Genomic DNA, 56,804 nt, shown 5'->3' with positions numbered 1-56,804 from the left:
GCCATATGAATGGCTTTTAAGGTACAGCGGGCAAGCGGCTACCAGGGTGTCGCCGTCCCACAGCGTCATGAAGCGGGGCGTCCAGCCGGTGCGCGGCGTGGCGCTGCCGCTGCTTTCCAGGGCGGCCAGGTACTCGTGCTGCATGAAGGGCGTGGGGTGGCTTTGCTGCACCAGCAGGCGGTTCCAGGCGTCAGCGTCCACCTCCAGCACGGAGGGGAGTACGCGGGCGATAATGGCAGCTTCAGCCATGCAGGCCCCTGTGATGCTCCCTTGATAGTGGGCCTGCAACGGCGGTATTCAACCTGGCCGCAGGGGCCGATTCCAGTTCCATGACGCTCTCCATTTGCACTGCGCAGCTCAACTTTGTCGTGGGCGATATGCCCGGCAACGCCCAAAAGATCATTGCGGCGGCCCGCGAGGCTTATGCCCAGGGGGCGCGGTTGCTGCTGACGCCCGAGCTGGCGATTTGCGGCTATGCGGCCGAAGACCTGTTCCTGCGCCCCGCCTTCATTGCGGCCTGTGATGATGCCGTGAAAACCGTGGCCCGCGAGACTGCGGGGTTGAAAGGCCTGGCCATCGTGCTGGGCCACCCGCAGGCCGTGGCCCCTGGCGCCCAGGCTTTCAGTGTCTGCTTCAATGCCGCCAGCGTGGTGCGCGACGGGCACGTCGAGCAGACCTACGCCAAGCGCGAACTGCCCAACTACCAGGTGTTTGATGAGCGCCGCTACTTTGTGGCGGGCAGCAAGCCCTGCGTGTTCGAGGTGGATGGCATGAAGGTGGGCGTGCTGGTGTGCGAAGACGCCTGGTTTGCCACCCCCGCGCGCGATGCCGCTGCGGCGGGTGCACAACTGCTGGCGGTCATCAACGCATCGCCGTTCCATTTGGGCAAAAGCGCCGAGCGCGAAGCGACCATGCGCGAGCGTGTGGCCGAGACGGGTTTGCCGCTGGTGTATGCCCATCTCGTCGGTGGCCAGGATGAGGTCGTGTTTGAAGGCCGCTCGTTCGCGCTCAACACCGACGGCTCGGTGGCCTGCCGGGGACCGGGATTTGAAGAAAAACTGGTGTTTGCAAAGATCCATCAAGCGCAAGCAGCTATCAAAATTGAAGCAGAGGTGGCCCCGGAGAAAAGCCTGGAGGCCGACCTGTGGGACGCCCTGGTGCTGGGCGTGCGTGACTACGTGGGCAAGAACGGCTTTCCCGGCGCGCTACTGGGGCTGTCGGGTGGCATCGATTCGGCGCTGGTGCTGGCAATTGCGGTGGACGCGCTGGGCGCCGACAAGGTCCGCACGGTGATGATGCCGTCGCCCTACACCGCCGACATCAGCTGGATCGACGCGCGCGACATGGCCACCCGCATGGGCGTGCGCTATGACGAGATCTCCATCAAGCCGCAGTTCGAGGCCTTCAAGGCCGCATTGGCCACCGAATTCGCCGGGCTGCCCGAAGACACCACCGAAGAAAACCTGCAGGCGCGCATCCGGGGCACGCTGCTGATGGCGCTGTCCAACAAGTTCGGCTCCATCGTGCTGACCACGGGTAACAAGAGCGAGATGTCTACCGGCTACTGCACGCTGTACGGCGACATGGCCGGCGGCTTTGCCGTGATCAAGGACGTGGCCAAGACCCGGGTGTTTGACCTGGCCCGCTGGCGCAACGCCAACGACCCGTATGGCACCTGCACAAGCCCCATCCCTGAGCGCATCATCACCCGCCCGCCCAGTGCCGAGCTACGGCCCGACCAGAAAGACCAGGACAGCCTGCCTCCGTATGAGGTGCTGGACGCCATCGTGGCCCGCTACATGGAAAACGATGAGCCCATCGAGTCCATCATCGCCAGCGGTTTCGCCCGGGCCGATGTCGAGCGCGTGACGCGCCTGATCAAGCTCAACGAGTACAAACGCCGCCAGGCGCCAGTAGGGATTCGTGTCACGCGCCGCAGCTTTGGCAAGGACTGGCGTTACCCTATCACCAGCAAATTCAGGGCATGACGCTTCGGCGCCGTGCCCCCAGCCCGATTTTTTACATCCTCCAGGAGACCCGCCATGAAAATGATCACCGCCGTCATCAAGCCCTTCAAGCTCGAAGAAGTCCGCGAAGCCCTGGCCGAATGTGGTGTGACCGGCCTCACGGTCACCGAAGTGAAGGGTTTTGGCCGCCAGAAAGGCCATACCGAGCTGTACCGCGGCGCGGAATACGTGGTGGACTTTCTGCCCAAGGTGAAAGTCGAGGTCGTCGTGAAGTCCGAGGATGTAGACCGCTGCGTGGACGCCATCGTGAACGTGGCGCGCACCGGCAAGATCGGTGACGGCAAGATTTTTGTGACCGCCGTGGAGCGCACAGTGCGCATTCGCACGGGCGATCTGGACGACGCAGCGGTGTGAGGTTCCCCAGAAGTCGTTAAGCGCCTTGCCCCGAGTGGATAGGGCGCCCTTGCTGCGGGGTGGCCCTTGCTAGGCGTCCCTCGCTTGGGGCACGCCGGTTTCGGAGTGCAGGAGGGTTAGATCACAGAGCGCAAGGGTACCGGCGCTTGATCGGGCCCTGAATCCTGCACCAGTGTGCGCAGCAGCGCCTCGGTATCGGTGCTTGCATGCAACAGGCCCATCTGCCATTCACCCATGAAGCCACTGGCCACGCTGGTTTGCAAGAAACCCAGCAGGCCGTCGTAGTAGCCCGCCACATTCAGCAAGCCCAGCGGCTTGTCGTGGTAGCCCAGCTGGCGCCAAGTCCACACTTCAAACAGTTCTTCAAACGTGCCGATGCCGCCGGGCAGTGCGAGGAAGGCATCGCTGCGCTCGGCCATCATCGCCTTGCGTTCGTGCATGGTCTGCACGATGTGCAGCTCGTCGCATTGGCGGTTGGCCAGTTCCTTGTCCACCAGCGCCTGAGGGATCACCCCCACCACCCGGCCACCCGCCAGGCGCGTGGCTTCTGCCACCGTGCCCATGAGGCCACTGCGGCCACCGCCGTACACCAGTTGCCCGTTGTGGGCGCCAATCCATTGGCCTACGGCCTGCGCCGCCTGGGCATACGCGGCGTTGTCGCCGGGGCGCGATCCGCAATACACGCACACAGAAAAAGTGGGTTCAGCCATGGAAAAACCTCTGAAATAACGCCGCTGCCCAGATGCCGATGCACAACAGCAATGCCAGCAGAACCGCTGCACTGCCCATGTCCTTGGCGCGTTTAGACAGGTCGTGCCATTCGGGCCCGATGCGGTCGATGGCGGTTTCGATGCCGGTGTTGAGCAGCTCCACAATCATCACGATGACCACGGAGCCCGCCAGCAAGGCCACCTCCATCCAGCTGCGGCCCAGCCAGAGCGACAGCGGCAGCAACACCATGGCGGCGATGGCCTCTTGGCGAAAAGCCTTTTCGTTCCAACCGGCCCGCAGCCCTTCCATGGAATAACCCGCCGCGTGCCAGATGCGGTTGAGACCCGAGCGCGCCTTTTGGGGATTGGCCGGGGCGGCGGAATGAGGGGAGGAGGGTTGCATGCGCTTATTTTTTGGGGATTTCGTAGTGCACCAGCCGGGTGCCGGCCAGCGCGTCGTGCCAGAACTGCCGCGTGGGGTGAAACCGGCTGAGCAGTGCCCAGATGGCGACCCAGCCCAACACGATCACGGCGGACTCGCCCCCCGACAGGGAAAACGGCGCTATCGCTGCCAGCGGGGGCAAAAACCACAGCCAGCTCAACACATAGCGCAGCAGGGCGCGCGGCTGGCTGATGGGTTGCCCCGCAGTGCCCACCACGCGGATATGCCAGGTTTTCTGCGCCAGGGTCTGCCCCTTGGCCCAGAACCAGGTGAAATAAATGCCGAACACCACGAACAGAAAAGCCTGCAGTGCATGGCGGTTGTCCATCGCATTGCGGGTCTGACTCAGCGTGCCGAACAGGTAACCGGCGATGAAGACCACGCCGAACATCAGCATGCCTTCATACAGCCAGCAAGCCATGCGCCGCCACAGATTGGGAGTAGGGGCGCCGGCCAGGGCGCCGCGCGGGGCGTTGGTCGCAGACTGCGGCGTGGTGGGAGGGGGAGAAACGGACATTCCAGGTCAGGCCCGTCGGGCCGGGGCAGGTTGCAAACCTACTGAGGATACAGGCCGGAGGTGTCAGGTGTTACCGGGGGGGCGGTGGACGAGCTCGCGCTGTCGGCTCCGCCAGCACCCAGGGGCGGAAGCGCTGCAGGCACCGCGCTGGGGATTGCCACGGGCGCAGTTTCCACGCCACTAGGCGAGGCTGCTGGCGCCGAGGATACTGGAGTGGCGCCCGGCGCTGCAGGAGTCGTCGGTTGAGGCACTGGACCTGCAACGCGGGGCGAGTGGTCTACCACTGGTGGGATCTTGGGTGCGTTGGGTCGATCAGGGCTGGCTTGTGTTGCAGCTGGCACCTGGACCAGCTTTTTGGGCGAGACAGGGCGCAGGGCCGTGGCAGCGCCATGGGGGTTGGGGGCTGCCTTGGAGGCCAACGCCTTGCGTTCGGCGTCAGTAAGGGCCTGGTAGGCTTCCCATTGCGCCCGCTTATCGTCTCTCGCCAGGCGTTTGGTGGCAGCGTAGTTCAAACGCGCCTGGTTGCGTTGTTGGGCACTCAGGCTGGCCCAGTCGGTGATGCGGTCGTGGAACTTACCTTGTTCTTCTTCCGAAAGACTGGGGTAGTTGATGGCCAGGTCCAGCCAACGACGTTTTTGGGCCTCGCTGATCAATGCCCAGCGCTCTGCCAGCGGATACAGCGCCAGTTTTTGTGCAGTGGTGAGTGTGCCCCAGCCCGGTCCCGATTCTGCGGCGGGGGGCATGTTCACGGCAGACAGGTCGGTGCGGGCGTTGTTGGGGCTGGCCACTGCGGCCTCAGCGCCAGCCTGGAGCACCGTGCTGGGAGCCATGCGCATCTGCACCCACGCCTGCCAACCGCCAGCGGAGAGCGCGCCCAGAAGCGCCAACGCCAGCACAAAGGCTGGCAGCGCGGAAGGAGCTTCGGGGGGGCTTGGGTGCATGCAGTCCAGAGTCAGGCAGATCAGTTTGACTGCGCGGAGGTCTTGAGGAATTGTACGAAGCCTGGGTCCGAGTAGGCGGCGGGTGGCAGGTCGTCGGTCAGCAAAGCGGCATCGACTTCGGCCACATCGTTGGCAATGCGCTCGTCCTGAGCGATGTTGATGACCACCAGGCCCACGACCAGCGCCAGCAGTGGCACGGCGGACACCAGTGCGCTCCACCAGCTGCCGCCTTCGCCGCCACGGCCCAGTGTGGCCGTGCTGCCCGCATTGACCACGACCGCTGCAGGTGCAGTGCGACGCACCGGCACGGTGACCTTGCGCTTGGCCAGTGCCTGCATGCGCGAGGCGCGCAGCCGCTCGGAGATGTCATAGGGAAGGGCGTCGGTCCCGCTGGACAGGCGCGCCGTGACGCGCAGCGCAAAGCGCTCTGCAGCAGCTTCAGCTTGGGTCGATGGGGTCTGTTCAGTGTTCTTCATGGCTCGATTCCTTTGGCCTTCAGTGCCTTGCTGAGGGTTTGTATGGCGCGAAAGCAGTGCGTCTTGACACTGCCTTCGGAGCAGCCCATGGCGGCAGCCGTCTCTGCGACATCCATTTCCTCCCAGTAACGCATCAGGAACGCTTCCCGTTGACGTGGCGGCAATTCAGCAATTTCTGCCTCTATGCCATGGAATATCTGGGCCCGGCGGGTGAGGTCTTCTGCACTTTCTGCCTTGTCGCCGTCGTCCGGTCCCGAATATGCTTCCAGCAGATCAAAATCCATGCCATCTTCGCCGGGGCCTTCGAAGTCGCTCATGCTCGAAAACAGTGCATTGCGGGTCTTCTGGCGCCGAAACCAATCCAGAGTGCAGTTAGACAGAATGCGTTGATAGAGCATTGGCAGCTCTGCTGCAGGCTTGTCTCCGTAGTGTTCAGCCAGCTTGAGCATGCTGTCTTGCACGATATCAAGCGCCGCTTCCTCATTGCGCACATGGTAGACCGAGCGCTTGAACGCGCGCTTTTCTACACTTTTGAGGAAATCGGAGAGTTCTTGTTCGGTTGCCAAGAGGGGTCAGCCCGGGAGGGATCGGGGCAGAAGCACTGCAAAAAATGAGGCTGTCTGACACAGTAAAGCGTTCGATTATCGCACCCGCTGGGGTTTTTTTTGATCAAGGCGGGTTTTGAGTGTGTTGCAGTGCGATAATTGTTCTTGCAATTCAAAAGGCAAACGGGTCACGGTCCGGCGCGGCAATCATCCCGCCCATGTCCTTGGCCTCAAGTTCCAAGCTGGCTTCACAAGAGCGCGCGCGAGGGGCACCCAAGGTTTTTCGTCAGAGAAATTCACAAAGGTTGATCGATCATGGAAATCTCCAAGGCTGAACTCACTTCAGCTGCCGCTGCCACGCAGGGCAACACTCCCTCCGCTTCCGGCTCGCAGGACCTCATGGGTTCTGAGATCCTCATCAAGTCGCTTCAGGCTGAGAATGTCCAGTACATCTGGGGCTACCCCGGTGGTGCGGTTCTCTACATTTACGACGCTCTCTACAAGCAAGACACCATCCAGCACGTGCTGGTGCGCCACGAGCAGGCGGCTGTGCATGCTGCAGACGGCTACGCCCGCGCCACGGGTGAAGTGGGCGTAGCGCTGGTCACGTCCGGCCCCGGCCTCACCAACGCGGTGACCGGCATCGCCACGGCGTACATGGACAGCATTCCGATGGTGATCATCTCCGGTCAGGTGCCCACGCCCGCGATTGGGCTGGATGCCTTCCAGGAATGCGACACGGTCGGTATCACCCGCCCTATTGTCAAACACAATTTCCTCGTCAAGGACCCGCGCGATCTGGCCATGACGATGAAGAAGGCCTTCCACATTGCCCGCACCGGCCGCCCTGGCCCTGTGGTGGTGGATGTGCCCAAGGACGTTTCCTTCAAGAAGGTTCCTTACACCGGCTACCCACAAAGCGTGGAAATGCGCTCGTACAACCCCGTGCGCAAGGGCCATGGCGGTCAGATCCGCAAGGCGCTGCAGTTGCTGCTGGCGGCCAAGCGCCCCTACATCTACACCGGCGGTGGCGTGCTGCTGGGCAATGCCACCAACGAGCTGCGTACGCTGGTGGACATGCTGGGCTACCCCGTCACCAACACGCTGATGGGCCTCGGGGCCTACCCCGCGTCGGACCGCAAGTTCCTGGGCATGCTGGGCATGCACGGCACCATCGAAGCCAACAACGCCATGCAGAACTGCGACGTGCTGCTGGCCGTGGGTGCGCGCTTTGACGACCGCGTGATCGGTAACCCCAAGCATTTCGCGCAGAACGATCGCAAGATCATTCACGTAGACATCGACCCGTCGAGCATCTCCAAGCGTGTGAAGGTGGATATTCCGATCGTCGGCGACGTGAAGGATGTTCTGACTGAGCTGATCTCCATGATCCGCGAGAGCAGCACCCGGCCGGACGCTGGTGCTCTGGCCGCTTGGTGGGACACCATCGAAGGCTGGCGCAAGCGCGACTGCCTCAAGTACAGCATGGGTAGCCCAGACGTCATCAAGCCGCAGTATGTGGTCGAGACGCTGTGGAACATGACCAAGGACGCGGACACCTACATCACGTCCGACGTGGGGCAGCACCAGATGTGGGCTGCGCAGTATTACCGCTTTGACGAGCCACGCCGCTGGATCAACTCTGGTGGTCTGGGCACCATGGGCGTGGGTATCCCGTACGCCATGGGCATCAAGCTGGCCAAGCCGCAGTCTGAGGTGTTCTGTATCACCGGCGAAGGCTCGGTGCAGATGAACATTCAAGAGCTGTCCACCTGCCTGCAGTACAACACGCCGATCAAGATCTGCTCGTTGAACAACCGCTACCTGGGCATGGTGCGTCAGTGGCAGGAGATCGAATACTCCGGCCGCTACAGCCACAGCTACATGGACGCGCTGCCCAACTTCGTGAAGCTGGCCGAGGCCTACGGCCACGTGGGTATGCTCATCGAGCATCCCAAGGATGTGGAGCCCGCGCTGCGCGAAGCCCGCAAGCTCAAGGACCGCACGGTGTTCATGGACTTCCGCACCGACCCCACCGAGAACGTGTTCCCGATGGTGCAGGCCGGCAAGGGCATCACCGAAATGTTGCTGGGGTCGGAAGACCTTTAAGCTAAATCGGGCTCCAGTGCTTGATTCACAAGCGCAAGTAGCTATTAATTTGATAGCTATCACTTTTTTGACGAATCTATTGCCTGCCAAGCCCGTGCATTACCGTGCACGGGGGAGGGCAGCGAAAAGAGGAATCTCTTCATCATGAAACACATCATTGCTGTCTTGCTGGAAAACGAACCCGGTGCGCTCTCGCGCGTGGTGGGGCTGTTCTCCGCCCGTGGCTACAACATCGAATCGCTCACGGTGGCGCCCACCGAGGATGCATCGCTCTCGCGCATGACCATCCAGACCACGGGCTCCGACGATGTGATCGAGCAGATCACCAAGCACCTGAACCGCCTCATCGAGGTGGTCAAGGTGGTCGATCTCACTGAGGGTGCCTACACCGAGCGTGAGCTCATGATGGTGAAGGTGCGCGCGGTGGGCAAGGAGCGCGAGGAGATGAAGCGCATGGCCGACATCTTTCGTGGCCGCATCATCGACGTGACTGAAAAGAGCTACACCATCGAGCTCACCGGCGATCAGTCGAAGAACGACGCGTTCCTGCAGGCGATCGACCGCACGGCCATCCTGGAAACCGTGCGCACCGGTGCCAGCGGCATCGGCCGCGGCGAGCGCATTCTGCGCGTGTAACGGATTTGCCTTCGACCGGCTTGCGTCGGTGGGCCGCCTTGCTGTGCAAAAGCACTGTCTGCGGCTCCCGCGTAGCCACCCGGTCGAATCCCAATCCGATGTAAGACAATCGACTGTTTAGTTTTCAACCCCCCAACAACGTATTTCAACCGGAGCGACCCATGAAAGTTTTCTACGACAAAGACACCGACCTGAGCTTGATCAAGGGCAAGACCGTGGCCATCATTGGTTACGGCTCGCAGGGCCACGCCCACGCACAAAACCTGAACGACAGTGGCGTGAAGGTCGTGGTCGGCCTGCGCAAGGGTGGTGCATCGTGGGACAAGGTCGGCAAGGCTGGCCTGACGGTTCTGGAAGTCAATGACGCCGTCAAATCCGCTGACGTGGTCATGATCCTGCTGCCCGATGAAGACATCGCAGCCGTGTACAAGAACAACGTCGAACCCAACATCAAGCAAGGCGCCTCGCTGGCCTTTGCCCACGGTTTCAACGTGCACTACAACCAGGTCGTGCCCCGCGCCGATCTGGACGTGTGGATGGTGGCTCCCAAGGCCCCTGGCCACACCGTGCGCAACACCTACACCCAGGGGGGCGGCGTGCCCCACCTGGTCGCAGTGCACCAAGACAAGTCCGGCAAGGCCCGTGACCTGGCCCTGAGCTACGCAGCTGCCAACGGCGGCGGCAAGGCTGGCATCATCGAGACCAACTTCAAGGAAGAAACCGAGACCGATCTGTTCGGCGAACAAGCCGTGCTGTGCGGCGGTGCGGTTGAGCTGATCAAGATGGGTTATGAAACCCTGGTCGAAGCCGGCTACGCTCCTGAAATGGCCTATTTCGAGTGCCTGCACGAGCTCAAGCTCATTGTGGACCTGATCTACGAAGGCGGCATTGCCAACATGAACTACTCGATCTCGAACAACGCCGAGTACGGCGAGTACGTGACCGGCCCTGAAGTGATCAACGAGCAGTCGCGCGCTGCCATGCGCAATGCACTGAAGCGCATCCAGAACGGCGACTACGCCAAGATGTTCATCCAGGAAGGCCGCCTGAACTATCCAAGCATGACGGCCCGTCGTCGCAACACCGCTGACCATTCCATCGAAAAGGTGGGCGGTCAGTTGCGCGCCATGATGCCTTGGATTGCCAAGAACAAGCTGGTCGATCAGACCCGCAACTGATTCTTCATCGCTGGAGCGTCAAAAGGCCACTTCGGTGGCCTTTTTCCGTTGGCGTCTGGCCCTGTGTGCAGGCGCTACACTGCGACCTTCGCCTTTTGTGCGCGCGGTGGCCTGCTGTCCTGTGGGAAATGGCTGAATACTATAAATTTAATAGCTGCTTGCGCAATGCGGGTAAGCGCTGGAGGTCTGTTTGATGCATGACGGTAATGAGTCCACCGACAACCCCGGTGTGATGGTGCGCAAAAGGCGCAAAGGCATCTACATCCTGCCCAACCTGTTCACGCTGGCGGCCTTGTTTGGGGGCTTCTATTCCATCGTCATGGCCATGAACGGCCGTTTCGACATGGCGGCCGTGGGCGTCTTCTGTGCGATGGTGCTCGACAGCCTCGACGGGCGTGTGGCGCGCATGACCAACACACAAAGTGCGTTTGGCGAGCAAATGGATTCGCTCTCCGACATGGTGTCTTTTGGGGCGGCGCCAGCGCTGATTGCCTATGAATGGTCGCTCCAGGGTCTGGGCCGCTGGGGATGGATCGCTGCTTTTGTGTACTGCGCCTGTGCGGCCCTGCGTCTGGCTCGTTTCAATGTGAATACCAGCGTCGTGGACAAGCGCTATTTTCAGGGACTTCCGTCGCCCGCCGCGGCTGCTCTGGTAGCTGGTTTCATCTGGCTGATGACCGAGCTGGGTGTGCACCCGGGCGAAGACCTCTGGCTGACCTGGACACAGACTACCTGGATCATGTTTGCTTTCACGCTGTACGCGGGCCTGACGATGGTCACCAACGTGCCGTTCTACAGCTTCAAGGACATCCAGATGAAAAAGAGCGTGCCGTTCGCCGCCATCGTGCTGATCGCGCTGGGCATTGCCATCATCAACATCCATCCCCCTATCGTGCTGTTTGGCGTGTTCGTTTTCTATGGCCTGAGTGGTTATGGCGTATACGCCTGGCGCAAGGCCAAAGGCCAGCACAGTAGCGTGATCAGCACCTCTACCGACGAACCCGACGAGCGCGGTCTGCACAAGTGATGGCCGTGGTATTGGGCCAGTTGTGCTACATTGCAATGCATGAACTTGTTTGCTCTGGCGCTACTGCTACCTCCCCACGGGCGGAGACAGTAAGCGCACGCGCACACTTTTCCACAAAGGCCCGTTTGCACCTGCAACGGGCCTTTTGTTTTGGGCGCCAGATTTTTACGTTGCGGGCCCCACCCACTGATACCAGGAGAACAACATGGCTGACAAACTGATTATTTTCGACACCACTTTGCGCGATGGCGAGCAGTCCCCCGGCGCCTCGATGACCAAGGACGAGAAGCTGCGTATTGCGCGCCAGTTGGAGCGCCTGAAGGTGGATGTGATCGAAGCCGGGTTTGCTGCCAGCTCCAATGGAGATTTCGAGGCGGTGCAGGCCATTGCCGCTGCCATCAAAGAGTCCACGATCTGCTCCCTGTCGCGGGCTAACGACCGCGATATTTCAAGGGCTGCTGAGGCCCTCAAGGGTGCGGCGAGTGCCCGCATCCATACCTTCATTGCCACCTCGGCACTGCACATGGAGAAAAAGCTGCGGATGACGCCGGATCAGGTGCTGGAGCAGGCCAAGCAGTCGGTCCGTTTCGCTCGCAACCTGGTGGGAGACATCGAGTTCAGTCCCGAGGACGGCTACCGCAGCGACCCTGACTTCTTGTGCAGGGTGCTGGAGACCGTGATTGCCGAAGGCGCCACCACCATCAATGTGCCCGATACCGTGGGCTACGCCGTGCCTGAGTTGTATGGCAACTTCATCAAGACATTGCGCGAGCGTATTCCCAATAGTGACAAGGCCATCTGGTCGGTGCATTGCCACAATGACCTGGGCATGGCAGTGGCCAACTCGCTCGCCGGTGTGAAGATCGGTGGTGCGCGCCAGGTCGAATGCACCATCAACGGCCTGGGTGAGCGCGCAGGCAACTGCTCGCTCGAAGAGGTGGTCATGGCGGTCAAGACCCGCCGTGATTACTTTGGCCTTGACTTGGGGATTGACACGCAGCACATCGTGGCCGCCAGTCGCATGGTCAGTCAGACCACCGGTTTTGTGGTGCAACCCAACAAGGCCGTGGTGGGGGCCAATGCGTTTGCACATGCCAGCGGTATTCACCAGGATGGCGTGCTCAAGGCTCGCGACACCTACGAGATCATGCGGGCCGAAGATGTGGGTTGGAGTGCCAACAAGATTGTGCTGGGCAAGCTCAGTGGCCGCAACGCTTTCAAGCAACGCCTGCAGGAGCTGGGTGTCAGCCTGGACAGCGAAACCGAAGTCAATACCGCTTTCACGCGCTTCAAGGAACTGGCCGACCGCAAGTCCGAAATCTTTGACGAAGATATCCTGGCGCTGGTCAGCGACGAGAGCGTGACGGCTGAAAAAGAGCAATACGGCTTCGTGTCGCTGTTCCAGCAGAGCGAGACCGGCGAGCAGCCTCGTGCGCGCATCGTGTTCACCGTGGATGGGCATGAGGTGCGTGGCGAGGCGGAGGGCAATGGCCCCGTCGATGCCTCGCTCAAGGCCATCGAATCGCATGTGAAGAGTGGTGCTGAAATGGTGCTGTATTCGGTGAACGCCATCAGTGGCTCTACCGAGAGTCAAGGCGAGGTCACCGTGCGCTTGCAAAACAGCGGGCGTGTCGTGAATGGTGTGGGCGCGGATCCTGACATCGTCGTGGCGTCGGCGAAGGCCTACCTCAGCGCTTTGAACAAGTTACAAAGTAAAGCCGATCGGGTGGCTGCACAAGGCTGAGTGATCTATTTATAATTCACTCACTTTCTTGGAAAGTCGCGCAAGGTATTGATCTTGCGCGACTTTTTTTGATTCTGTACACTGCCCAATAATTCTTACCGTTTGGAGCACTTTGATGCACCATCGCCGCAACGCTGCAGTGAATCGATTTTTCCAGTGGATGGGTTTTGCGCTCGTGAGCGCCGCCCTCATTTCGCCCTCCGTGCATGCGGCAGATGTCAAAAAGCAAGGGGTCAAAAAACAGCAGGTCAGCGCTGCCGGTGCCAAGCGTGCAGTGGCTCCACGCAGGGTTGCCGCAAGCATCAAGCCAACGCGTGTAGCAGCCCGAACTTCCAAGGCGCCGACCAAGGTGGCGTTCGTGCCTGCCAAGCCTTCTTTTGGCCAGATGGCAGGTTTGCATGAGGTCAATGATCCGCTGGACCTCAAGTCCAGCGTGGCGCTGGTGGTAGACCAGGACACCCATGAGGTGTTGTTGCGCAAGAATGACCAGGCCGTGCTCCCCATCGCATCGCTGACCAAGCTCATGACGGGCATGCTGGTTTCGCAGGCCAAGTTGCCGATGGACGAACCTGTCACGATCACGCAGGATGATGTAGATACCGAAAAGGGTAGCCGGTCGCGCCTGACCGTGGGAACCACACTGACGCGTGGCGAGATGCTGCACCTGGCGCTGATGTCCAGCGAGAACCGGGCTGCCCATGCGCTGGGGCGTACTTTCCCTGGTGGCCTGGAAGTTTTTGTAGCTCAGATGAACGCCAAGGCCAAGTCGCTGGGGATGAATGACACGCACTATGTGGAACCCACGGGCCTGTCCAGTCGCAACCAGTCGAGTGCCCGCGATCTCGCGACTTTGGTTGGTGTGGCGCATGGAGACCCCTTGTTGCGCGAGCTATCCACCTCGCCTGGCTACGAGGTGGCGGTGGGGCACAAAACGCTTCAGTACAACAACACCAACGGTCTGGTGAAGAACCCTACCTGGGACATCGGCCTGCAAAAGACTGGCTATATCTCTGAGGCAGGCCGTTGCTTGGTGATGCAGGCCCAGGTGGCGGGGCGCAAGCTGATCATGGTGTTTCTGGATTCTGCGGGTAAATTCAGTCGGCTGGGCGATGCAGAGCGGGTGCGCCGCTGGGTGGAGTCCAACCCCGCACTGGCAGCACCTTTGCAGGCGGCACGCAACACCAACGGCTGATACGCGGGCCTCCCGCACATATGCCTGACAGGCTCCTCTGGAGGCTGCCAGGCTTTTTCGTTTTTGGATGGAGCGCCCACGTGCCTGGCAAATGGGTTGGGGTCAATCGGGTCTGCGGGCGCCTTGTACCTTGAATGGGTATCGATGCAATGAGCGTGCAAGGCCGTGTCTGTGGCCTGCCGCTTATGCTTGTAAATCACCGCGACCTACCCCGGGCGCCACAAGACGCCACGGAGGCCTCGCCCACGGAGTCGTTTCCGGGCAGGAGGTGGGCCTCAGCGCAACTCGGTGTGTTGGCGGGGGATTGGATTGTGACTGGCGTCGGTGTTTGGCGCATGGCCCAGAGCCAGTGAAATTTCGTTCGCTGTCGCTTGTAGCTTGGGCAGCCAGCCTTCGTCCAGCCGGTCGGCGGGGGCAGAAATAGACAAGCCCGCTACCAGCTTGCCTTGATCGTCATACACGCCGGCTGCGATGCAGCGCACACCCAGCTCCAGCTCTTCGTTGTCGCGGGCAATACCGTATTGGCGGGCTTTGGCCAGTTCCCGCTCCAGCACTGGCAATTGCGTGATGCTGTTTCGGGTGTGGCCTGCAAGGCCGGTGCGGGTGGCGTAGGCGCGAACGCGCTGGGGGTCATCCAGTGCCAGGAAGAGCTTGCCTGTAGAGGTCAGGTGCAGTGGCGCCCTGCCGCCAATGGCGCGCACCACCTGCATGCCCGATCGCTCACTGTAGGCGCGCTCCACATACACAATCTCATCGCCCTGGCGCATGCTGAGGTTCACGGGTTGCTGGATCAGCTTGTGCAGGCTGCGCATGGGGGTCAGCGCCGCGTCACGAACGCTCAGGCGGGCCTTCACCAAGTTGCCCAGCTCCAGCAGTCGCATGCCCAACCGGTAGCTGCCCGATTCAGGGCGGTCCACAAACCGGCCGATGGTCAGGTCGTTGAGGATGCGGTGGGTGGTGGAAGGGTGCAGCCCGGTTTTTTCGCTGATTTCCTTGAGGGAAATCGCCTCTTCACGAGAAGCCAGAACATCGATCAGTGTGAACATGCGCTCAAGCACCTGAACGCTGGGCTTGAGGGGGGTGCTGGGATCAGTTTTTTTCATGAGCGGCTACGGTGAAAGGGCCGCTGCATTTTATCTTGTGAAATGTAAACGCGTATTCAGGGATTCGTGTGCCCAGTACCCGTTACCCGGTGCCATTGCCCATCTGTGCGGATTTCATGAGGTAGAAAGCGCGTCTTGTAGTTCATCTTGGGGCTGGCTTCAATCCAGTACCCCAGGTACACATGGGGCAGGTCCAGCGCATGGGCTTGCGCAATCTGCCACATGACGTTGTAAGTGCCGTAGCTGCAATGGGGTTCAGGCTCGTAAAACGTATACACGGCAGACAGGCCGTCGTCGAGTACATCGAGAATGGAGACCATCTTGAGCGCGCCGGGCTCACCCGATGCGTCGGTATCACGAAACTCCACCAATCTTGAGTTCACCCTGCTTTGCAGCAGAAATTGTGTGTACTGATCGATGCTGTCGTGGTCCATGCCTCCGCCTGCATGGCGACCATTCTGATAGCGCAAATACAGCTGGTAGTGCTCGGGGACAAAACACAGCCTCAGCACCCGGGCCTGCAGTTGGCCGTGGCGCGCCGCAGCGCGCCTTTGGCTGCGATCGGGTTTGAATTCGTTGACAAGGACCCGTAGCGGGGTACAGGCTTGGCATCCGTCGCAATAGGGGCGGTAGGTGAACATGCCGCTGCGGCGAAACCCCTTGGCCACGAGGTCGGAATACAGATCGCTCTGGATGAGGTGGCTGGGGGTGGCGACCTGTGATCGCGCCTGCCGGTCCGGCAGGTAGCTGCAGGGGTAGGGGGCTGTCGCATAAAACTGCAGAGTCTGCAGTGGAAGGTCGTTGAGTTGCGTCATGCCGGGGCGGTCCTGGAGGGCAGCAGCTCGTCCCAGTATACGGGCTCAAATCTCCACGAGACGGCCGGCTGTTGTCGCGCTTTGTCTATATGGGTCTGGAAATCGGCCCGGGGTATCTCCCGTCCGCCCAGCGAGGTCAGGTGCTGCGTGTTTTGCTGGCAGTCAATCATGGGGATGCCATGGCGGCGGCACAGGCAGACCAGAGCGGCCAGGGCGATCTTGGAGGCATCGGTAATGTGCGCAAACATGGATTCCCCAAACACCGCGCGGCCCAGCGCCACGCAGTACAGGCCTCCAACCAGTTGATTGTTCACCCAGGTTTCCACGCTGTGGGCATAGCCCGCCAGGTGCAGGTCGGTGTAGGCATTGACCATCTCTGGCACGATCCAGGTGCCTGCCTGGCCCGCGCGTTCTTTGGTGGCGCAGGCAGTGATGACGTCCTTGAACGCGCTGTCGATGCGGATTTCGCAATTTGCCTGTCTGCGAAACGCCTGTAGTTTTTTGTGCAGAGAGCGGTGCAGCCGGAACGCCTGTACCGGCAGCACCATGCGCGGATCAGGCGCCCACCACAGAATGGGCTGCCCTGGGCCGTACCAGGGGAAAGTGCCCTGCGCATATGCAGCACAAAGGTTGGTCACGTCCAGTGCACCCCCTGCGGCCAGCAGCCCCGGCGCGGGGTCGCCTTCTCCCCAAGCAAGGTTTGGTGCGGGAAGTGGGTCGTGGGGTTCAAGCCAGGGCAGTTGCGAGGGCATGCGGGCGTGTGTCACAAAGACACTATTGTCTGGTATGCACCTGCTGGCCGGGATGGTGGCAGCCTTCGCCAACAAAAAAGCCCTGCACGGATGACATGCAGGGCTTTTTCTGATTGGCTCCTCGACCTGGGCTCGAACCAGGGACCTACGGATTAACAGTCCGGCGCTCTACCGACTGAGCTATCGAGGAATGATCGGTATCTATCAACTGACTAATTGAAAGGCCCCGCTTTTCTCATGCAGGGCCTGCAAATTCTTGGCTCCTCGACCTGGGCTCGAACCAGGGACCTACGGATTAACAGTCCGGCGCTCTACCGACTGAGCTATCGAGGAACAAGACTTAGATTATATACACAAAATCTGGTCTGAATCCACAAGCGGCGTGGGTCGACTCACAAACCCGTGCGGCAACGTCAGGCCGTATGGCGCGTTATGCTGGCCGCTCCGCTGCTTGGCGAGCGGCCCGTGCTTTTCCCATCTGCGCCCATCGTTTCATGACCATCCACACCATTTTGAAAATGGGCGACCCCCGCTTGTTGCGCGTTGCTCAGCCCGTCACCGCGTTTGACACCGACGAATTGCACCAGCTCGTGCGCGACATGTTCGAGACCATGGCCTCGGTCAATGGAGCAGGGCTGGCCGCGCCGCAGATTGGGGTAGATATGCAGCTGGTGATCTTTGGCTCCAACGACCTAAATCCACGCTACCCGGACCGGCCGGTCGTGCCGCCCACGGTGTTGCTCAACCCGGTGATCACCCCTCTGGGTGTTGAGGAAGAAGAGGACTGGGAAGGCTGCCTGTCCGTGCCAGGTCTGCGTGGCAAGGTGCCGCGCTGGTCGCGTATCCGCTACACGGGGTTTGACCTGTACGGCGATCCCATTGACCGCACGGTGGACGGCTTTCATGCCCGCGTCGTGCAGCACGAATGCGACCACCTGATTGGTAAGCTTTATCCCATGCGGGTGCGTGATTTCACGCAGTTCGGGTTCACGGAGGTGCTATTCCCGGAGATCAGTGCCACTGAAGACGACTGAGCCTGGTGCTCCCTCTGGGGCTGTGGTGAAGTGGGCTCAGGACGATAGTTCCTGCAGCAGCTCGGTCTCGATCTGGATCTGGCGGGCGTTGTTCTGCAGTTCGGGGCCCTGGATGAGAAACGTGTCCTCCACCCGTTCGCCCAGGGTGCTGACCTTGGCCAGTTGCACGCTCAGGTGGTGCTGCGCCAGGATGCGTGTCACCAGGTAGAGCAGGCCGGCACGGTCGCTGGCCGAGATCGCCAGCAGCCAACGCTGCGCTTTTTCGTCAGGCCGCAAGGTAACGCGGGGCGCCACCGGAAAGCTCTTGACCCGGCGTGACACGCGCTTGCGGGTGGGCTCTGGCAAGGGGCCACCTTCCTCGATCACTCGCATCAGGTCGCTCTCGACCATGTGGGTCAGTTCGCGGTAGTGCCCGGGCTGCTCCGATGCCGAAGAGGCCACCACCTGGAAGGTGTCCAGCGCATAACCGTTGTTGGCGGTGTGCACCCGCGCATCTAGGATGCTGAAGCCCACGCGGTCGAAGTAGCCACAGATGCGCGCAAACAGGTCGGCCTGATCGGCAGCGTAGACCATCACTTGCAGGCCGTCACCCGCTAGTGACTGGCGGGCGCGCACCACGGGCCGAGTGGCGCCCACATGGCGCGACAGGTGCCGTGTATGCCAGGCAATGTCGGCGGCGTCATGGCGCATGAAATAGCTCACGTCCAGTGTGGCCCAGAGTGCCTTGTGCGCCTCGAAGGGCAGGGCGTTGAGCGCCAGCAGCACCAGCGCCTCGCGCTTGCGGGCTTCGATTTCGGCGGCTGCATCAGGGGCGCGGCCGCCCAGGGTGCGCAGCGTGGCGCGGTACAAGTCTTCCAGCAGCTTGCCCTTCCAGGCGTTCCAGACCTTGGGACTGGTGCCGCGGATATCCGCCACAGTGAGCAGGTACATGGCCGTGAGGTTGCGCTCGTTACCCACGCGGCGCGCAAAGGCGGCGATCACATCGGGGTCGCTCAGGTCCTGCTTTTGCGCCACGGTGCTCATGGTCAGGTGCTCGCGCACCAGAAACTCGATGAGTCGGCCATCTTCGCGGTCCACGCCATGCTGGCGGCAAAAGCGCCGTACTTCCTCTGCGCCGATCTGCGAGTGATCGCCACCCCGTCCTTTGCCAATGTCGTGAAACAGCGCCGCCACATACAAAATCCAGGGCTTGTCCCACCCGCCCGCCAACTGCGAGCAGAACGGGTATTCGTGCGCATGCTCCGCCATGAAGAAGCGGCGCACGTTGCGCAGCACCATCAGGATGTGTTGGTCTACCGTGTAGACGTGGAACAGGTCATGCTGCATCTGCCCCACGATGCGGCGAAACGGCCACAGATAGCGCCCCAGCACCGAGGTCTGGTTCATGAGCCGCATGGCATGGGTGATGCCTGAGGGCTGCTGCAAGATGCGCATGAAGGCATCGCGGTTGACCGGGTCGCGCCGGAAGGCGCTGTCCATCACGCCGCGTGCGTTGTAGAGCGCGCGCAGGGTGCGTGCCGACAGGTCCTTGAGCCCCACCGTGGTCTGGTAGAGCAGAAAGGTCTCCAGGATCGCATGGGGGTCTCGGGTGTAGAGGTCGTCGCTGGCCACCTCGATCAGACCCGCCTTCTCGAAGAACCGCTCGTTGATCGGACGCGGCTCGTGGGTGGACGGGTTCAGGCGCTCTTCGATGTTGAGCAGCAGGATCTGGCTGAGTTGCGACACCGCCTTGGCCGCCCAGTAGTAGCGGCGCATCAGCGTTTCGCTGGCACGCATCGGCAGGCGCGATCCATCAGGCGCCTGTGAGCGATAGCAGAACGACTCGGCCACCGCCGTCTGCAGGTCGAACACCAGGCGGTCCTCGTGCCGCCCAGCCGCTGCGTGCAGGCGGGCGCGGATCAGGCACAGCAGCGCCTCGTTGCGCTCGATCTGGCGCATTTCGAACGCGGTGGCCAGGCCGCTGGCGGCCAGCTCCTTCCAGTTGCTGCCTAACCCGGCGGCCTGCGACACCCACAGGATCATCTGCAGGTCCCGCAGACCTCCAGGGGATTCCTTGCAGTTGGGCTCCAGCGAATAGGGCGTGTTCTCGTACTTCGTGTGGCGTTGGCGCATTTCCAGCGTCTTGGCCACCAGGAAAGCCTCAGGGTTCATTTGCGCGCGGTACTGGCGCTGGAATTCGGCAAACAGCGCCGCATTGCCGCAGACCAGCCGCGATTCGAGCAGCGAGGTCTGCACCGTGACATCGCCCGCGCTCTCGGCCAGGCACTCTGCCACGGTGCGCACGCTCGACCCGATCTCCAGGCCCGTGTCCCAGCAGCTGCCGATAAAGCCTTCCAGCTTTGTGCGCAATGCGCTGCCGGTTTCGGGTGCCGCGCCGTCTGGCAAGAGCAGCAGGACATCGACATCGGAGTATGGGAACAGTTGGTCGCGCCCAAAGCCGCCGACCGCCACCAGGGCCATGTCATCGGGCAACTGGGCGCGCAGCCACAAAGTCTGCAGCAGGTTGCCCGCCAGCGACGACAGTTTGCGCAGCAACACACGGATGCCGCGCGTGGAGGCACCGGTGGATTTCATGGCCGCCAGCAGGGCAGCCTTGTCGCTGCGGTAGGCATCTCGCAGGGCATGGAGTTCAGTCATGGTCGGTGTGTGCAGGTAGGGGCCATGAAAATGCCATGCAAGAGTTGTGCGAGCGCCGGTGCGTCAAGGGGGGGCATCGGCGTCGCGGGGCCTGATCAGGTGGTCGTAGCGGTCACAAACGGCGGCAGTGGTGGCGAGCCCGCCGACAGCGTCATCACCTCGTACCCCGTGGGCGTGACCAGCACGGTGTGCTCCCACTGGGCCGACAGGCTGTGGTCCTTGGTCACGATGGTCCAGCCGTCGTTGCCAAAGTCCTTCACCTCGCGGCGGCCTGCGTTGATCATGGGCTCGATGGTGAACATCATGCCGGGCACCAGTTCTTCTAGCGTGCCGGGTTTGCCGTAGTGCAGTACCTGGGGCTCTTCGTGGAACTTCTTGCCAATTCCGTGGCCGCAGAACTCGCGCACCACCGAGAAGCCATGCCCTTCGGCAAACTTCTGGATCGCGTGGCCGATATCCCCCAGGCGGGCGCCGGGCTTGACCTGCACGATGCCATGCCACATGGCCTCGAAGGTCAGTGCCGACAGGCGCTTGGCGGCGATCGAGCACTCGCCGATCAGGAACATGCGGCTGTTGTCGCCGTACCAGCCGTCCTTGGTGATCACGGTCACGTCCACATTGACGATGTCGCCCTTCTTGAGCGGTTTGTCGTTGGGGATGCCGTGGCACACCACGTGGTTGACCGAGGTGCACAGCGAAGCCGGGTAGGGCGGATAACCAGGCGGCTGGTAGCCCACGGTGGCTGAGATGGTGCCTTGCTGGGCCATGCATTCGGCGCCCAGGCGGTCGATCTCTTTGGTGGTGATGCCGGGCTTGATGTGCGGCGTGATGTAGTCCAGCACTTCGGAGGCCAGACGGCAGGCTAGGCGCATGCCCTCGATGTCCTCGGCGCTTTTGATGGTGATGCTCATGCTGCAATTATCCCATTGGGCCCCCGGCTGCGCAGGCGACCGGGCCATGCCCGGTAAAATGGAGAGCTCCGGTGCTGGTTGCACGCTGGCGCCCGGAGCCACCCTCTACCCCTGACACCCCCCAACAGGCCGCTACCGTGACCTTGCACATGACCACGCTGGCGGGCGGCAACGCCCTCAGCTCCTTCCGCGCCCAGCAACTTCAACCCGCCCTGGAGGCGATCCACCCCAAGATCAGTGGCATTGCGGCGCGTTTCGTGCACCTGGTCGCCACCGATGCGGCCCCCACGCCGTTTGAACAAGAACGCCTGGCGGCCCTGCTGACCTACGGCGACCCCTATGCGGGCCCTGAAGATGGCGCCGTGCTCTTTGTTACGCCCCGCCTGGGCACGCTGTCGCCCTGGGCCTCCAAGGCCACCGACATTGCCCGCAACTGCGGCATCGCCATCCGCCGGGTCGAGCGCATCACCGAATACCGCATCAGCCTGAAATCGGGCCTGCTGGGCAAGACCCCAGAGTTGACTGCCGAGCAACTGGCCCAGGTGGCCGCCTTGCTGCACGACCGCATGACCGAATCGGTGGTGGCCGACCGCAGTGGCGCTGCCGCCCTGTTCACCGAACTGCAGCCCGCGCCCATGGAGCATGTGGACGTGCTGGCCGGTGGCCGCGCTGCGCTCGAGGCTGCCAACACCCGCTTTGGCCTAGCCCTGGCCGATGACGAAATCGACTACCTCGTGACCGCCTTCACGGGCCTCGCGCGCAACCCCACCGATGTGGAGCTGATGATGTTCGCCCAGGCCAACAGCGAACACTGCCGCCACAAGATCTTCAACGCCGAGTTCACCATCGACGGCGTGGCGCAGGACAAGAGCCTGTTCGGCATGATCCGCAACACGCACCAGCTGGCGCCGCAGCACACGGTGATCGCGTATTCGGACAACGCCTCGGTCATGGAAGGCCACCTGGTCGAGCGGTTTGTAGCCAAAATGGCCTCTGGCGCTGATTCATCAAGCGCTAGCAGCTATCAAAAGAGTAGCGTCACCCAGCATGTGCTGATGAAGGTGGAAACCCACAACCACCCCACGGCCATCTCCCCGTTCCCCGGCGCTTCCACCGGCGCGGGTGGCGAGATCCGCGACGAGGGCGCCACCGGCCGGGGCTCCAAGCCCAAGGCGGGCCTGACGGGCTTCACGGTGTCCAAGCTCTGGGGCAGCACCGTGGGCAAGCCCGAGCACATCGCCAGCCCGCTGCAGATCATGGTCGAAGGCCCCTTGGGCGGCGCGGCGTTCAACAACGAATTCGGCCGTCCCAACCTGAACGGCTACTTCCGCGAGTACGAGCAGAACGTCGGCGGCGTGCAGCGCGGCTACCACAAGCCCATCATGATCGCGGGCGGCGTGGGCGTGATCGATGCCGAGCTGACGAAGAAGATTGAATTCCCCGCAGGCTCGCTGCTGATCCAGCTGGGTGGCCCCGGCATGCGCATCGGCATGGGCGGCAGCGCCGCCAGCTCCATGGCCACGGGCACCAATGCGGCCGAGCTGGACTTTGACTCGGTGCAGCGTGGCAACCCCGAGATCGAGCGCCGTGCGCAAGAGGTCATCAACCACTGCTGGGCGCAGGGCACCGACAACCCCATCCTGGCGATCCACGACGTGGGTGCAGGCGGTTTGTCCAACGCCTTCCCCGAGCTGACCAATGATGCAGGCCGGGGCGCACGCTTTGACCTGCGTGCCGTGCAGCTCGAAGAGTCGGGCATGGCGCCCAAGGAAATTTGGAGCAACGAGTCGCAAGAGCGTTACGTGCTGGCTATTGCGCCCGAGTCGCTGCCCCTGTTCCAGGCTTTCTGCGAGCGCGAGCGCTGCCCGTTTGCCGTGATCGGCACGGCCACCGAAGAGCGCCAGCTGGTGCTGCACGACCCAGCTGCCACGGCAGGCGACCAAAAGCTGCCCGTGGACATGCCCATGAACGTGCTGCTGGGCAAGCCGCCCAAGATGCACCGTGACGTGACCACCGTGGTGCGCGAATTCGCACCGATGGACTTGACCGGCGTGCCGCTGCAAAAGGCCGTGATCGACGTGCTGGCCCACCCCACGGTGGCGTCCAAGCGCTTCCTCATCACCATTGGCGACCGCACCGTGGGTGGCCTGTCGCACCGTGACCAGATGGTCGGCCCCTGGCAAGTGCCCGTGGCCGATTGCGCCGTGACGCTGGCCGATTACAAGGGCTTTGCAGGCGAGGCGATGAGCATGGGCGAGCGCACGCCGCTGGCCGCCATCAATGCGCCCGCGTCGGGCCGCATGGCGGTGGCGGAAGCCATCACCAACCTGCTGGCAGCGCCCATTGAGCTGCCGCGCGTGAAGCTGTCGGCCAACTGGATGGCCGCCTGCGGCGAGCCGGGCGAAGACGCCGCGCTGTACGAAACCGTGAAGGCCGTGGGCATGGAGCTGTGCCCCGCGTTGGGCGTGTCCATCCCCGTGGGCAAAGATTCGCTGTCGATGCGCACGCAATGGAGCGAAGGTTCGGACAAGAAGAAGGTCACGTCTCCCGTCAGCCTGATCGTGAGCGCGTTTGCCTCGCTGTCCGACGTGCGTGGCACGCTCACCCCCCAGCTCAACGCCACCGAGACAGACACCACGCTGGTGTTGATCGACCTGGGCAAGGGCCAGAACCGCATGGGCGGCAGCATCCTGGGCCAGACGCTGGATCAGAGCGGCGACGTGGTGCCCGATGTGGACGATCCGAAGGACCTGGTCAACCTCGTCAACGCCGTGAATGCACTGCGCGCCAAGGGCCAGATCCTGGCCTACCACGACCGCAGCGATGGCGGCCTGCTGGCGGCGGCTGCCGAAATGGCCTTTGCAGGCCATGTGGGTGTGGCGCTGAATGTGGACCTGCTGGTCACCGAGGGGGATGGCATCAACGACAGCCGCATGGACACGGGCGATGCCAAGAACTGGGCAGGCCAAGTGGGCGCGCGCCGTGATGAGCTGACCCTCAAGGCCCTGTTCAATGAAGAGCTGGGCGTGCTGCTGCAGGTGCGCACCGCCGAGCGCAACGATGTGATGCAAACCTTGCGTGCGCATGGTCTGTCCAAGTTCTGCCACTTTGTGGGCAAGACACGCCCGGCATCGTCTGAGATCGACGCTGGCAAGGGCGAACTCCAGGTCTGGCGCGATGCCAAGGCCGTGTTCAGCGCCCCGCTGGCCGATCTGCACCAGGTGTGGGACGCCGTGAGCTGGAAGATCTGCCAGCAGCGCGACAACCCCGCCAATGCCGATGCCGAGCATGCCGCAGCGGGCGAGCCCACCGATCCTGGCATGCACGTGCACCTCACGTTCGATGCGGCTGATAACGTGGCCGCGCCGTTCCTCAACTTGGCAAAACCCAAGGTCGCCATCCTGCGCGAGCAGGGCGTGAACTCGCACATCGAAATGGCTTACGCCTTTACCGAGGCGGGCTTTGAGGCCTACGACGTGCACATGACCGACCTGCAGACCGGCCGCGTCAAGCTCGAAGACTTCAAGGGTGTGGTCGCCTGCGGCGGCTTCAGCTACGGCGACACGCTGGGCGCGGGCATCGGCTGGGCGCGCAGTATCACGTTCAACCCCGTGCTGGCCGCGCAGTTCCAGGGCTTCTTCGGCCGCACGGACACGTTTGGCCTGGGCGTGTGCAACGGCTGCCAGATGTTTGCCGAGCTGGCCGACATCATCCCCGGCGCGCAGGACTGGCCACGCTTCACCACCAACCAGAGCGAGCGTTTCGAGGCCCGCCTCTCGCTGGTGGAGGTGCTCGAATCACCCAGCCTGTTCCTGCAAGGCATGGCGGGCAGCCGCCTGCCGATTGCGGTGGCGCACGGCGAGGGCTATGCCAACTTCAAGTACCGGGGCAACGCAGACAAGGCCATTGCAGCGATGCGTTACGTGGACAACCATGGCCGCGCCACGGATCAGTACCCCTTCAACCCCAACGGCAGTGCTGGGGGCCTCACGGCGGTGACCACGGCGGACGGTCGCTTCACGGCCATGATGCCGCACCCCGAGCGTGTGTTCCGCAATGTGCAGATGAGCTGGACGAGCGAAGACAAGGTGGAGTACAGCGCCTGGATGCGCATCTGGCGCAACGCGCGCAAGTGGGTCGGTTGATCACCCTTCGCTGAACCGTCACACCGTCGCTTCGCCGCGACTGCGGTGGTTGCCACAACCAAGGCCGGGCCCTCACGGGGCACGGCCTTTTTTGTGGCTTGGGCGGCCTGAGCCCCATGCGTGATGCGGGCGGGCTATAGGGCAAGCCCAGGGATGCCTCGCAGTGAGGGGGCAACGGGGAGGAACACCGCCGACGGCGATTCAAAGAGGGTTATGCCGCCGCCTTGCGCTCGTACACCAGCAATCGGCCTTTGTAGGCGGGGCGGTCGTCCAGGGCCGGGTGGTCCAGACGCTCTTCGATCACCTCAAAACGGTGCACGGCCATCTGCTTGTGGAAGGTGGAGCGGTTGCCCCGGTTCGGGTCCACGATCCAGATCTGCGCGCCATCGCCCGCGTGGTGGTCCAAAAAGGTGGCCAGGGACGCACGGGCGTCGCGTTCGTACAGCACATCGCTTCCCATGATGAGGTCAAACTGACCCTCCACCGCGTTGGCCAGTGTTGGCGCATCGGAACCCCATTGGCCTGTGCGGTACTTCATGGGCGCCAGGCCGTTCAAGCGCGCGTTTTCCTGCAAGAACTGCTGAGCCAGCGGATGGCAGTCGCTGGCGGTGACATCCATCCCGCGCCGGTGGCACACCAGGCTGGCCAGGCCCAGGCCGCAGCCGATCTCCAACACGCGTTCGCCCGCCAGCAGGGGCCGACTGGCCATGCGCTGGGCCAGCTGCGCGCCAGAGGGCCACAACAGGCCGAACAGAGGCCATGCGGCCGATGAAATGCCCAACGCCTCAGCGGCGCCCAGCGGGTCGGCAAACTGCTGCTTGTCGAGCAGTGACTGGATGATCAGGTCGGCCACGCCGGTGATCGTGATGTCTTCTTGCTTGGTCAGGTAACCGGGCATGGTGGGGGCGGTGAAGCCCGCAGAAGGCCCCATAGCGGGTAGTGGATGAGAGGGCGCGAGTATGCGCCTGGTGGCCAGCCAGGCGTGTTCGCAGGCGCCGTGGGGCGATCTATGGATGGTGTCGCCGCTGCACCATGGCGGATCTTGCGCTGCTGTTGTCTGTGCGTTGCGTGCGTTGCTATAGTGCGGCGCACACGTGGCGGCATGTCCGCCGTTTTTTTCGACTAACCCCAAGGAATCTCCATGGCCGCTGGCAGCCTGCTTGCTTTGCTCGACGATATCGCCACCATCCTCGACGATGTGGCCTTGATGACCAAGGTGGCGGCCAAGAAGAGCGCAGCCATGGCCGACGATGTGTCGGTGATGACCAAGGTGGCCGCGCAGAAGACGGCGGGTGTGCTGGGGGACGACCTGGCACTCAACGCCCAGCAGGTGACCGGAGTGCGCGCCGAGCGCGAGATCCCCGTAGTGTGGGCGGTGGCCAAGGGCTCGTTCATCAACAAGGTCATCTTGGTACCCGCTGCGCTGCTGATCAGCGCCTTTGCGCCTTGGGCTGTGACGCCGCTGCTGATGGTGGGGGGCGCCTTCTTGTGTTTTGAGGGCTTTGAAAAGGTGGCGCACAAGTTGCTGCACGCCCAGCATGAGGACGAGGCCGAACACGAAAGCCATGCCAAGGCCAATGCCAATCCGGCGGTGGATCTGGTGGCCTTTGAAAAGGACAAGATCAAGGGCGCTGTGCGCACTGACTTCATCCTGTCGGCCGAAATCATTGCTATCACGCTGGGCACCGTGGCCTCCGCGCCCTTCGTGCAGCAGCTGACCGTGCTGTCCGGCATCGCGGTGATCATGACCATCGGCGTGTATGGCCTGGTGGCGGGCATCGTCAAGCTCGACGACCTGGGGCTGTGGCTTAACAGCAAGGCCAGCAGCGCAGCGCGCGCCCTCGGGTCGGGCATTCTGCGCGCGGCCCCCTGGCTGATGAAGGGCCTGTCCATTGCGGGCACTGCGGCGATGTTCCTGGTGGGCGGCGGCATTCTGGTGCACGGCGTGCCTGCGCTGCACCATGCCGTCGAGGCTGCGGGCACGGCTGCGGCGCAATGGCCTGTGGGCGGGCTGTGGGCCATGTTGGTGCCCAACCTGCTGAACGCGGTGGTGGGCATCGTGGCGGGAGGCCTGGTGCTGGCCGGGGTGACACTGGTACAGCGCCTGCGTGGCAAGTCCTTAGCCTGATAGTGGGTATTCCTTGATATAGATCTAAGGGTTAGTACCAATGCCTTGAGGTAAGGCAAGGCCGGGTGGGGGGCGCAGCGGTTCAATACATGCACGGGGGTCGTCCCCGTCCAACCGATGTGAATACCATGAAAAAGAACCTGCTGGCTGTCGCCGTCCTCTGTGCCCTGTCTTCTGGCGCTGCCCTGGCGCAACAGGCTGAGGGCCCCTGGATGGTCCGTGCACGTGCGGTGCACCTGGACAGCGCCAACAAGGACAGCACACCGCTGGGCCTGTCGATCAACGACAAGACCATTCCTGAAGTGGATGTCACCTACTTCTTCAACAAGAACATTGCGGCCGAGCTGGTTCTCACGGTGCCTCAAAAGCACACGCTCAGCGCTGGCGCTACCGCCATCGGCACGCTCAAGCACCTGCCACCCACGCTGCTGCTGCAGTACCACTTCGAAGCCGCTGGCTTCAAGCCTTATGTGGGCGCAGGCCTGAACTACACGCGTTTCTCCAGCGTGAACCTGCCCGCAGGTGTAGACATTGACCGCAACAGCTTCGGCCCTGCATTGCAAGTGGGTGTGGACATCCCACTGGCCAAGAACCTGTACCTCAACTTCGACGTGAAGAAGGTTTTCATCAAGACCGACGTGAGCGCAGGCGGTGCCAAGCTGGGCACCTTCAAGGTAGACCCCGTTCTGGTGGGCGTGGGTCTGGGCTGGCGCTTCTAAGGGGGCAGGGCCCCAGGCGGGCCCTGTGTTCCTGACAGCAAGAGTTCTCCAAGGGGAAAAGGGCTGGCGCATGCGCCAGCCCTTTTTTTTGTGGGTGCGCAAATGGCCTACACACAGCCGTCAGCGAGGCAAAGCACAATGGCGTGAGGGAGCGTGTGGGGCGTGCCGCAATGCGGGCGCCCCAGGTGCCTCTACTTTTGAACACCCGGCGGCGCTGCCGCTCTAACGTCTTGACGACCCATGCGCCTGCCTCGCTACTCCGACATCACGCACGGGCTGACTCAGCGGCCCGCACACATCTCCCCCAAGTATTTTTACGACCAGCACGGCTCGCAGCTGTTTGAAGCCATCACGCGCCTGCCGGAGTATTACCCCACGCGCACTGAGATGGCCCTGATGCAGACGCATGCAGACAGCATTGCGGGCGCTGTGGGCGCGGGCCGCACCCTGATCGAACTGGGCGCGGGCAACTGCCAAAAGGCCCGCACCCTGTGCCGCCTGGTGCAGCCGGCGTGTTTTGTGGGCGTGGACATTTCGGCAGACTTTCTGGAGCAAGCGGTGCAGGGGCTGCGTGATGACTTCCCGGCGCTGGATGCCCGCGCGCTGGCGGGCGACATGACCCTGGGCGTGACACTGCCCGACGACATTCCCCGCACCGGGCGTCTCGTGTTTTACCCGGGCTCGTCTATTGGCAACTTCGACCCCCCGCATGCGCTGGAGCTGCTGGCCCACATGCGCGAGCTCATTGACGACGACGGTGGCCTGCTCATCGGCATCGACCTGCCCAAGGACGTGGCGGTGCTGGAGGCTGCCTATGACGATGCGGCAGGGGTGACGGCGGAGTTCAACCGCAACGTGCTGCGCCACGTGAACCGCTTGATCGGCAGCGACTTCGATGTGGCGCAGTGGCAGCACCGTGCGTTCTTCAACACCGAGGCGTCGCGCATCGAAATGCACCTGGAGGCCGCCTCCGACACCGAGGTGTACTGGCCGGGTGGCGGCCGCAGGTTTGACCGAGGCGAGCGCATCCACACCGAGAACAGCTACAAATACCCGTTGCCCGTGTTCACCGATATGCTCGCGCGTGCTGGTTTTGCGCAGGCCCAGGCGTGGACGGACGAGCGGGGCTGGTTTGCGGTGGTCCACGCCCGTCCTTGATCGGTGGCCGCAATGACCATGACATCCCTCGCACCCCAAGCACCCCACGCACTGCTGTCGCGCTACAACGCCGTGCGCAGCCGCTCCGTGGCACTGGCGGCTCCCTTGTCGCCCGAGGACTGCGCCGCGCAGTCCATGCCGGACGCCAGCCCCACCAAATGGCACCTGGCCCACACCACCTGGTTCTTTGAAACCTTTGTGCTCGAAGCCCACGAGGCAGGGTTTACGCCGTTTGCGCCTGCGTTCCGGGTGTTGTTCAACTCCTACTACAACGGCGTGGGGGCCAAGCACCCGCGCCCGCAGCGCGGGCTGCTGACACGCCCTGCGCTGAACGAGGTGCTGGCCTACCGGGCCAATGTGGATGCCCGCATGGCACGCCTGCTACCCACCGTGGCACACGATGCCGCGTTGCGCGGCCTGATCGAACTGGGCTTGCAGCACGAGCAGCAGCACCAGGAGCTGATGCTCACCGACATCCAGCACCTGCTGTCTTGCAACCCCTTGTTCCCTGCCTATGCTGAGGTTTCGGATACTGTGGCGCCGGAGGCAACCGAAGCGCTGGTGTGGCACACCTTTGGCGAGGGGCTTGCCCAGATCGGCCACGCTGGCAGCGGTTTTGCCTTTGACAACGAGGGCCCGCGCCATCGCGTGTATCTGCACCCTTATGCGCTGGCCTCGCGGTTGGTGACGCAGGCCGAGTACCTGGCGTTTGTGGAAGATGGCGGCTACCGCAACCCGTTGCTCTGGCTGGCCGAAGGCTGGGACTGGCGGGCGGCGCAGGGTCTGGAGCAGCCGTTGTACTGGCATCGCATGGAAGAAGGCGCGTGGCATCACTTCACACTGACCGGCCTGCAGCCGCTGCAGGGCGGCCAGCCGGTGCTGCACCTGTCGTACTACGAGGCCGATGCCTACGCACGCTGGGTGGGTGCGCGCCTGCCCACAGAGGCCGAATGGGAGCACGCGGCCGCGCAGGAGGTCCACCCCATGGAGCAGCTTTTTGGCGTGGCCTGGCAATGGACGCAGTCGAGCTACGCGCCATACCCCGGCTTTCAGGTGGCGGCAGGTGCCGTCGGCGAATACAACGGCAAGTTCATGGTCAACCAGTACGTGCTGCGGGGCTCGTCCTGCGCCACGCCACCGGGGCATGAGCGGCTGACCTACCGTAACTTCTTCCCGGCCACCGCACGTTGGCAGTTCACGGGCATCCGGCTGGCGCGCGACTTGGGTTGATGCCGTACGCCGCAGTCCTGATGGCTGCCGTCGACACGGGCGAGCCATGCGTTTCGGCGCGGCAGGGCTCTCCTACAATCGCGCTCGCCAGCCCTGTCGGTGCAGCCACGGCCTGCCGTGCCTACCAATCCCCGTTGACCCGCGAGACCCCCATGACTGCTTTGCGAACCTTGTCTTTGTTGTGCCTGAGTGTTGCACTGGGCGCCTGCAGCCAGATCGATACCGGCAATGTGGGCGTGGAGCGCACGCTGGGCAAGGTGGGGCAGGAGGCCCTGCCGCCGGGGCTGTATTTCACGCTGTTCAAGACGGTGGACGAATTCACCGCCAAGGAGGTGAGCTTCTCCCTGGAGAACCTTACGCCCAAGAGCCGCGACAACCTGACCATGCAGGACGTGGACATCGATATCTATTTCAAGACCACGCCAGCCTCCATCCCCGCGCTGTTTGTGAAATACCAGGGTGATGTGGTGCAGCACAAACAAGTCGTCAAGGACGGCACGGGGGACCTGCTGGTGGCCTACAGCCGTGTGCAGCGCGAAGCCCGCGAGGCCATCTACAAGGCCATTGCCCAGATGGACGCGACCACCATGCACACCAAACGTGCCGAGTTGGCAGAAAGCGTGCGCAACACCCTGCAGGCTGAGCTGGATGCCACGGACAAGGGTGCATTCACCGTCACCGCCGTGAACGTGCGCAACATGCTGACCGACAAGGCCATCGAATCCGCCATCCGTCAGCGCGCCGAGACAGACCAGGCGATCGAGAAAAAGCGCAAGGAGATCGACCTGGCGAAGGCCGAGGCAGAGCGCCTGATCGTGCAGGCCGAAGGCGAGGCGCGGGCCAACCAGATCATCAGCGCATCACTCACGCCAGCGCTCAAGGAAATCCGGCTGGCCGAGATCCAGCGGGACACCGCCCTGGCCATTGCCAGCAAGCAGGGCAACACGGTGCTGATGGGCGGCGGCGCCGCGCCGCTGGTCAGCGTGGGCCGGTAAGTCCAGAGCACCAAGCGGTGTCACTGTGGGTTGGTATGCTATTTAAATGATAGCTATTGGCGCTTATTGATCAAGCGCTAGCGGCCAAAAACACTTGAAATTCCGAGCGACCACGCGCCCACAGCGCAGGGCCACTCGTGCATCAGACCTTGTCCAGCGCCTGGGCCAAGTCGGCCTGCAAGTCGTTGATGTGCTCGATGCCCACCGACAGCCGAACCATGCTCTCGCTCACGCCTGCCTTGGCCAGTTCTTCTGGGTTGAGCTGGCGGTGGGTGGTCGATGCAGGGTGGGTGGCCAGCGACTTCGCGTCGCCAATGTTGACGAGGCGCGTGAACAGCTGCAATGCATCCAGGAAGCGGGCACCGGCCGCACGCGGGTCGGCATCGCTGTTCTTCACGCCAAAGCTCAAAATGCCCGACGCCTTGCCGCCCGACTGGCGCTGCACCAGTGCGTGGTCCGGGTGGTCGGGCAGGCCCGCGTAGCGCACCCACTCGACCTTGGGATGCTTTTGCAGGTAGTGGGCAATGGCCAGCGTGTTGTCGCAGATGCGGTCCATGCGCAGGGCTAGCGTTTCAATGCCTTGCAGGATGAGGAAGGCGTTGAGCGGTGCCAGCGTGGCGCCCATGTTGCGCAGGGGCACAACCCGCGCACGGCCAATGTAGGCGGCCGGGCCCAGGGCTTCGGTATAGACCACGCCGTGGTAGCTCACATCGGGCTCGTTCAGGCGCGGGAAGCGTGCCTTGTGCTCGGCCCACGGGAACTTGCCGCTGTCCACAATCGCGCCACCCACGCTGTTGCCGTGGCCGCCCAGGTACTTGGTGAGCGAATGCACCACGATGTCGGCGCCGTGCTCGATGGGGCGCAGCAGGTAAGGGCTGGGCACGGTGTTGTCCACGATCAGCGGCACGCCGTGGTCGTGAGCCACCTTGGCCAGCGCGGCGATGTCGGTCACGTTGCCCAGCGGGTTGCCGATGGACTCGATAAAGATGGCCTTGGTGCGCGCGTCGATGTGCTGCGCAAAACTGGCTGGGTCGCGCGGGTCGGCAAACCGTGTGGTGATGCCCTGCTGGGGCAGCGTGTGGGCAAACAGGTTGTAGGTGCCGCCGTAGAGTGTGCTGGCCGACACGATGTTGTCGCCCGCCTCGGCAATGGTCTGGATGGCGTAGGTGATGGCCGCCATGCCCGAGGCCACGGCCAGCGCGGCGATGCCGCCTTCGAGCGCCGCAACGCGCTTTTCGAGCACGTCGGTGGTGGGGTTCATGATGCGGGTGTAGATGTTGCCCGGCACCTTCAAATCGAACAGGTCCGCGCCATGCTGAGCACTGTCAAACGCGTAGGCCACCGTCTGGTAGATGGGCACGGCCACGGCCTTGGTGGTGGGGTCGGGTGCATAGCCTGCGTGCACGGCCAGGGTTTCGATCTTCATGGTGCAAGGTCCTTGTGAACGGTTGAATGGGGCGGGGCGGCTGTGCCGTCGCGGGGCCATTCTTGCACCGCTGTGCGCTACGGCCTTCGAATCGTTGGTGATGAGCTTATGGGGCTTGCTCGGGCCCGTTCAAAGCCGTTCACGCAAAGTCTCGACACGCTCAGCCCGAACGATGGGACCAACGACAGAACCACCGGCTCGGCAGTTGGGGGGGCAGGCACCTCCGCACATCCGCCTGGACCGGCTCACGCGGGCAGTGCCACTGCGGCCTGGGCCGACATGCACCGGCGTGAGCAGGGCTCGGGCCAGGTGTGCGCGGCCAGGCGTGCCGCGTTGGGGATGTGGATGTCGCGCTTGTCCATGCGGATCAGGCCGGCGTCTTCCAGCTCGTGCAGCACGCGCGAGAAGTATTCCGGCGTGAGCGACAGGCGCGAAGCCATGGTGGCCTTGCTCACTGGCAGCGTCACATCGAGGCCGCCGGGCCCCTGCGGCTGGCCGTGCCCGGCGCAGGCCAGCGCGATGCCGGCCGCGTCGTTCGACTCCTCTGGCAGCTCGTGCAGCAGGTAGCTGATCACGCGCTGCATGCCGCTGTGCAGCGTGTAGGTCTGCACGTCATGCACCAGCCCGTGCAGCCGCCGGGATATGCCAGCCAGCATGCGCATCGCAAAGCGCGGGTCGGCCTCGATCTCGCGCTCCACCGTGCCCTTGTCCACGCTCAGCAGCAAGGTTTCGGCCAACGCCTGGGCGTTGATGATGTAGGGCTTGCCGGTGAACATCAGCGCTTCGGCAAAGCTGCTGCCGGGGCCTACCAGTTCAATCACCTTTTCTTGCCCGGAGGGCGAGAGGGCAAAGAGCTTGACCTGGCCCAGCACCGTGACATGGAACTCCTCGCACGGTGTGCCCACGCGGAAGATGCTGTCCCCACGCGCAAACCGGCGCAGGCGGCAGCCGGTGGCCAGGCGCATCAGCTCCTCGGGGGTGGATTCCTGGAACAGCGGCAGGGCCGAGAGGTAGCGGGGGATGTCGAACTGCCGGATGTCCATGGCGCGGGCTCGTGGGTCGTTGGGAGGTATGAGCCATTAAACAAGGACGCGACATGAATCTTAATGACCTTGGTCAAAAGAGCATGGTGCACTGCGTCATTTTTGGCGCGTGATCTGGCTGTACACCGCCGCCAGCCGCTGCGCCAGGTCGCGCGGGCGGTGCACCAGGGCGTAGCCCTGCTGGCCGAACAGGTAGGGCAGGTAGTCGTGGCCTGCGTTGTCGATGGTCACGGCAAACGGCGTGAGGCCCTGCGCACGCGCTTCCTGCACGGCGTGGCGTGTGTCTTCCAGCCCGTAGCGGCCTTCGTACACGTCCAGGTCGTTGGGTTTGCCATCGGTTAGCAGCAGCAGCAGGCGCTGGCGCTCGGGCCGCGCGGCCAGCCGTGCCGTGGCGTGGCGGATGGCCGCGCCCATGCGCGTGTAGTAGCCCGGCTTGATGGCGCCCACGCGCGCCCGGGCCGCGCCCGTCCACGCTTCGTCAAAGCCCTTGAGGTGCTGGATGCGCACGTTCTGGCGCCGCACGGAGCTGAAGCCCAGCATCTCGAACGTGTCGCCACCGGCGGTCAGCGCCTCGCCAAAGACATACAGCGCGTCTCGGATCACATCCACCACGCGCATGGGGCGGCCTGCACCAGCCACGTGCGCGTCGGTGGAGAGCGACAGGTCGGCCAACAGCAGGGTGGCCAGGCTGCGCTCGGCCCGCACGCGGCGCTGCCACACGGCGGGCGACTCGCTGCGCCAGGCGGCGGCGTCGGCGGCATGGCGCACCCAGGCATCTACGTCCAGCTCATCGCCATCGGCCTGGGCGTGGGCGCGCAGGGGAGCTGCGCGCAGCACCTCCAAGCGGCGGCGCACCTGCCGCACGGTGGTGCGCAGCTGCGCGTCGGGGGTGAACGGGGTGGTCTCACGTGCCACCCGGCATTGCACGGCGCAGTGCGCGGGGCGCAGCACGCCAGCCTTCCAGTCCCACTCGGGCAGGTGTTCGCCGGGGCCGAGCGCCACGTCGTCGGCCGCCGCGCTGGGCAGGTCCAGGTCAAAGCGTACGCGCGCGGCCAGACGGTTGGCGTTGCCTGGGTCTTCGGCGATGGAGAGCACGTCCATGTCGCGTGCCGCCTCCAGTGCGTTGCCGTCGTCGCTGTCGTCGTCCGCGCGCTGCACCTTGGTGAATTCGCCCCACGAGAGGATGGATTCGGCGCGGAAGAACAGCATCAGCGGCGCTGCGTGGCGCTCGTCGCGCACGCGCTCGGCCTTGCGGCGCGTTGGGTCTTCCGGCGCGGGTGTGGCGGCATCGTTGGCTGATGGGGGGCCGGGGGGCTGCGCCTGGCGGTTCGGCGCATTAATGGTGCTGGCGCTGCAGCCCTCCAGCCACAGCCAGACGGGGGCCACGACGGCGGGGGTGAGGCCGGGCGGTGGCAGGGTGCCTGCCGGAACGCCGTGGTCCCACTCGCCTCGCAGGGCGCGCTGCACCCAGGCCTCGGCCTCGGCAGCCGGGCCGCGCAGGGTGCCGGGCGACGGCCGCAGCGCGAGCTGGGCCTGCCGCAGCTGCGCGTGAGCGGTTGCCAGGCCTGGGAAAGTGGCCAGCGTGGCCCGCGTCGCCGCGAGGTTGTGGCCCAACCAGCTGCCGCCCGGCTGTGCGGCCACGGTGCTCCATTGCGAAGCCAGTGCGGCCAGCCAGAGGTAGAGCGATCGATTCAGCGCCTTGTCGGGAAACACGGCCACGATGGGCGGCAGGGCGAGCAGGTCGTGGTGGAACTCCGGCAAGGGTGCGCGCGTGCCGCTGCCAGCCACGCGCTGCACCCACCCGCGCGGGCCGCCGTGGCCGCGCGCGGCGGCGGGGCCGATGCGCATGCCGGCCGGCCCACCGCCGCAGCGCAGCAGCAGGCCCAGCGGCTTGCGCATCTCGTCGAGCGACACAGCGGCCGTGGCATGGCCGGGCTCGGCCCAGCGGGTGACGAGGCGGTGCCATTGCTGGCCGATCCACTCTTCCATCTCAGTGCTCCGCGGCGTGTGCCGCATGGGGTGCCGCAGGTGCGGCGCAGGCCAGCACGCGTGTGGCGCGGGCCGCGCCGGGGGGCGTGGCGGTGTGTTTTTCTGCGGGGCGGGGCGCTGCAGCCGGTTCGGCCACGGCGTCGCTGTGCCGGGCCCGCAGGGATTCGCGCAGCGCATCGGCGCCGATGCTCCACTGCAGCAAGGGCTCGCGCTGCTGCGCGGCCTGAGAGGATTCGCAGGACTGCACGCACAGTCCACACTGCACGCACGAGAACTTGCGCCGTTTGAACTGGCGCGGTGGCAGGTGCATGGGGCAGGCGCGGTCGCAGGCATTGCCGCGCGGCGCGTCGCAGCTGCGGCAGTGGGCGGGGGTGGCGGGCGTGAGGCCCAGGGCGGTAGGCAGGTCGATGGTGCGGGTTCCGTCGCGGGCAAAGCCCACCACCCGGCCGCGCGGGTTGGCCATCCACACCAGGCTCTGGAACAGGCCCACGGCGCAGCCAAACCGGCAAAAGAGGTGCCGGGCCAGCAGAAATTCCGCGCTGAACACAGCGGTGCCCGCGACGAGGAAACGCAGCTGCCCCGGGGTGGAGGTGCCGGTTAGCAGTCGGCCCCAGACATCAGCGGGCGGCAGCAGGTAGGTGAGCAGGGTGATGGCCCACACAAAGCCCATCAGCACAGAGAGCAGCACAAACACCGGCCACCAGCGGCGGCGGGGCACCAGGCCCTGGCGCGGCGTGGGTTTGCGGTCCCACAGCGACAGGCGCCCGCAGGCCTTTTGCAGCACGTGGTTGAGCAGCTCTACCAGCGAGAAATGTGGGCACAGCCAGCCGCAGTACAGGCGCCCGTAGCGCCATGCCACGGCCAGAAAGCCGCCCACAAGGGCAATGGCTGGCAGCAGCGCGCGCACGAAGAGTCGCCAGGTCATCTCGCCCGGACCGATCAGCCCCTGGCGAAAGTCGTCGATCCCCAGGCTCCAGCGCTGGCCCAGCACCCACAGCTGAACCTCGGTGATGTCAAAGCGCAGCAGGTTCAGCGCGGGTGCCAGCAGGAACAGCGCGAAAAAGGCGACCTGGAACGTGCGGCGCTGGCGTTGCATGGGGTGAAGGCATAAAGAGGTGGCCGGTCGGTCAGCCCAGCAAGGCTTGCACCACCTCGCACAGCGCTGCGGCCGTGTCGGCGTCGTCGGTGAGCGCATCCACGATGGCCGCGCGGCATGCAGCCGCCAGCGGCACGCCGGAGACAGCCAGCCGTGCGGCCATCACCAGCAGCCGGGTGCTGGCGGTCTCTTCCAGGTCCTGGTCGGTCAACTGGCGCAGGGCGGTGCCCAGGCGCACCAGCGTGGCTGCCAACTGGGGGCTTGCGCCCGCCTCGGTGCGCAGGATGGTTTCTTCCACGGCAGGCGCGGGGTAGCCCAGGGTCAGCGCCACGAAGCGCTGGCGCGTGCTGGGTTTGAGGCTCTTGAGCAGGCTCTGGTAGCCGGGGTTGTACGAGATCACCAGCATGAATTCGGGCGGCGCGGTCAGCTGTTCGCCTGTGCGCTCGATGGGCAGCACGCGCCGGTCGTCCGCCAGCGGGTGCAGCACCACGGTGGTGTCCTTGCGGGCCTCCACCACCTCGTCCAGGTAACAAATGGCGCCCTGGCGCACAGCGCGCGCCAGCGGGCCGTCGGCCCACACGGTGCCCTGCGCGCCCAGCAGGTGGCGGCCCACCAGGTCGGCGGCGGCCAGGTCGTCGTGGCAGCTCACCGTGATGAGGGGCCGCCCCAGGCGGGCGGCCATGTGCTCTACAAAACGCGTCTTGCCGCTGCCCGTGGGGCCCTTGATGAGCAACGGCAGGCGCTGGCGCCAGGCGTGCTCGAACAGTGCGGCCTCGCCGCCCTGCTCGGCATAGAAGGGCAGGGCCGCTGCCGCGATGCGGTGCAGTTCACTGTGGTCCATGGCAGCCTTTCTTGCGGGGGCTTCAGGCGGCGCCCAGGGGCCTGCGGCCTGTGGCACCCGCGCGGCTTTCTTCGGTGACGGGGTCTCCGCCGATGAAGAAGCTGGTGAAGTACAGCAACTGGCCCACCAGGAAGATCACGCCGCCAGCAATGCGCACCCAGTAGAAGATGGTGAGCTGGTCCTGCGTGGCCATGAAGCCCATGGCGTTGGTCTCTGGAATGCGCTGCAGCCACACCTGCAAAATGCCTGCGCCGGTGAGCGCCAGCACCATCACGGCCATGCCGATGCTCATGATCCAGAAGCTCCACATCTCGGCTGCCTGGGCTTTTGTGCTGTTGGCGATGCGCCCGCGCAGCGTGGGCATGGCGTAGCTGATGAGCGTGATGACCACGAGTACATACGCGCCATAGAAGGCCAGATGGCCGTGGGCGGCGGTGATCTGCGAGCCATGGGTGTAGTAGTTCACGGCGCTCAGCGTGTGGATGAAGCCCCACAGCCCGGCGCCCAAAAAGCCCAGCACGGCGGTGCCCACGGCCCACAGCACGGCGGCCTGGTTGGGGTGCTCGCGGCGGCGGCGCTGCACCATGTTGAAGGCGAACACCGTCATCATGAAGAAGGGAATAGGCTCCATGGCACTGAAGATGCTGCCGATCCAGTGCCAGTAGCCAGGCAGGCCGATGAAGTAGAAGTGGTGGCCTGTGCCCAGGATGCCGGTCATCAGCGCGAAGGCGATGATCACGTACAGCCACTTGTCGATCACTTCGCGGTCCACGCCCGTGGTCTTGACCAGCACGTAGGCCAGCAGCGAGCCCAGGATCAGCTCCCACACGCCCTCCACCCACAGGTGCACCACAAACCACCAGTACATCTTGTCGCGCACCAGGTTGTGCGGGTTCACGAAGCTGAACAGGAACATCAGCGCCAGACCCCACAGCCCCATCAGCAGCACGAGCGAGATGGCGGTCTTGCGGCCCTTGAGCACCGTCATGCTGATGTTGTAGAGAAAGCCCAGCGCCACGACCACGATGCCTACCTTGGTGGGCAGCGGTTGCTCCAGGAACTCGCGCCCCATGGTCTGCAGCAGGTCGTTGCCCGTCAATTCAGCCAGCTTGGCATAGGGCACCGTGAGGTAGCCCACGATGGTGAGCGCGCCCGCCACGAGGAAGACCCAGAACAGTACCTTGGCCAGCAGCGTTGAGTGCAGCTCGGTCTCGGACTCCTCGGGCACCATGTAATAGGCCGCGCCCATGAAGCCGAACAGCAGCCACACGATGAGCAGGTTGGTGTGCACCATCCGCGCCACGTTGAACGGGATGTAGGGGAAGAACAGGTCTCCCACCACGTATTGCAGGCCCAGCGTGATGCCGAAGATGATCTGCCCGGCAAACAGCGCCATGGCGGCGATGAAGTAGGGCTTAGAGACCGATTGGCTCTGGTATTTGAGTGTTGGAATGTGCATGGTGTCGGTCCCTCTTCAGCCTTCGATGTTGGGTGGCCAGTTCTCGGTGTTGATCTCGCCGGTCCACTTCAGGAACTCGACGAGCTCATCGAGCTGCTGGTCGGTGAGGTTGAACTGCGGCATCTGGCGGCGGTGCGCCACGCCGGTGGGCTGGGCCTTCATCCATACCTTGATGAAGTCGCCGCCCCGGCGCTTGTAGACGTTGCCCAGCTCGGGCGCAAAGTACGCGCCCTCGCCCAGCAGGGTGTGGCAGCCGATGCAGTTGCGGGTCTCCCAGATCTTCTTGCCCGCCACCACGGCCGGGGTGATGGCCTGGGCGTTGGAGCGCTCGGGGATGCGGCGCTCGCTGTCGAACACAATGGCTGCAAACAGGAGGGCGAAGAACACCGTGCCCCCGTAGAACATGTTGCGGGCCATCTGTTTGGTGAACCCGCTGTGTGATTGGCTCATTCGAAGCCCTCCTTGAAATGGACGGCTATATCCTCCCAATTTGCTCGGTTTTTTTCCTTGAACCGGTTCAAGGAATGCGCAGTTGCTCGCCGGGTGGTTTGGCAGTGCTTTTAGGTGAAAATGGGCTGTGGCGCATATGGAATATGCGCGAGTAGCTATTTATTTGATAGCGATGGTGGCGAGTGGCGTTGCTGGGCTACCGCGGCCACAGGGTTGCCGCCAGCACCAGCAACACCACGGTGGCCAGCCAGCCCAGCAGCAGGCGGCGCCACAGTGCAGGTGCATGGCGCAGCTCCATGTAGTCCAGGATGATGAGGCTGCCCTTGGCGGCGGCAAGGGCCAGCACCAGTATGGCCGCGCCGGTGCCCAGGCCCTGCGCGCCCGCGTGCTCGCCCAGCCAGGCGGTGATGGCCGTGGCGGCCAGCAGGGCGAGCCAGATGGCGTTGATGCGGTGGAGCCAGCGTTTCATCAGGGCTTCGTCAGGGTTTCAGCGCAGCACATAGACCAGTGGGAAAAGCACCATCCACAGCAGGTCTACCATGTGCCAGAAAACCGCCCCGGTCTCCAGCGCGTGGCACTGCTGTGGCCCGTAGGCGCCGCGCCGAGTGGGCGCCCACAGCACGGCAAAGATGATGCAGCCCACGGCCGCATGCAGAAAGTGAAAACCCGTGAGCATCACGTACAGCAGGTAGAACGTGTTCTCGGCCACGTCGATGCCCTCGCGCCACTTGTGCACGTACTCCAGGCTCTTGAGCACCAGGAAGCCACAGCCGCAGGCCAGGGCACCCAGCAGCCAGCGCGCGCCCTGGGCCGAGCGGCCGCGGCGCACGGCGTGCACGCTGCGCGCTACGCACCAGCTGGCGGACACCAGCAACACGGTGTTGGCCGCGCCGGTGGACAGGTCCAGCGTGGCCTGGCCTGCCGCGAACAGCCCTGGCTCGCGCAGGCGGGCAAAGGCAAAGGCGGCGAACAGGATGCCGAAGGTGAGCAGTTCGGCCAGCACCAGCAGCCACACCACCAGGTCGCCCACCAGGCGCGGCGATGTCGGCGGGTGGGCTGCCGGGGCAGGGGGCATCGCAGCACTGCTCAATGCGATGTTCCTTCCGATCGCGTGATCTTGTTCCACACGTTGTACTTGCCCACGGGCTTGCTCATGGGCAGGCGCTTGATTTCTTTGAACGTGGCGGCGTCGTACACGATGAGGGCACCCTGCATCTCCCACACGCTGGCCAGCGCCAGGCGGCCGTCGCGGGTGAACTCGATGTGCGCCAGGGTCTTGCCGGGCTCGCGCACCGTGGCCACGGGCTGCAGTGTGGCCTTGTCGATGATGGTGAGCGTGTCTTTGGCGGTGGCGCTCATCATCGAGTCGGTCCAGGCATAGGGCGTTTTCTCGTGGCTGCGCATGAAAAAGCCCGGCCCCGGCGTGGGGATGCTGGCCACGGGCTTCCAGGTCTTCATGTCGATCACATCAATGCTGCCGCCCTGCAGGTTGGGCGAGGCCAGCACCGTGGTGCCCTGCCAGGCGAAGGTGATGCCCGAGCCCAGGTGCGGCATGCCCGCAATCGGCAGGTCGGCGATCTTGCGGCGCACGTCCAGGTTCACCACCTGGGCCGTGGCGGGGCCGAGGCCGGTCTTGCCGTCCTGCGCGCTGGCCGGGGCGGCCGTTTTGGGGCGCGTGGCGCCCAGCACATGGCGGTAGCTCTGGTCAAAGAAGAAGTCGTCCAGCGGCTCATCCAGAGGGGTACGGCGTACGCCCAGGTAGCCGGGCTTGGCGATCGCCTCGCCCATCTTGTAGTCGTGCACCAGGCCATCGTGAATGGGGGCGGCCTGCGGGTCGTACGAGATCTCCCAGATCTCGGCAATGTCCTTCAGTGCCACCACGAAGCTCTTGCGCGGCGCAGCGTCGTACACCGCCGACACGCGCGAGCTGCCCTTGCCGTCCAGCGTGCGCGCGTCATAGGTGTGCACCAGCTGCAGGTCGCTGTCGAACAGGGCCAGCGCGTGCGGCAGGTAGTTGGCGGCGATCACCCAGCGCCCATCGCCGCTCACCGCCACATTGCGCATGTTCAGCCCGGCGCGCACCTCGGCCACCACGCGCAGGCGGTACAGGTCGTATTTGGTGATCCAGCCATCGCGCGAACCGAAGTACACGTAGCGCCCGTCCGGCGAGAACTTGGGCCCCCCGTGCAGCGCAAAGCGGCTGGCAAAGCGGGTGATGACTTCCAGGCGGTCGCCGTCGAGCAGGCTGACGTGGTGGTCGCCACCTTCGACCACCACGAAGAGGTTCATCGGGTCCGCCTGCCACAGCGGCGTGGCGGGCTCGTCGGGCGGCGCGGGGTGGAATTCGCGCGATGCGCGGATGTCGTCGTCCGTCCAGCGCGGCGCGGGCACCACGGGGGTGCGGATGTACGCGCTCAGGGTCTGGATCTCGGCGGGTGAGAGCGTGCCAGCAAAGCCGGGCATCTGCGTGGCCGTGCGGCCCTGGGCGATGACGCGCAAGGCCTCGGTGGCGGGTAGGCGGGCCAGGCTTTCGGGCAGCAGCGCCGGGCCCATGCTGCCGGTGCGCTGCGCGCCATGGCAGCTGGCGCAGTGGGTGGCGAAGAGGCTGGCTGCGCTGGTGGCCGTGCTGGTGTTGATGCTGGCACTGGAGGTTGTGGCGCTGGTGCTGACTTGCTGGGCCATGGCCAGGTCCCAGCCCATCCAGCACAGACCAGCCACCAGGGTGGCGCGGGCGGCGTCGGCCAGCCAGGCGCGCCAGCGGCGCTGGGGCGGGGCAGGGATGTCAGGCATGGATTGGCTCCCGGATGGGGATGGTGATGCGTTGGCGCGGGCCGTGTGGCGCGCTGCCGGGGGCGGCTACCGCACCAATCTCTTCGTCCTCCAGGTAGCAGCCCGGGTCTTCGGCCCAGGCGTCGCCGGTGAGCTGCTGGGCGCGCACCCGGGTGTTGCCTCCGCACAGTGGCAGGTAGTGGCACTGGGCGCAGCGGCCCTGCACCGGGCGGGGTTGCTGCTTGAGCCCGGCCATCAGTGGGTCGCTGGTGTCGCTCCAGATGGCCGAAAAGGGCCGCTCGCGCACATTGCCCAGCGTGTGGTGCCACCACATGGTGTCGGGGTGCACCTGGCCCAGGTTGTCGATGTTGGCCACGTTCAGGCCGCTGGCGTTGCCGCCCCAGGCGGCCAGGCGCTCTGCCAATGCGGGTGCCCACTGTGGCAGGTTCGCCTGCACCCATTGCAGCAAAAAGGGGCCATCCGCGTCGTTGTTGCCGGTCACGTATTCCTCTGGCAGGCCAGCCTGCGCGGCCTCCCAGGCGCGCTCAAACAGCAGCGTGAGCGCCGCGCGCGTGGCCTGGAACTGCGCGTCCTTGCCACGGTGGATGTTGCCGCGCCCCGCGTAGTTGAGGTGCGAGAAGTAAAACTTGTCGATGCGCTCTTCCCGCATCAGCGCCAGCAGCGCGGGCAGGTCGTGCGCGTTCATCGCCGTCATGGTGAAGCGCATGCCCACCTTCACCCCACGGTCGCGCAGGAGCTTGAGCGCTTGCAGGCTGCGGTCGAACGCGCCTTCCAGGCGCCGGAAGCGGTCGTGCGTTGCGCGCAGGCCGTCCAGGCTGATGCCCACGTAGTCAAAGCCCATCGCGGCAATGCGGTCGGCCAGGGGGGTGTCGATGAGCGTGCCGTTGGTGGACAGCCCGGTGTAGAAGCCCATGTCCCGCGCACGCGCGGCAATGTCGAAGATGTCCGGCCGCATCAGCGGCTCGCCGCCCGAGAGGATGAGCACCGGCACGCCGTACGCGCGCAGGTCGCCCATCACCGTGAACACCTCCTCGCGCGTCAGTTCGCCCGCGTAGTCGTGGTCGGCCGACAAGGCGTAGCAGTGCTTGCAGGTGAGGTTGCAGCGGCGGATCAGGTTCCAGATCACGACTGGGCCTTGCGGGCCTTTTTGTGGGCGGGGGCGCACTGTGGGGTAGGCGCCAGTCGCCCCGGCGGCGGCCAGTTCGCGCATGTATTGGCTAATCCTGAACATCGTTGGTGCCTTTTAAACGCAGGCCGGTCTTTTTGAGAATGGCTGTGGAGTAAAGAATGTCGTGCGCGCGGCAGGCGGGGCCCAGCAGGGCGGCCACCACATCGGCCTGGCGCTGCACTTCGCCTTGCGAGCGACCGTGCAGCATGGCGAACAGGTTGTAGGGCCACTCTGGCAGGTGGCGCGTGCGGCGGTAGCAGTGGCTCACGCCGGTGAGCTGGGCCACTTGGCGCGCCAGCGTGTCCACTTGGTCGTCCGCCACGTCCCACACGCTCATGCCGTTGGCGGTGAAGCCCAGGCGGTAGTGGTTGGGCACCGCGCCAATGCGGCGCACCAAGCCTTCGTCCAGCATGGCCGCGAGCCGCGCGCGCACGCGCTCGCCGTCCACCCCCAGCATCGCGCCCACGGCTTCGTAGGGGCGGGCCACCAGCGGCAGGCCACTTTGCACGGCGGCGATGAGTGCGCGGTCAAAGTCGTCCAGCGCCATGGCGATCTCCTTCGGCGGGCAGCAGCGGCAGGCGCAGTTCCACGCGGTACTCGTGCTCCTTGGGAAACTGGAACACCGGCAGGCCCGTGGCTTGTTCGATGCGCTGCGCGGCGCGGGCCACGCCCTCGGCCGACTCGGCGGCCAGCACGAACCACATGTTCAGGTGCGGGTGGTCGCGGCGGTAGTTGTGGGCTACCTCGGGCAAGGCGTTCACCGCAGCGGTCACTTCGTCAAAACGCTCTGGGGGCACCGCCAGCGCCGCCAGCATGAACAGGCCGCCCGCGCGCTCGATCTGGAACAGCGGGCCGAAGCGGGTGAGCACGCCGCTGGCCAGCAGCTGGCGCAGGCATTCAATGACGTAGTCCTCACTCCATCCCATGGCTTGCCCGACGGCGGCGAACGGCCGGTCCACCAGCGGAAAGCCGCCATGCAGGTAACTCACCAGTTGCAGCTGATCGTGGCTAAGCATGGCGGGGTGCCTCCGGTGGTGTGGGGTGGGCAGCGGCAAAGCGGCGCGGACCGCGTTGCGTGAAGCGGCGCAGCGAGAACAGAACCTCGTGCCGGTGCCGGGCCACACCCGCCTGCAGCGCGGCCTGTTCGACGAGGGCCAGCACCTCACCGCGTTCCTGCCCGTGCACCATGCAGTACAGGTTGTAGCCCCAGCGCCCGGCCCGTGCGCGGCGGTAGGCCAGGGTGATGCCGGGCTGGCAGGCCAGCCGCTCACCGCAGGCGTCTACCTCGTCGTCTGGCACGTCGAACACGGTCATGGCATTGGCGGTGTAACCCACCTCGTGGTGCCGCACCACCATGCCAAAGCGGCTCAAGGTGCCCTGCGCCAGCCAGCGCGACAAAGTGCCCAGCACATCCTCGGTGCGTTGGCCAAGTGCCTCGGCCCACGCGTCAAAAGGCCGTTCTACCAGGGGCAGGCCGTGCTCCGCCAGGGCGGCCAATGCGGCTTCGTGTGCGGCCACGGGCGTGGCGGCGGTTCGGGTCATGCCGCCCGCTGCGGCGCTGCGTTGCCCCAGGTCAAAGCCCAGGTCGATGCGGTAGGGCCGCAGCATGGGCAGGCGCAGCACGGCCAGGCCCGTGTCGCGCTCGATCTGCGCCAGCAGTTGCTCTAGTGCGGCCGGAGTGGCAGCGTTGGCCACGAACCAAAGGTTCAGCGTGTTCTCGCGTTCGTAGTTGTGGCTCACGCCCGCATGGCGGGAGACGGCGGCGGCCACGGCCTCCAGCCGTTCGCGCGGCACCGCCATTGCGGCCAGCAGGCCGGCCCCGCCCGCGCCGGGTGCAAACACGCCGCCAATGCGGCCCAGTACGCCCGCCCGTTGCAGGCGCTCGCAGGCGGCAATCACCTCGCCTGCTGGGCGGCCCAGGGCCTGTCCCAGCACGTCGAACGGTGCGGGGCACAGCGGAAAACCGCGCTGCCACGCATTGAGCAAGGGCAGGTCGTGGGCGTGGTCGTGTCGCGCCATCCTAGAACCCCATGCGCTGTGCCCGCGCGGTAAAGAAGATGCCGCTGGGCGCCCGGGCGGGCAACGATGCCTGGGTGGCCAGCGAGGCGGTGTCCAGCACCACCACCTTGTCGTCATCGCGGCAGCTGATCCACACCGATTCGCCGCGTGGTGTGAACTCCATGTGCATAACGGCCTTGCCCGGCTGCAGCGTGGCCGCCACGCGCTGGGCCACGGTGTCGATGACCTGCACGCGGTGGTAGTCGGGCACGGCAAAGTTCACCCACACCTGGCGGCCATCGGGCCGCGCCATCACGAACACGGGTTGGCCTGCCACCGGGATGCGGCCCACTTCTTCCCACGTAGTGGTGTCCACCACCAGCACCTCGTGGCGACCGATGGCGGGCAGATAGGCATGGCGCCCGGCAACAGCCCAGCCGCGCAGGTGGGGCATCTTGAAGACGGGCAAGGGTTGTTGGCCGCGCCCGTAACCGGCCAGAATGCGCCGTGCCACGGGCTGCTCGGCCCAGGTGTCCACCAGGGCCAGGCCGTCTTCGCCAAACAGCCCGGCGATGTAGTGGCGGCCGTTGGGCGTGACCAGTGCGTCATAGGGTTGGTGGCCAATGCCGTCGATGCGCGTCACGCGAGGCCGGGCGGGGTCCGTGCAGTCGGCAATGCAGATCGCGTCGGCATCGAACAGGCTGTAGATGAAGCGCCGTCCGGGCAGGTCGACCAGGCCCACCACGCGCGAGCGCTGGCCATCGGCCGTGAGGGCCGGGATGTCCGCCCGCAGCGCCAGCGTGTCGGCGTCGAACACCTTCACGCCACCGGGCGTGTAGTTCTGCGCAGCCACCAGCGTGCCGTCGGCGCTGATGGCGCCGCCGATGGAATTACCCGCCTGCTGCTCGCGTGCGGTGATGCGCCGCGTCAGCAGGTCAATGCGCGTGAGTGCGCCGTCGCGGCCGAACACATAGGCATGACGGCCATCGCGCGAGAACACCAGCGAGGCGTGCGACAGGTCTCCCAAGCCATCGACGCGGGCCAGGATGGACCGGTGCGTGGTGTTCACCAGCAGTACCGAGCCCGTGGCGCGCTCCACGACCAGGCCCAGGTCGCCGGTGCCTACGAGCGGGGCGTCGGGCTGCTGCAGCGTGGCGCAGCCGCTGGCTAACAGCGGAAGGGCCGCTAGGCCAAGGAGGAGAGGGCGTCGTTTCATGGCTGGGGGCGCTGGGGTGAGGGTGGGAAGCCGGAGGCCAGCTGCTCGGCGATCCACAGGGCTTCGGCTTCGGTGACAAAGGTGCGCCAGGGCGGCATGGGGGTGCCCGGGCGCCCGTGAAAAATGGTGGCAGCCATGGAAGGGACGGGCTTGTCCGCCAGGGCCGCAGGGGTGAGGGGCGGGCCCAGCCCGCCGGTGAGGTGCATGCCGTGGCACGAGCCGCAGTCCTGCCGCACCATGCGCACCAGCTCGCGCTGGCGCTCTGGCGGTGCGGCAGTGGACTGCGCCATGGCCCCGGCGCAGGCCAGGGCACACAGCGTGGTCAGGGCGGCGGCGCGCAGTGGCATGGCGTGGCGCTCAGGACCCGAGAATCAACTCGACGGCGGCCTTGAGGTCGGCATCGCCGATCTTGTCCGGCCCGTTGGGCGACATCGGAATCGGCCCGAACACGCCGGAGCCGCCCTTGCGCACCTTGTCGATCAGCTGCGCCGTCACATCCTTGCCCTTGTACTTGGCCGCGATGTCCTTGAACGACGGCCCGACGAGCTTCTTGTCCTTGGAATGGCAGGCCATGCAGCCAGCCTTGTTCATGGCTTCTTCGGGAGAGGCTGCGCTGGCCGCGCCGACGCAAAGCGCCAGGGTTGCAGCAAGGGCCAAGTGGAATGTCAGATGGTGTCTCATCATTTGCTCCTGTGGTGGAGGTTGAATGGGTTGCCTGCAGCGCTACGCAGAATCCTCTGCGCATGCACAGACGCGGCCTGAGGCCAGCGCCGCCGGGGAACTGGCTTCGCCAGGCCCCTGGCGGCGTCCCCCTTGGGGGGAAGGCGCCGCAGGCGACTCAGGGCGGTTAGTAAATGTCGTGCTGGGTGTTGTAGACGTTGAAGTGGCCCGTGGGCGTGATGAGGCGTGGGTCCTTGATCACGGCCTTGAGCTTGAGCGTCTTGTCGTCCACGATCACCAGCGCGCTTTCCTTGTTCTTGGCACTCCACACCGAGAACCACACCTCGTCGCCAGCCTTGTTGAATTCAGGCTGCACGACGCGTTTGGCGCCGTCGTCCTTCAGGCCCGCCCACTCCGCCACCGGCAAGGTCACAAAGCCCTTGTCGAGGTTCTTGATGTCGAAGACCACGACGGACTGCGAGATCTTTGGATCGGGGTTGAGCGGTGCGTCCGAGTACAGGTGCGTGCTCTTGGGGTGGCTCTTGATGAAGAGTGCACCACCGCCAGGGCCTGTGAGCTTGGCCACTTCCTTGAAGGCGTACTGCTTGTGCTTCTTGGGGTCGGTGCCGATCAGCGAGATGGTGTCGTCGCCCAGGTGGCCCGTGGCCCAGACGGGGCCGAACTTGGGATGCAGCAGGTTGGCGCCACGGCCGGGGTGGGGGATCTTGCCCACTTCGGTGATGGCCGCCAGCTTGCCTTCCTTGGCATCGATGGCAGCGATTTTGTTGCTGTTATTGGCGGCCACCATGAAGTAGCGCTTGCTCGAATCCCAGCCTCCGTCGTGCAGGAAGGGCGCGGAGCCGATCTCGGTGACCTTGAGCGCGTCGATGTTGGAGTAATCCACCATCAACGTCTTGCCGGTCTCCTTCACGTTGACCACGAACTCGGGCTTGAAGTGCGATGCCACGATGGAGGCCACGCGCGGTTCGGGGTGGTATTCCTGCGTGCCCACCACCATGCCCCGGGTGCTCACGATCTTCTTGGGCTCCAGCGTGTCGCCGTCCATGATGGTGTACTGCGGCGGCCAGTAGCTGCCCGCGATGGCCAGCTTGTCTTCGTAGCCCTTGAACTTGGAGGTGTCCACCGACCGGGCCTCCAGACCCACGCGCACTTCGGCGACGTTGTCGGGTTTTTCCATCCACAGGTCGATCATGTTGATCTTGGCGTCGCGGCCGATCACGAACAGGTAGCGACCGGAAGCCGATGTGCGCGAGATGTGTACGGCGTAGCCGGTCTTGACGATGTTGATGATCTGCTTGGTGTCACCGTCGATCAGCGCCACCTCGCCGGTATCACGCAGCGTGGTCGAGAAGATGTTCTCGATGTTGTAGTTGTTGAGCTTTTTCTTGGGCCGGTCCTTGGGCTCGACGATGACCTTCCAGGTTTTCTTCATGTCGGCCATGCCGAACTCGGGCGGGGTTGGCGGCTCGTGCTGGATGTAGCGCGCCATCAGATCCACTTCCTTCTCGCTCATTTCACCCGAGGTCAGCCAGTTGGGCATGCCTGCGGGCGAACCATACGAGATGAACACCTTCAGGTAGTCCGTGCCCTTGGCGGTGGTGAGGTCAGGAGTGAGCGGCTTGCCGGTGGCGCCCTTGCGCAGCACGCCGTGGCAGCCTGCGCAGCGCTCGAAGTAGGTCTGGCGGGCCTTCTCGAACTCGGCGGCCGTCATGGGCGGCGCCTTGGGGTTGGTGCTCTGGTGCATGGGCTCGTTCACCAGGGGGGAGCCGCCAGCCTGGTAGTTCATTTCTGGTTGCGAGACTCCCTTGCCTGCCTGTGCCATCGCCGTGGCCGCAGCCATTGCGAGGGCTGCCAGGGCCAGGTGCTGGACGGTCTTGATTGCTTTCATCATCGGTCCTCTGCGTCATGGGCAGCGAATGGTTGGCGGTGGATGCGGCTGCGCCCTTCCGACCCGTGCAACGGCTGCCCTTCGTTGCTTGCGGGTGAGGCAATGGTCCTGCGGGCGGCGTGCGCTGTCCTTGAACTGGTTCAAGGACGCGGTGTCCACCCTGTTCCACCATGGCCCCACCCACAGATACCAGCGAGCCGTAGACATGAGCTTCATGGACGATCCCCAATGGCTGAAGAAGCCCGCGCACGGCGGAGCACAGAGCGATAGCCCCCCGGTGCCTCCGGGGTGTGTGACCCTGGTCGGTGCCGGCCCAGGCGACCCCGACCTGCTGACGGTGAAGGCCGCGCGTGTGCTGCGGCAGGCGAGCCTGGTGCTGTACGACCATCTGGTCGGCGAGGAGGTGCTGGCCCTGGTGCCCGCCAGCGCCGAGCGCGTCTACGTGGGCAAGGAGTCTTCGCGCCACACCTTGCCGCAGGAGGACATCATCGAGCTGATGTGCCGGCTGGCACGCAGCGGTCGGCCCCTGGTGCGCCTGAAGGGCGGCGACTGCTACATCTTCGGCCGGGGCGGCGAAGAAGCGCTGGGCCTGGCCCACGCGGGTATTCCTTTTGAGGTGGTGCCGGGCATTACGGCCGCCCAGGGCGCAGGGGCTTGCGCGGGCATTCCGCTCACGCACCGCGACCATGCGGGTACTCTGGTGCTGGCCACCGGGCACCTGCGCGGCGATAACGATACGGCGCTGGATTGGCCCTTGCTTGCGCGCCCCCGCCAGACCGTGGTGTTCTACATGGGGGTGGCCACGCTGCCCACCATCTGCGCGCAACTGGCCGCGCACGGCTTGCCGTCGACCACGCCCGCAGCCATCGTCGAGCGGGCGTCCCTGCCTGATCAGCGTTGCCTCACGGGCACCATTGCTTCGTTGCCAAGCCTGGCGGTCAGCCAGGGCGTCAAGGCGCCGGCGCTGATCATTGTGGGTGAGGTGGTGGCGCTGCAGCCTGCGCTGGTTCAGGGCCTGGTGCAGGCTTCACCGCACCAGTCGGCACACACGCCCGCGCCGTGACGGGGCATCGGCGTAAGGCGCGTTGAACCGAGCCCCGAGTGCGGAGAATGCGGAGCGCGGCTCAGGCGTCCAGGGCGGCGTCAGAGGCCGCAGACTGCGGGCGCTGGCGCCGCCAGGCCTTTTCCACCTCCACCACCACCAGCACTACCAGCGCTGCGCCGACGCACAGGGCCAGCTCGCCCAGTGACAGAGGCTCGGTCTTGAAGATGGGATTGAGCCAGGGCACATAGATGGTGGCCATCTGCAGGGCGAAGGTGAGCAGCACGGCGCCCAGCAGCGGGCGGTTGCTCAGCAGGCCCAGGCGCCAGATGGGTTCGGATTCGGACCGGATGGCGATGACGTGCGCCATCTGCGCCAGCGTGAGCACGGTGAACACCATGGTCTGCCAGTGCGCATGGCCGGTGTGCAGGGCCCAGGCCTGCACCGCCAGGCACAGCCCGCCAATGAGCAGGCCCACGCCCAGAATGTGTTGCCACATGCCGTGGGCAAACAGGCTCTCGTGCGGTGCGCGGGGCGGGCGCTGCATGATGCCGCGCTCGGCTGGCTCCGCCGCCAGTGCCAGACCGGGCAGGCCGTCGGTCACCAGGTTGACCCACAGGATGTGGATGGGCAGCAGCGGAATGGGCAAGAGCAGCAGCGGTGCGAGGAAGATGGTCCAGATCTCGCCCGAGTTGCCCGTCATCGCGTAGCGCACAAACTTGCGGATGTTGTCGTAGATACGGCGGCCCTCGCGCACCGCCGCGACGATGGTGGCGAAGTTGTCGTCCAGCAGCACCAGGCTCGACGCCTCGCGCGCCACGTCGGTGCCGCCCTGGCCCATGGCGATTCCGATGTCGGCGCGCTTGAGCGCAGGGGCGTCGTTCACGCCATCGCCCGTCATCGCCACAAAGTGGCCCTGGGCCTGCAGCGCTTCGACGATGCGGATCTTCTGCGCCGGGTCCACACGGGCGTAGACCCGCACCTGTTCTACCCGGGCGCGCAGTGCGGCATCGTCCAGCGTGGCCAGGTCGGCGCCGGTGAGCACGGGGGCATCGCTGCTGCGCACAATGCCCAGGCGGTGCGCAATGGCGCGCGCGGTGGCGGGGTGGTCACCGGTGATCATTACCGGCGTGATGCCCGCGCTGATGCAGTCGCGCACCGCTGCCTGGGCCTCGGTGCGGGGTGGGTCGATGAGGGCGATCAGGCCGAGCAGCTCCAGCTGGTTTTCTACCGCGTCGATGTCATTGGTGTCGGGCAGGCGCGGGTGGCTGCGGCGAGCCAGGGCCAGCACGCGCAGGCCCTGGGCGGCGAGTTGTTGGGCGGTGGCGAGGACCTTGGTCGTGTCGAGTGTGGTTGCACCCTCCGGCGTCCAGTGAGCGGTGCAGCGCGGCAATACCGACTCCGGTGCGCCCTTGGTGTAGGCCAGAAAACCGTCGGCAGCGCGGTGGAAAGTCGTCATGCGCTTGCGGTCGGAGTCAAAGGGCTGCTCCTGCACGCGGGGGCAGGTGATGTCGAGCTGGGCTTTGTCCAGGCCGCCCGCGTGGGCAGCCAGCACCAGTGCGGTTTCGGTGGGGTCGCCCTGCCAGTGGGTGCCGGACTGGCTGTCCTCGTTCTGAGCCTGAAGGGTGGCGTCATTGCACAGCGCGGCGGCGCGCAGGGCCTCGGCATGGGCCGGGCCGGGCAGCGGGTCGCCGGGCACCCAGCGCACGCCGTGGGCCATCAGCAGCTCGGCGTGCATGCGGTTTTGTGTCAGGGTGCCGGTCTTGTCCGAGCAGATGGTGGTGACCGAGCCCAGCGTCTCCACCGACGGCAGGCGCCGCACCAGCGCATGCACGGCCACCATGCGGCGCGCCCCCAGGGCCAGCAACACGGTCACCACCGCAGGCAGGGCTTCGGGGATGGCGGCCACGGCCAAGCTGATGGCGGTGAGGGCCATCAGCAGCGGCGCTTCGCCGCGCAGCACACCCACCGCAAAAATCACGATGCAGATGCCCAGCACCGCCAGCGCCAGTCGTTTGCCAAAGGCTGCGAGGCGCAACTGCAGCGGGGTGCTGCGGTCGCCGGTATCGAGCAGCGTGGCCACCTTGCCCAGCTCGGTGTGCATGCCGGTGGCCACCACCAGGCCACGCGCCCGGCCGTGGGTGGCGGTGGTGCCCTTGAAGGCCATGTTGGTGCGGTCGCCCAGTGCGCCCACATCCTCGGCGGCCAGGGCTTCGGTTTGCTTGGCCACCGTGACGGATTCGCCCGTGAGGGCGGATTCATCCACCTGCAGCTGCGCAATCTCGATCAGCCGCAGATCGGCCGGGATCTGGTTACCAGCCTCCAGTAGCACGATATCGCCGGGCACTAGCGCCGTGGCGGGTACCACCTGCACGGCACCGCTGCGCAGCACGGTGGCGTGCGCCGCAGCCAGTTGGCGCAGCGCGGCCATGGCCTGGTCGGCGCGCCAGGCCTGCACAAAGCCGATGACGGCGTTGAGCACCACGATGACAAGAATCACCAGCGTGTCGGTGACCTCACCCACCAGCCCCGAGATGACGGCGGCACCCAGCAGCACCAGCACCATGAAGTCCTTGAACTGGTCGGCCAGCAAGCGCCACCACGGGCGGTCTTGCGATTCAGCCAGTTCGTTGGCGCCATGAGTGGCGCTGCGTCGCAGGGCTTCGTCGGCGTGCAGACCTGAGTCGGGGTCAACTCCGTGGGCCTGGGCAACGGCGTCGGTGGGGTGCAGGTGCGGCGCGGTGGATGGGGACATGCGGCGATCAGTGAAACGGGCCGCACTCCCGCACAAGGACTTCTTCGGCGTTACCTTAGTGCGCGACTTGCGGCCGGGCTTTGTAGAACTGGAGCGGGGCTTCTGGCACCTGATTCAGCACCTGGCGCTTGATCTTGCCCACCACGTGCATTTCACAGGGCTTGCAGTCAAAGCGCAAGGTCAGCTTTTCCTTGCCATTGATCAACATCAAGGGTTCGGCCTTGATGGTGCCCTGCACACCCGTCACGCCTTTGGCCTGCTTGGGGCACAGGCTCATCGAAAAGCGCACGCAGTGCTTGGTGATCATGAGGCTGACCTCACCTTCCTCCTCGTGCGCCTCGTAGGCCGCGTCGATCACCTTCACGCCGTGGCGCACGTAAAAGTCATGCGCCTTGTGGTTGAATACATTGCCCAGGAACGAGAGTGTGTCCTCGGGGTAGGGCGCAGGGGGCTTCACTGGCGTGGCACGCGGCAGACGGGCGAAGTTGCGCGCGCGGTTGGCCTCCAGGTCGGCCAGCGCGTCGCGGCGCAGTGCGTTGAGCACCGATGCGGGCACAAACCAGGGCTGCGACAACTGCAGTGCAATGTCGTGCACCGCGAAGATGGTGGCGCCGAAACGGCCCAGTTGCTCGCGCAGGCTGGTTTCGGCTTTGGCGGCATCGGTGGCGCTTTGGTGCGGCTGCTGCACGTCAGCACAGCCCACATTGCCGTCGTCATCGGTCAGCATCAGGCTGAATCCGGTGGGTGTTTCGCTCAGGTGCGCCCACAGGCCGATGCGGCGGTCGCTGGACTTTTTCTCCAGCGTGCGCACCCAGTCCATGTCGCGGTTGCGGTTGACCTCGGTGCCCTTGCGCAGGTCCTTGAAGCCTTCCATCGGGTCCTTGGGGTACACCCTCCATTGGCCCACGCTGCGCGACGACACGGGCTCTGCCACGTTGATGGCCATGCCCACCAGTTCCTTGTGCAGGTCGTAGTAGCACAGGCCGTCGCCGTTGTGCAGCACGGTGGCGGGGTCGCTCACCTCCAGTTCCACGAAGTCGGATTCCACCTTGGTCACCCAGCCGATGGCTTGGCCAGGGTTCTTGGGGGTATCGAAGGCGCCGATGTCTTCCTTGCGGCCGGTCACGAAGTAGTCGGTGAACTCGCGGTTGAAGTTCTGCAGCGGGTCGGGCGTGAAGGTGAAGGTGGTACGCCCGCTCGATGACCGGCCCAGCGGCCGACCTTGCGCCTCGCGCTCTTCCAGGATCTCGTCGATCAGCGTGCGGTAGTGGGCCGTGATGTTCTTCACATAGCCCATGTCCTTGTAGCGCCCTTCGATCTTGAAGCTGCGCACGCCGGCGTCGATGAGCGCGCGCAGGTTGTCGCTCTGGTTGTTGTCCTTCATGGAGAGCACGTGCTTGTCGTGCGCGATGAAGCGGCCCTGGGCGTCGGTCACCTGGTAGGGCAGGCGGCAGGCCTGGCTGCAGTCGCCCCGGTTGGCGCTGCGGCCCGTCTGCGCATGGCTGATGTTGCACTGGCCGCTGTAGGCCACGCACAGCGCGCCGTGAATGAAGAACTCGATGTTGGCGCGGCCGGGTGCATCGACGGGGCCCAGCGCCTTGTGGACTGCGGCGATCTGCTGCACCGTCAGTTCGCGTGCCAGCACGATCTGCGACAGACCGGCATCCTGCAGAAAGCGCGCCTTTTCAGGCGTGCGGATGTCCGTCTGGGTGCTGGCGTGCAACTGGATGGGCGGCAGGTCGATTTCCAGGAGGCCCATGTCCTGGATGATGAGCGCGTCGGCCCCGGCTTCGTACACCTGCCAGGCCACCTGGCGCGCAGCGTCCAGCTCGTCGTCGCGCAGGATGGTGTTCAGGGTGACGAAGATGCGGCTGTTGAAGCGGTGCGCGTGCTTGATCAGGCGCTCGATGTCCCGGATGTCATTGCCCGCGCTGGCGCGCGCGCCAAAGGCGGGGCCTCCGATGTAGACGGCGTCGGCGCCGTGGTTGACGGCTTCGATGCCAATGTCTGCGTCGCGTGCAGGCGAGAGCAGTTCGAGCTGGTGGGGCAGGAGAGACATGGGGCGTGATTATCCCAGCGTGTCCTGCAGGGCGTCAGGCCCCGGTTTTATTAGCGCGGTTAATGGTGGGGCAAATTACTAAGTTTACTTAGCAGCTAGGGAGTATTGGCGCTGGGGTGGCTAGGATGTGGGGTTGTTGTGTACAAGATCGGTGCACAACCAGCTGCTTTGACTGACCCAGGAGACACCGTACCGTGCTGCGCCCCGCTTTTGCTTCTTTGCCCCTGTTCCGAATTTCTGCCCTGACCACCATTGCGCTGGCGGCCAGCCTGGCGTCTGCCCAGGACCTGCAATCCGTCAAGATTGCCCATGCGGGCCCCGTGTCGGGCGGCATTGCCCACATTGGCAAGGACACTGAAAACGGTGTGCGCCTGGCCATCGACGACCTGAACGCCCAGAACCTCGTGATCGGCGGCAAGAAGATCAAGTTTGAAATTGCAGCGGAAGACGATGCAGGCGACCCTCGCCAGGCCACCGCTGTGGCCCAGAAGCTGTGCGACCAGAAGGTGGCTGGCGTGGTGGGGCACCTGCAGTCGGGTACGTCCATCCCGGCCTCGGCGGTCTATGCCAAGTGCGACCTGCCGCACATCACGGCCTCGGCGTCCAACCCCGACCTGACCAAGCCCGGCCACAAGACCACCTTCCGTCTGATCGCCAACGACAACGCGCTGGGCGCTGCGCTGGCCTTGTTTGGTGCGGACCACCTCAAGCTCAAGAGCGTGGCCATCATTGACGACCGCACGGCCTACGGCCAAGGCGTGGCCTCGGTCTTCAAGGCCACGGCGCAACAAAAAGGCCTGAAAGTGGTGGCCGAGGAGTTCACCAACGACAAGGCCACCGATTTCATGGCCATCCTCACCGCCATCAAGAACAAGAAGCCCGACGCCATCTTCTACGGCGGCCTGGATGCCCAGGCCGGCCCCATGCTGCGCCAGATGGAGCAGCTGGGCCTGGGTAATGTGAAGTTCTTCGGCGGCGACGCGCTGTGCACCGAAAAGCTGCCCGAGCTGTCGGGCAAGACCCCCGCGCTGAAGAACGTGACCTGCGCCACGGGCGGTGCGTCGGTGGACAAGATGCAGGGCGGCGCCGACTGGAAGAAGCGCTACGACGCCAAGTTCCCCGGCCAGTTCCAGATCTACAGCCCCTACGCCTATGACGCCGCCATGGTGCTGGCCGACGCCATGAAGCGCGCCAATTCGGTGGACCCGAAGGTGTTTGCGCCGTTCTTGGCCAAAACCGAATACAAGGGCGTGACCGCCAACATCGCCTTCACCGCCAAGGGCGAGCTGACGACACCCGCTGTGACCTTGTACACCTTCAAGGACGGCAGCCGCGTGGCTCTGAACTGAGGCCGTCCGCCTCCGCTATTTCAGCGACT

Annotated in this window: 50 protein-coding genes and 2 tRNA genes (1 of these 52 only partly in view); 17 read left to right on the top strand and 35 right to left on the bottom strand. The window is 64.8% G+C overall.

What is annotated here, in order from left to right; translation table 11 throughout:
- Window positions 1-249, bottom strand: the 5' portion of a protein-coding gene (locus tag OIN59_RS09440) for a GNAT family N-acetyltransferase (protein WP_274109551.1). Its footprint begins 1,002 nt before the window's first position; 249 of the gene's 1,251 nt are visible here — the first part of the coding sequence; it begins with the start codon at window positions 247-249; the stop codon falls past the left edge of the window.
- A gap of 80 nt (window positions 250-329) precedes the next feature.
- On the opposite strand from OIN59_RS09440, the gene OIN59_RS09435 reads away from it, so the two are divergent.
- Entirely contained in the window at window positions 330-1,988 is a 1,659-nt protein-coding gene (locus OIN59_RS09435) for an NAD+ synthase (RefSeq protein ID WP_274109549.1), read from the top strand.
- A 54-nt stretch (window positions 1,989-2,042) separates the two neighbouring features.
- A complete protein-coding gene (locus OIN59_RS09430; protein ID WP_015013651.1) occupies window positions 2,043-2,381 on the top strand; it encodes a P-II family nitrogen regulator in 339 nt (112 codons plus the stop codon).
- Window positions 2,382-2,497: 116 nt separating this feature from the next.
- On the opposite strand, the gene OIN59_RS09425 is transcribed toward OIN59_RS09430, so the two are convergent.
- The 6 genes from OIN59_RS09425 to OIN59_RS09400 are packed head-to-tail and all read right to left on the bottom strand — an operon-like array spanning window position 2,498 to window position 6,033.
- Entirely contained in the window at window positions 2,498-3,091 is a 594-nt protein-coding gene (locus OIN59_RS09425) for an LOG family protein (protein WP_274109545.1), read from the bottom strand.
- Entirely contained in the window at window positions 3,084-3,494 is a 411-nt protein-coding gene (locus OIN59_RS09420; protein WP_274109543.1) for a diacylglycerol kinase, read from the bottom strand. Before OIN59_RS09420 ends, OIN59_RS09425 begins: the two co-directional genes overlap by 8 nt.
- Window positions 3,495-3,498: 4 nt before the next feature.
- On the bottom strand, window positions 3,499-4,050 hold the full coding sequence (locus OIN59_RS09415; protein ID WP_274109541.1) for an RDD family protein: 552 nt from the start codon (window positions 4,048-4,050) through the stop codon (window positions 3,499-3,501).
- Between the two features lie 38 nt (window positions 4,051-4,088).
- Entirely contained in the window at window positions 4,089-4,991 is a 903-nt protein-coding gene (locus OIN59_RS09410; protein ID WP_274109539.1) for a DUF3106 domain-containing protein, read from the bottom strand.
- Window positions 4,992-5,011: 20 nt separating this feature from the next.
- A complete protein-coding gene (locus OIN59_RS09405) occupies window positions 5,012-5,467 on the bottom strand; it encodes a DUF3619 family protein (protein ID WP_274109537.1) in 456 nt (151 codons plus the stop codon).
- Window positions 5,464-6,033: an RNA polymerase sigma factor gene (locus OIN59_RS09400; protein WP_274109535.1), complete on the bottom strand. Its 570-nt coding sequence runs from the start codon at window positions 6,031-6,033 to the stop codon at window positions 5,464-5,466. Before OIN59_RS09400 ends, OIN59_RS09405 begins: the two co-directional genes overlap by 4 nt.
- Window positions 6,034-6,327: 294 nt before the next feature.
- Here OIN59_RS09400 and OIN59_RS09395 point away from each other — a divergent pair, with 294 nt between their 5' ends.
- The 6 genes from OIN59_RS09395 (at window position 6,328) to OIN59_RS09370 (ending at window position 13,898) form a co-directional block, all read left to right on the top strand.
- Window positions 6,328-8,121 (top strand): acetolactate synthase 3 catalytic subunit, encoded by a 1,794-nt coding sequence (locus OIN59_RS09395; RefSeq protein WP_274109533.1) that lies wholly within the window; start codon window positions 6,328-6,330, stop codon window positions 8,119-8,121.
- A gap of 144 nt (window positions 8,122-8,265) precedes the next feature.
- The gene (gene ilvN / locus OIN59_RS09390; protein ID WP_015013659.1) at window positions 8,266-8,757 is read left to right on the top strand and encodes an acetolactate synthase small subunit; all 492 of its coding nucleotides are present in this window, start codon (window positions 8,266-8,268) and stop codon (window positions 8,755-8,757) included.
- Window positions 8,758-8,918: 161 nt separating this feature from the next.
- Window positions 8,919-9,935: a ketol-acid reductoisomerase gene (gene ilvC, locus OIN59_RS09385; RefSeq protein ID WP_055393779.1), complete on the top strand. Its 1,017-nt coding sequence runs from the start codon at window positions 8,919-8,921 to the stop codon at window positions 9,933-9,935.
- A 193-nt stretch (window positions 9,936-10,128) separates the two neighbouring features.
- The gene (pssA, locus tag OIN59_RS09380; RefSeq protein ID WP_274109524.1) at window positions 10,129-10,962 is read left to right on the top strand and encodes a CDP-diacylglycerol--serine O-phosphatidyltransferase; all 834 of its coding nucleotides are present in this window, start codon (window positions 10,129-10,131) and stop codon (window positions 10,960-10,962) included.
- A gap of 205 nt (window positions 10,963-11,167) precedes the next feature.
- Complete coding sequence (locus OIN59_RS09375; RefSeq protein ID WP_274109522.1) at window positions 11,168-12,706, top strand: 2-isopropylmalate synthase; 1,539 nt, start codon at window positions 11,168-11,170, stop codon at window positions 12,704-12,706.
- 115 nt (window positions 12,707-12,821) lie between these two features.
- Window positions 12,822-13,898, top strand: a complete 1,077-nt coding sequence (locus OIN59_RS09370; protein ID WP_274109520.1) for a serine hydrolase — start codon at window positions 12,822-12,824, stop codon at window positions 13,896-13,898.
- Between the two features lie 275 nt (window positions 13,899-14,173).
- Here OIN59_RS09370 and OIN59_RS09365 read toward each other — a convergent pair whose 3' ends face one another.
- From OIN59_RS09365 to OIN59_RS09345, 5 genes are all read right to left on the bottom strand, one after another.
- Entirely contained in the window at window positions 14,174-15,001 is an 828-nt protein-coding gene (locus OIN59_RS09365) for an IclR family transcriptional regulator (protein WP_274109518.1), read from the bottom strand.
- A gap of 56 nt (window positions 15,002-15,057) precedes the next feature.
- On the bottom strand, window positions 15,058-15,816 hold the full coding sequence (locus OIN59_RS09360) for an arginyltransferase (protein ID WP_274109516.1): 759 nt from the start codon (window positions 15,814-15,816) through the stop codon (window positions 15,058-15,060).
- Window positions 15,813-16,568: a leucyl/phenylalanyl-tRNA--protein transferase gene (gene aat, locus OIN59_RS09355; RefSeq protein ID WP_274109514.1), complete on the bottom strand. Its 756-nt coding sequence runs from the start codon at window positions 16,566-16,568 to the stop codon at window positions 15,813-15,815. The genes OIN59_RS09360 and aat overlap by 4 nt, the downstream gene beginning before the upstream one ends.
- A 114-nt stretch (window positions 16,569-16,682) precedes the next feature.
- Window positions 16,683-16,758 (bottom strand) — tRNA-Asn (locus tag OIN59_RS09350).
- 67 nt (window positions 16,759-16,825) lie between these two features.
- Window positions 16,826-16,901, bottom strand: a tRNA-Asn gene (locus tag OIN59_RS09345).
- 161 nt (window positions 16,902-17,062) lie between these two features.
- Here OIN59_RS09345 and def point away from each other — a divergent pair.
- Window positions 17,063-17,602, top strand: coding sequence for a peptide deformylase (def, locus tag OIN59_RS09340; RefSeq protein WP_274109512.1), 540 nt, complete (start codon window positions 17,063-17,065; stop codon window positions 17,600-17,602).
- Window positions 17,603-17,638: 36 nt separating this feature from the next.
- Here the strand turns inward: def and OIN59_RS09335 are convergent, their stop codons facing one another.
- Together OIN59_RS09335 and map are read right to left on the bottom strand one after the other, a co-directional pair.
- Window positions 17,639-20,239, bottom strand: a complete 2,601-nt coding sequence (locus tag OIN59_RS09335) for a [protein-PII] uridylyltransferase (protein WP_274109510.1) — start codon at window positions 20,237-20,239, stop codon at window positions 17,639-17,641.
- A 95-nt stretch (window positions 20,240-20,334) separates the two neighbouring features.
- Window positions 20,335-21,150, bottom strand: a complete 816-nt coding sequence (map, locus tag OIN59_RS09330; RefSeq protein WP_274109508.1) for a type I methionyl aminopeptidase — start codon at window positions 21,148-21,150, stop codon at window positions 20,335-20,337.
- Window positions 21,151-21,287: 137 nt separating this feature from the next.
- Here map and purL point away from each other — a divergent pair, with 137 nt between their 5' ends.
- Window positions 21,288-25,295, top strand: a complete 4,008-nt coding sequence (gene purL, locus OIN59_RS09325) for a phosphoribosylformylglycinamidine synthase (protein ID WP_274109894.1) — start codon at window positions 21,288-21,290, stop codon at window positions 25,293-25,295.
- 211 nt (window positions 25,296-25,506) lie between these two features.
- Here purL and OIN59_RS09320 read toward each other — a convergent pair whose 3' ends face one another.
- The gene (locus OIN59_RS09320; protein ID WP_274109892.1) at window positions 25,507-26,193 is read right to left on the bottom strand and encodes a class I SAM-dependent methyltransferase; all 687 of its coding nucleotides are present in this window, start codon (window positions 26,191-26,193) and stop codon (window positions 25,507-25,509) included.
- A 243-nt stretch (window positions 26,194-26,436) separates the two neighbouring features.
- Between OIN59_RS09320 and OIN59_RS09315 the strand changes: the two genes are divergently transcribed.
- From OIN59_RS09315 to OIN59_RS09295, 5 genes are all read left to right on the top strand, one after another.
- Entirely contained in the window at window positions 26,437-27,423 is a 987-nt protein-coding gene (locus OIN59_RS09315; RefSeq protein ID WP_274109506.1) for a DUF808 domain-containing protein, read from the top strand.
- Between the two features lie 128 nt (window positions 27,424-27,551).
- Window positions 27,552-28,142: an OmpW/AlkL family protein gene (locus OIN59_RS09310; protein WP_274109504.1), complete on the top strand. Its 591-nt coding sequence runs from the start codon at window positions 27,552-27,554 to the stop codon at window positions 28,140-28,142.
- Window positions 28,143-28,382: 240 nt separating this feature from the next.
- Entirely contained in the window at window positions 28,383-29,300 is a 918-nt protein-coding gene (gene egtD / locus OIN59_RS09305; RefSeq protein WP_274109502.1) for an L-histidine N(alpha)-methyltransferase, read from the top strand.
- 12 nt (window positions 29,301-29,312) lie between these two features.
- The gene (gene egtB, locus OIN59_RS09300) at window positions 29,313-30,530 is read left to right on the top strand and encodes an ergothioneine biosynthesis protein EgtB (protein WP_407655079.1); all 1,218 of its coding nucleotides are present in this window, start codon (window positions 29,313-29,315) and stop codon (window positions 30,528-30,530) included.
- Window positions 30,531-30,682: 152 nt separating this feature from the next.
- Window positions 30,683-31,525 (top strand): SPFH domain-containing protein, encoded by an 843-nt coding sequence (locus OIN59_RS09295; RefSeq protein WP_274109498.1) that lies wholly within the window; start codon window positions 30,683-30,685, stop codon window positions 31,523-31,525.
- 142 nt (window positions 31,526-31,667) lie between these two features.
- Here OIN59_RS09295 and OIN59_RS09290 read toward each other — a convergent pair whose 3' ends face one another.
- The 18 genes from OIN59_RS09290 to OIN59_RS09205 form a co-directional block, all read right to left on the bottom strand.
- On the bottom strand, window positions 31,668-32,951 hold the full coding sequence (locus tag OIN59_RS09290; RefSeq protein WP_274109496.1) for an O-acetylhomoserine aminocarboxypropyltransferase/cysteine synthase family protein: 1,284 nt from the start codon (window positions 32,949-32,951) through the stop codon (window positions 31,668-31,670).
- Between the two features lie 245 nt (window positions 32,952-33,196).
- Window positions 33,197-33,994 carry a Crp/Fnr family transcriptional regulator gene (locus tag OIN59_RS09285; protein ID WP_274109494.1) on the bottom strand — a complete coding sequence of 266 codons (798 nt, stop codon included), beginning with the start codon at window positions 33,992-33,994 and terminating at the stop codon, window positions 33,197-33,199.
- Between the two features lie 96 nt (window positions 33,995-34,090).
- Window positions 34,091-35,983: a VWA domain-containing protein gene (locus tag OIN59_RS09280; protein ID WP_274109492.1), complete on the bottom strand. Its 1,893-nt coding sequence runs from the start codon at window positions 35,981-35,983 to the stop codon at window positions 34,091-34,093.
- Between the two features lies 1 nt (window position 35,984).
- Entirely contained in the window at window positions 35,985-37,079 is a 1,095-nt protein-coding gene (locus tag OIN59_RS09275) for a 4Fe-4S binding protein (protein WP_274109490.1), read from the bottom strand.
- Window positions 37,080-37,110: 31 nt separating this feature from the next.
- Window positions 37,111-37,920, bottom strand: coding sequence for a CbbQ/NirQ/NorQ/GpvN family protein (locus OIN59_RS09270; RefSeq protein WP_274109488.1), 810 nt, complete (start codon window positions 37,918-37,920; stop codon window positions 37,111-37,113).
- A 22-nt stretch (window positions 37,921-37,942) separates the two neighbouring features.
- Window positions 37,943-39,379: a cbb3-type cytochrome c oxidase subunit I gene (locus tag OIN59_RS09265; protein ID WP_274109486.1), complete on the bottom strand. Its 1,437-nt coding sequence runs from the start codon at window positions 39,377-39,379 to the stop codon at window positions 37,943-37,945.
- 15 nt (window positions 39,380-39,394) lie between these two features.
- A complete protein-coding gene (locus tag OIN59_RS09260) occupies window positions 39,395-39,829 on the bottom strand; it encodes a c-type cytochrome (protein WP_274109484.1) in 435 nt (144 codons plus the stop codon).
- Window positions 39,830-40,025: 196 nt separating this feature from the next.
- On the bottom strand, window positions 40,026-40,298 hold the full coding sequence (locus tag OIN59_RS09255) for a cytochrome C oxidase subunit IV family protein (protein WP_274109482.1): 273 nt from the start codon (window positions 40,296-40,298) through the stop codon (window positions 40,026-40,028).
- 18 nt (window positions 40,299-40,316) lie between these two features.
- Window positions 40,317-40,904, bottom strand: a complete 588-nt coding sequence (locus tag OIN59_RS09250; RefSeq protein WP_274109480.1) for a cytochrome c oxidase subunit 3 family protein — start codon at window positions 40,902-40,904, stop codon at window positions 40,317-40,319.
- Window positions 40,905-40,915: 11 nt separating this feature from the next.
- Window positions 40,916-42,619 (bottom strand): nitrite reductase, encoded by a 1,704-nt coding sequence (locus OIN59_RS09245; RefSeq protein ID WP_274109478.1) that lies wholly within the window; start codon window positions 42,617-42,619, stop codon window positions 40,916-40,918.
- Window positions 42,612-43,850, bottom strand: coding sequence for a heme d1 biosynthesis radical SAM protein NirJ (gene nirJ, locus OIN59_RS09240; protein ID WP_274109476.1), 1,239 nt, complete (start codon window positions 43,848-43,850; stop codon window positions 42,612-42,614). Before nirJ ends, OIN59_RS09245 begins: the two co-directional genes overlap by 8 nt.
- Entirely contained in the window at window positions 43,837-44,334 is a 498-nt protein-coding gene (gene ahbB, locus OIN59_RS09235) for a siroheme decarboxylase subunit beta (RefSeq protein WP_274109474.1), read from the bottom strand. Before ahbB (OIN59_RS09235) ends, nirJ begins: the two co-directional genes overlap by 14 nt.
- Entirely contained in the window at window positions 44,315-44,803 is a 489-nt protein-coding gene (locus OIN59_RS09230) for an Lrp/AsnC family transcriptional regulator (protein WP_274109472.1), read from the bottom strand. The genes ahbB (OIN59_RS09235) and OIN59_RS09230 overlap by 20 nt, the downstream gene beginning before the upstream one ends.
- Complete coding sequence (gene ahbB, locus OIN59_RS09225) at window positions 44,796-45,806, bottom strand: siroheme decarboxylase subunit beta (RefSeq protein ID WP_274109470.1); 1,011 nt, start codon at window positions 45,804-45,806, stop codon at window positions 44,796-44,798. The genes OIN59_RS09230 and ahbB (OIN59_RS09225) overlap by 8 nt, the downstream gene beginning before the upstream one ends.
- A 1-nt stretch (window position 45,807) precedes the next feature.
- Window positions 45,808-47,001: a cytochrome D1 domain-containing protein gene (locus OIN59_RS09220; protein WP_274109468.1), complete on the bottom strand. Its 1,194-nt coding sequence runs from the start codon at window positions 46,999-47,001 to the stop codon at window positions 45,808-45,810.
- Window positions 46,998-47,348 carry a c-type cytochrome gene (locus OIN59_RS09215; RefSeq protein WP_274109466.1) on the bottom strand — a complete coding sequence of 117 codons (351 nt, stop codon included), beginning with the start codon at window positions 47,346-47,348 and terminating at the stop codon, window positions 46,998-47,000. The genes OIN59_RS09220 and OIN59_RS09215 overlap by 4 nt, the downstream gene beginning before the upstream one ends.
- A 10-nt stretch (window positions 47,349-47,358) precedes the next feature.
- On the bottom strand, window positions 47,359-47,682 hold the full coding sequence (locus OIN59_RS09210; protein WP_274109464.1) for a c-type cytochrome: 324 nt from the start codon (window positions 47,680-47,682) through the stop codon (window positions 47,359-47,361).
- A 166-nt stretch (window positions 47,683-47,848) separates the two neighbouring features.
- Entirely contained in the window at window positions 47,849-49,570 is a 1,722-nt protein-coding gene (locus OIN59_RS09205) for a nitrite reductase (RefSeq protein WP_274109462.1), read from the bottom strand.
- A 205-nt stretch (window positions 49,571-49,775) separates the two neighbouring features.
- On the opposite strand from OIN59_RS09205, the gene cobA reads away from it, so the two are divergent.
- A complete protein-coding gene (gene cobA / locus OIN59_RS09200; RefSeq protein ID WP_274109890.1) occupies window positions 49,776-50,633 on the top strand; it encodes a uroporphyrinogen-III C-methyltransferase in 858 nt (285 codons plus the stop codon).
- 61 nt (window positions 50,634-50,694) lie between these two features.
- Here cobA and OIN59_RS09195 read toward each other — a convergent pair whose 3' ends face one another.
- Window positions 50,695-53,367, bottom strand: a complete 2,673-nt coding sequence (locus OIN59_RS09195; RefSeq protein WP_274109459.1) for a cation-translocating P-type ATPase — start codon at window positions 53,365-53,367, stop codon at window positions 50,695-50,697.
- 55 nt (window positions 53,368-53,422) lie between these two features.
- Complete coding sequence (locus OIN59_RS09190; protein WP_274109458.1) at window positions 53,423-55,426, bottom strand: peptidase U32 family protein; 2,004 nt, start codon at window positions 55,424-55,426, stop codon at window positions 53,423-53,425.
- A gap of 194 nt (window positions 55,427-55,620) precedes the next feature.
- On the opposite strand from OIN59_RS09190, the gene OIN59_RS09185 reads away from it, so the two are divergent.
- Window positions 55,621-56,775, top strand: a complete 1,155-nt coding sequence (locus OIN59_RS09185; RefSeq protein ID WP_407655077.1) for a branched-chain amino acid ABC transporter substrate-binding protein — start codon at window positions 55,621-55,623, stop codon at window positions 56,773-56,775.
- Window positions 56,776-56,804: the final 29 nt, after the last annotated feature.

The sequence above is a fragment of the Acidovorax benzenivorans genome (assembly GCF_028680575.1).
In the GTDB taxonomy this organism is placed as follows: domain Bacteria; phylum Pseudomonadota; class Gammaproteobacteria; order Burkholderiales; family Burkholderiaceae_C; genus Acidovorax; species Acidovorax benzenivorans.
This window is presented reverse-complemented; position numbering and strand designations above follow the sequence as displayed.

Coding starts and splice junctions, on each gene's coding strand:
- OIN59_RS09435 (WP_274109549.1), top strand. CDS start 330: ATGACGCTCTCCATTTGCACTGCGCAGCTCAACTTTGTCGTGGGCGAT.
- OIN59_RS09430 (WP_015013651.1), top strand. CDS start 2,043: ATGAAAATGATCACCGCCGTCATCAAGCCCTTCAAGCTCGAAGAAGTC.
- OIN59_RS09425 (WP_274109545.1), bottom strand. CDS start 3,091: ATGGCTGAACCCACTTTTTCTGTGTGCGTGTATTGCGGATCGCGCCCC.
- OIN59_RS09420 (WP_274109543.1), bottom strand. CDS start 3,494: ATGCAACCCTCCTCCCCTCATTCCGCCGCCCCGGCCAATCCCCAAAAG.
- OIN59_RS09415 (WP_274109541.1), bottom strand. CDS start 4,050: ATGTCCGTTTCTCCCCCTCCCACCACGCCGCAGTCTGCGACCAACGCC.
- OIN59_RS09410 (WP_274109539.1), bottom strand. CDS start 4,991: ATGCACCCAAGCCCCCCCGAAGCTCCTTCCGCGCTGCCAGCCTTTGTG.
- OIN59_RS09405 (WP_274109537.1), bottom strand. CDS start 5,467: ATGAAGAACACTGAACAGACCCCATCGACCCAAGCTGAAGCTGCTGCA.
- OIN59_RS09395 (WP_274109533.1), top strand. CDS start 6,328: ATGGAAATCTCCAAGGCTGAACTCACTTCAGCTGCCGCTGCCACGCAG.
- ilvN (WP_015013659.1), top strand. CDS start 8,266: ATGAAACACATCATTGCTGTCTTGCTGGAAAACGAACCCGGTGCGCTC.
- ilvC (WP_055393779.1), top strand. CDS start 8,919: ATGAAAGTTTTCTACGACAAAGACACCGACCTGAGCTTGATCAAGGGC.
- pssA (WP_274109524.1), top strand. CDS start 10,129: ATGCATGACGGTAATGAGTCCACCGACAACCCCGGTGTGATGGTGCGC.
- OIN59_RS09375 (WP_274109522.1), top strand. CDS start 11,168: ATGGCTGACAAACTGATTATTTTCGACACCACTTTGCGCGATGGCGAG.
- OIN59_RS09370 (WP_274109520.1), top strand. CDS start 12,822: ATGCACCATCGCCGCAACGCTGCAGTGAATCGATTTTTCCAGTGGATG.
- OIN59_RS09365 (WP_274109518.1), bottom strand. CDS start 15,001: ATGAAAAAAACTGATCCCAGCACCCCCCTCAAGCCCAGCGTTCAGGTG.
- OIN59_RS09360 (WP_274109516.1), bottom strand. CDS start 15,816: ATGACGCAACTCAACGACCTTCCACTGCAGACTCTGCAGTTTTATGCG.
- aat (WP_274109514.1), bottom strand. CDS start 16,568: ATGCCCTCGCAACTGCCCTGGCTTGAACCCCACGACCCACTTCCCGCA.
- def (WP_274109512.1), top strand. CDS start 17,063: ATGACCATCCACACCATTTTGAAAATGGGCGACCCCCGCTTGTTGCGC.
- OIN59_RS09335 (WP_274109510.1), bottom strand. CDS start 20,239: ATGACTGAACTCCATGCCCTGCGAGATGCCTACCGCAGCGACAAGGCT.
- map (WP_274109508.1), bottom strand. CDS start 21,150: ATGAGCATCACCATCAAAAGCGCCGAGGACATCGAGGGCATGCGCCTA.
- OIN59_RS09320 (WP_274109892.1), bottom strand. CDS start 26,193: ATGCCCGGTTACCTGACCAAGCAAGAAGACATCACGATCACCGGCGTG.
- OIN59_RS09315 (WP_274109506.1), top strand. CDS start 26,437: ATGGCCGCTGGCAGCCTGCTTGCTTTGCTCGACGATATCGCCACCATC.
- OIN59_RS09310 (WP_274109504.1), top strand. CDS start 27,552: ATGAAAAAGAACCTGCTGGCTGTCGCCGTCCTCTGTGCCCTGTCTTCT.
- egtD (WP_274109502.1), top strand. CDS start 28,383: ATGCGCCTGCCTCGCTACTCCGACATCACGCACGGGCTGACTCAGCGG.
- egtB (WP_407655079.1), top strand. CDS start 29,313: ATGACCATGACATCCCTCGCACCCCAAGCACCCCACGCACTGCTGTCG.
- OIN59_RS09295 (WP_274109498.1), top strand. CDS start 30,683: ATGACTGCTTTGCGAACCTTGTCTTTGTTGTGCCTGAGTGTTGCACTG.
- OIN59_RS09290 (WP_274109496.1), bottom strand. CDS start 32,951: ATGAAGATCGAAACCCTGGCCGTGCACGCAGGCTATGCACCCGACCCC.
- OIN59_RS09285 (WP_274109494.1), bottom strand. CDS start 33,994: ATGGACATCCGGCAGTTCGACATCCCCCGCTACCTCTCGGCCCTGCCG.
- OIN59_RS09280 (WP_274109492.1), bottom strand. CDS start 35,983: ATGGAAGAGTGGATCGGCCAGCAATGGCACCGCCTCGTCACCCGCTGG.
- OIN59_RS09275 (WP_274109490.1), bottom strand. CDS start 37,079: ATGCAACGCCAGCGCCGCACGTTCCAGGTCGCCTTTTTCGCGCTGTTC.
- OIN59_RS09270 (WP_274109488.1), bottom strand. CDS start 37,920: ATGGACCACAGTGAACTGCACCGCATCGCGGCAGCGGCCCTGCCCTTC.
- OIN59_RS09265 (WP_274109486.1), bottom strand. CDS start 39,379: ATGCACATTCCAACACTCAAATACCAGAGCCAATCGGTCTCTAAGCCC.
- OIN59_RS09260 (WP_274109484.1), bottom strand. CDS start 39,829: ATGAGCCAATCACACAGCGGGTTCACCAAACAGATGGCCCGCAACATG.
- OIN59_RS09255 (WP_274109482.1), bottom strand. CDS start 40,298: ATGAAACGCTGGCTCCACCGCATCAACGCCATCTGGCTCGCCCTGCTG.
- OIN59_RS09250 (WP_274109480.1), bottom strand. CDS start 40,904: ATGCCCCCTGCCCCGGCAGCCCACCCGCCGACATCGCCGCGCCTGGTG.
- OIN59_RS09245 (WP_274109478.1), bottom strand. CDS start 42,619: ATGCCTGACATCCCTGCCCCGCCCCAGCGCCGCTGGCGCGCCTGGCTG.
- nirJ (WP_274109476.1), bottom strand. CDS start 43,850: ATGTTCAGGATTAGCCAATACATGCGCGAACTGGCCGCCGCCGGGGCG.
- ahbB (WP_274109474.1), bottom strand. CDS start 44,334: ATGGCGCTGGACGACTTTGACCGCGCACTCATCGCCGCCGTGCAAAGT.
- OIN59_RS09230 (WP_274109472.1), bottom strand. CDS start 44,803: ATGCTTAGCCACGATCAGCTGCAACTGGTGAGTTACCTGCATGGCGGC.
- ahbB (WP_274109470.1), bottom strand. CDS start 45,806: ATGGCGCGACACGACCACGCCCACGACCTGCCCTTGCTCAATGCGTGG.
- OIN59_RS09220 (WP_274109468.1), bottom strand. CDS start 47,001: ATGAAACGACGCCCTCTCCTCCTTGGCCTAGCGGCCCTTCCGCTGTTA.
- OIN59_RS09215 (WP_274109466.1), bottom strand. CDS start 47,348: ATGCCACTGCGCGCCGCCGCCCTGACCACGCTGTGTGCCCTGGCCTGC.
- OIN59_RS09210 (WP_274109464.1), bottom strand. CDS start 47,682: ATGAGACACCATCTGACATTCCACTTGGCCCTTGCTGCAACCCTGGCG.
- OIN59_RS09205 (WP_274109462.1), bottom strand. CDS start 49,570: ATGAAAGCAATCAAGACCGTCCAGCACCTGGCCCTGGCAGCCCTCGCA.
- cobA (WP_274109890.1), top strand. CDS start 49,776: ATGAGCTTCATGGACGATCCCCAATGGCTGAAGAAGCCCGCGCACGGC.
- OIN59_RS09195 (WP_274109459.1), bottom strand. CDS start 53,367: ATGTCCCCATCCACCGCGCCGCACCTGCACCCCACCGACGCCGTTGCC.
- OIN59_RS09190 (WP_274109458.1), bottom strand. CDS start 55,426: ATGTCTCTCCTGCCCCACCAGCTCGAACTGCTCTCGCCTGCACGCGAC.